This is a genomic window from Alloacidobacterium sp. (assembly GCF_035631355.1).
Taxonomy (GTDB): Bacteria; Acidobacteriota; Terriglobia; order Terriglobales; family Acidobacteriaceae; genus Alloacidobacterium.
In genome coordinates, this window is the sequence record NZ_DASQIX010000011.1 from 57,672 (window position 1) to 115,011 (window position 57,340).

Below are 57,340 nucleotides of genomic sequence, written 5' to 3' on the forward strand. Positions count from 1 at the left end.
TAAATGTCGCTCCAACAATTGACGAGATGGTAGTAGTGCCGGGAGCGCGGGCGAACGCCCCTCCCGTTCAGGGCCAGCAGCAACAATCCGTACCGATCAACTTCACTACGCCGGCAAATACCGGCTTGCAGTTCAACGCCGAGGCGGGACGCGAGTCCATGTCGGGCATCAAGGACAAGTCGGCGGTAACGGCGCGCTGGGCCGCCCGTGACGAGAACGGCGACGAATTGGTTTACAGCTTGTATTATCGCGGCGAAGGCGAGACTAACTGGCAGTTGCTGAAAAGAAAGATCAAGGAGCGCTATTACACATTTGACGCAACCGCGCTTCCCGATGGAGCGTACCGGCTCAAGGTCATTGCGAGCGATGCGCCATCGCACAATCCGGGCGAGGCGCTTACAGCCGAGCGCATCAGCGACCGCTTCCTGATCGATACCACGCCACCTGTCCTTTCCGACATGGCAGCTCGCATGGAGAGCGGAAGAATTCACGTCACTCTGACCGCGACCGACAGTGCCACGCCCATCGGCCACGCAGAATATTCCATCGATGCCGGGCCGTGGCAGTATGTGGAGCCTGTAGGCAAGCTGTCTGATTCGCTGACCGAGCATTATGACTTTACGGCGTCATTGACACCGTCACAACCGGGCGTGCCAGCCCCGTCGGACCCTGCTGAACATGTGATTACGGTCCGCGTCTATGACCGCTATGAAAATGCGGTGGCGACAAAGGCAGTCGTCCGGTGAAGTTTGAGCTTTTTGTCGCGGCACGTTATCTGCGCGCTAAACGGCGACAGGCTGTGGTTGGTGTCATCACTGCAATTTCCGTAGCCGGAGTCGCGATTGGCGTAGCTTCACTCATCATCGCGCTGGCCATTACCAATGGCATGAGCCGGGACCTGCGCGAGCGGCTGCTCAGTTCGACCGCGCACGTCGACCTCATGCGGATACAGAGCGATGGCATCCACAACTGGCGCGAGCTTACTGATCGTTTGCGACATTTGCCGCACGTGGCTGCCGCCGCGCCCGGACTGTATGAACAGGTGCTGGTATCGCGCGGCGCGCTTTCCGGCGGCGCAGAGCTGAAGGGCGTTATTCCGTTGGAAGAGCGCACGGTCAGCGACCTGCTCTCGAATATCACTGAGGGCAGCGCCTCAGCGCTCTCGCAATCGGAAAATTCATCTCCTGATGACGCCAACCGCGCCACTCCCCCGCTGGTCATCGGCTATGATCTGGCAAACTCGCTGGACGCCAAAGTCGGCGATACGGTCATCGTAACCAGCCCGCAGGGTGAGCTGACTCCTTATGGTCTCGTACCGAAATACCAGCGCTTTCAGATTGCGGGCATTTTCCATTCCGGCTTCTACCAATACGATTCGAGCTACGGATTTATTCGCCTGAGCGATGCGCAGCGCCTCTTCGGGGAGCCGGACGTGATTTCGGTGATTTCGTTCAAGGTAGACGACCTCTATCACGCTGACCGTATCGGCAAGGAGATTGAAGAGGCTGCCGGGCCAGGGTTTGAAACGACGAACTGGATGGAGCAGAATCGCGAGCTTTTCCGCGCGCTCAAGCTGGAGCAGATCGTCACCTTCATCGTGATCGGCTTGATCGTCTGCGTCGCCGCGCTGAACATCCTCATCGCGCTCACAATGATGGTCATGGAAAAGACGAAAGACATTGCTGTGCTGATGTCAATGGGTGTGCAGCCGGGGCAGGTTCGCCGCATTTTCCTGATGCAGGGATTTCTTATCAGTATTCTCGGAACGGCTCTGGGTCTCGTCCTGGGTAACGTGCTCGCATGGGCCGGAGGGCACTACCGCTTCATTCACCTCTCGGCCGATGTTTATTCCATTGACTACCTGCCCTTTGCACCGCGTCTGCTCTATAGCGTCATTGTTGCGGTTGTATCGCTTGGAGTGTCGCTGCTGGCGACGTTGTACCCGTCCAGTTCTGCCGCCCGAGTGCTACCGGCAGAAGCGCTGCGGTACGAGTAGGAGCAACCCGCTGCGTCGCGTCAGCCTCGTATAAGCGAATGCCTGTACGATGCAGAAGTTTCTTACGAAGCCCTTTCAACTCACTCATCTGTGAATTCTTAATCTGGCTGTTGGTCGCTGTACCTCCGTCTGGCTTTGCTTATTCCGTGCTGACACATCAACAGATAATTGATTTGTCCTGGGAGCCGTCGATCAAGCCGCTGCTTCTGGCGCGTTACCCCAACACAACAGCGGAGCAACTGCTTGTGGCGCAGTCTTATGCCTATGGGGGATGCGCAATTCAAGATGCCGGCTACTATCCTTTCGCGAATACGTTCTTCAGCAATCTCACGCACTACGTCAGGACCGGGGATTTTGTTGCCAGCCTGATTCGCAATGCTCGAAATGTGGATGAACTGGCTTTCGCCCTGGGCGCTCTGTCGCACTATATCGGCGACAGCATCGGCCACCATGATGCGGTTAATCCCGCGACTGCGATTGAATTTCCCAAGCTGGCCTTACAGTATGGACACTCCATTACCTACGATGAGAGCCCCCATGGCCACGTCCGGACGGAGTTTGCGTTCGATATCGACCAGCTCACAAAGCACCATTTTGCGCCGTCAGCTTATCTGAACCACGTTGGCCTGAGAGTTTCAGGCGATCTGCTGGAGCGCGCATTCTTTGAGACTTATGGGCTGCACCTCAATGAAGTGCTGGGGAAGAGGCGGCGCAGGGCAGCTATAGGCTCTTACCGGAATTCGGTACGCAGTTTTCTGCCGGATTTCGCGCACGCAGAAGGGCTGATTCATCAGCACGACTTCCCTGCCGATCCTCCTAACGACGAGGCGCAAAAGTTCGATCAGAGGCTGCAGCAGGCCGATTATAAAGGCTGGCAAAATACGCGCAAAAAAGCAGGGTTTAAGACGCATTTATTGGCTTTTCTGATCATTATTACGCCGAAAATTGGCCCCGCTTCCGATCTGTCCATAAAAATCCCGACCGAACAGACTGAAAGCAAATACATGGCCAGCGTGAGCAGATCACTAAACGCTTATGAAGACCTGCTGAATCGCCTGCACCAGTTCCCTGCAGAAAATCCTGAAATCACAATGAAGCTGGATAATCGCGACCTTGACACGGGGTATGTCGTCCAGCCGGGCGGATATCCGCGAACCGACAAGACCTATGCAAAACTGCTGGCCCTGATTACAACCAGTACAGGGCCAGCCCCTTCCGGACTGAAACGGGACATTCTCGCTTATTATTCCGACCCAAAATCCCCCATCATCACCAAAAGGAACGCGAAAGCCTGGAAAAAAGTGCAGGACGAGTTGGCTGTCCTTCAGAACAAGCCTGTGGTTCCGATGAAATAAGACGATGGGCAGATTTCTGGCGAAATGTTCGACGGATGATCTGCAACTATTTGTTGTGCAAGACAGCTCCCGTTGCACTTTGGTGCACTTGAGTTGAGAAACAGGCGAGACGGCGCTTTCTTTTTGGTGTCCAACAATGTTAGAGGTAAGTATGGGAGTCTTCTCCACCGCTTCCGGCCCTGTTTCCGGCAAGATGGCGCTTTCCGGCCTGAGTCGTTCCGGCGAAAATCTGCATCCATTAGTGCAGGTGAAGAACCTGCGCAAGGAGTATTTGACCGGGCGCGGGAAGTTGGTGTTGTTTGAAAGACTCAGTTTTGAGGTCGCGCCAGGCGATCTGCTGGCAATCGTAGGCCAGTCAGGGGCGGGAAAGAGCACACTTTTACACATCCTCGGTGCTCTTGATACGCCCTCTGAGGGTGACGTATACTGCGCCTCAATTCCTTTGAAAAACCTTTCAACCAAGCAGGCCGCCACCTTCCGCAACCGGGAGATCGGTTATGTGTGGCAGTTTCACTATTTGCTGCCGGAATTTACGGCCTTGGAGAACGTAGCCATGCCTCTGCTGGCAAGGGGTGAATCAAAAGAAGCTGCAACGAAGAGCGCGCAGCGATGGCTCGAAGAAGTGGAATTGGGTGACAGAACCGAACATCAGGCTGGCGAATTATCCGGCGGCGAACAGCAACGGGTGTCACTGGCGCGCGCATTAGTAACTCAACCGAGGTTACTGCTGGCTGATGAGCCTACGGGCGATTTGGACAGCGGTACAGCGGATTTGGTTTTCAGCTTGATTGAACGACTGCATCAAGGGCATCATTTGACATCGGTGATTGTGACGCACAATATGACGCTGGCACGACGATGTAAGCGCGTCATGCGGCTGGAAAAAGGCCGCATTGAAGAACTGAATCCGCAGGCGGTCTAGGCGGATTGGCAAGACCGGAGGAATGGCGACAGTCTCTCCGGAAAAAGCGGGGTCCCCGGATTGCGCGGTTTTCGCAGGCAGGGGTGCAAAAAGCGGGATGGATGCAGTGAGCACCCAGACCAAAGGCCGCTTTCAACCAGCATGGTTTTGATTGGGTTGAAGGAGGCGGTAAGAAATGAAGACGTTTTTGCAGGCTGGGAGCAAACCCTGAATAAGAAGGGTTTGGACTAAAAGGTCTGAAGCTCGACAGCGGCGGCGCTCTTCTTAGGGGGAACATGTTCGAGCGCTACACGGAAAAAGCACGTCGCGTCATATTTTTTGCACGGTATGAAGCCAGCCAGTTCGGCTCGCCGTACATCGAGACCGAGCATTTATTGCTCGGGCTTTTGCGTGAGGACAAGGCGTTGACCAACCGCTTTCTGCGGTCGCACGCGTCCGTTGAATCCATTAGAAAGCAGATTGAAGGGCATACAACCATCCGGGAGAAGGTTTCAACTTCGGTTGATCTTCCTCTTTCTAACGAGTGCAAGCGGGTTCTCGCCTATGCAGCGGAAGAAGCCGAGCGGCTTTCGCACAAGCACATCGGCACTGAGCATTTACTGCTTGGGCTGCTGCGTGAGGAGAAGTGCTTCGCGGCTGAAATCCTGCACGAGCGCGGGTTGAAACTGGTCGCCATCCGCGAAGAACTTGCGCGCTCTACGCAGGAGAAGGCCCCAGCGCAGCAGCGCAACCGCGAGTCGAGCCTGCTGGCTGAGTTCTCGCGCGATCTGACACAAGCGGCGATGGACAACCAGCTAGATCCGCTCGTCGGACGTGACGCCGAGCTGGAGCGCGTTGTGCAGATTCTGTGCCGGCGCACCAAGAACAACCCAGTGCTGATTGGTGAGCCTGGCGTGGGCAAAACAGCCATCGTCGAAGGACTGGCGCAGCGCATTGCCGACGGTGATGTGCCCAGCTTCCTCTCTGACAAACGGGTGCTGGCGCTCGATCTCTCGCTGATTGTTGCCGGCACGAAATATCGTGGCCAGTTTGAAGAGCGGCTGAAGACCATCATGAAGGAGTTGATGGAGAACCAGAACTCCATCATCTTCATCGATGAGCTGCATACTCTGGTTGGCGCGGGATCGGCGGAGGGTTCACTCGATGCTGCCAACATCCTCAAGCCGGCGCTTTCACGCGGCGAGATTCAGTGCATTGGCGCGACGACTCCGGGTGAATATCGCAAGTCCATCGAGAAAGACCGGTCGCTGGAACGGCGCTTTCAGGCGGTGAAAGTCCCGCCGCCCAACGAAGAGGATGCAATCAAGATCATCATGGGCATCAAGGACCGCTATGAGAAATTTCATGCGGTCAGCTATACCGATGAATCGATCCAGTTCGCCGTGTCGCACTCGAACCGGTACATTCCCGACCGCTTCCTGCCCGATAAGGCGATTGACCTGATCGACGAGGCGGGCGCGAGGGTGAAGCTGCGCCAGACTTCCCTGCCCGAAGAAATCACCGAGGTCCACAAGCGGATCAAGTTCATCGTGCACAGGATGGACTCGGCCATTGCGAATCACGAATTCGAGAAGGCCCGGTTCTATTCGGATGAAGAGCGCAAGGAACGCGAGAACCTGCGCGGCCTGCGCGACAAGTATCATCTGGATGACTCGGCCGCAGGCATCGTCTCGCGCGAAGACATCGAAGACGTAGTCAGCCGCTGGACCGGCGTTCCGATTACCTCGATCAAGGAAGAAGAGACGCAGAAGCTGCTGCGTGTGGAAGAAGAGCTGCACAAGCGCGTCATTTCGCAGGACAAGGCCATCTCGGCTCTTGCCCGCGCGATTCGACGTTCGCGCGCTGGACTCAAATCTCCGCATCGTCCTATTGGATCGTTCCTCTTCCTCGGGCCGACGGGTGTTGGCAAGACGGAGATGGCGCGCACGCTGGCGCAGTTCCTCTTCGGCTCGGAAAAGGCCCTGATTCGCTTCGACATGTCGGAGTTCATGGAGAAGCACTCTGTTTCCAAACTGATTGGCTCGCCTCCGGGATATGTAGGCTATGAGGAGGGCGGACAGCTTACGGAGCGCGTGAAGCGCTCGCCATACTCGGTTGTGCTGCTTGACGAGATCGAGAAGGCGCATCCAGATGTCTTCAACATCCTGTTGCAAGTGTTCGAGGACGGTCAGTTGACGGACGGCCTGGGCAACACGGTCGACTTCAAGAACACGATCATCATCATGACTTCGAACATCGGCGCCCGGCACCTGCAGAAGAAGCAGGGGCTTGGGTTCCAAAGCGAGCGCGAAGACCTGGTGGCCGAGAAGGTCGAAGAACTGGTAAAGAACGAGGTAAAACGGACGTTCAATCCGGAATTCCTCAACCGTCTCGACGAGATCATCATCTTCCAGGCCTTGTCCGACGCCGATTTGATCCAGATCCTTGAACTGCTTGTGCAGCAGCTCAACGTGAACCTGGCGCAGAAGGCGATCACCATCTCTGTCATCGAGGAGGCCAAGAAATGGATCCTCGAAAAGACGCTGGTGGACCGCACCTATGGGGCGCGTCCGCTGCGCCGCGCATTGCAGCGCTACGTGGAAGATCCGCTGTCGGAAGCGCTGATTGCCGGACACATTCTTGACAGGCCTGCGTTCCTGGAGGTCTATCTTGAAAACAACCAACTGTTCTATCGGCCGGTTGGCAAGGAAGGCGACCTCAAGACGGAGGGCGTGCTGCTTTACAGTAACTAGCGTGGATGCCCCAGATCTCGTAGAGGACCTGGGGCGTCCAGCCCAAATGCAAAACCCGCCGAAAGCGGCGGGTTTTTCTATCCCTAAAACTTGTTGTTTCTGTGAAACGCTGCCCTTCCGAAATGCACAAGATTACGTGCGTTGCGGAAAGCGCCGGCTGCCTGGCTGGCGTAGGACCTTCGGCTAACCCCGCTTCGCCCTTCGATTTTCCTTCGAGGAGCTGGTTTTTATGATCGTTGTACTTTCGTTGCTGTTTGTAGCTTTCCTGTTCGGCATCTGGATGGGCATGTGCTTCTATCGCCGGGTTACGATCAAGAACACGGCCAGTATTCCCATTGTGCGCCGCTATACCGGATCGCGTACTGAGACTCTCTAGTTAGCCAGACGTCTCTCAATATCCAGGACTTTCTGGTCGAGTTGCGCCAGTTTTGCGTCCACGTTCGCTCTTAGATCCTCTGTCAGAAGATTGTGCTCATCGACCTGGAGCCGGACTGATTGGGCCGTTTGCCGCAATTTCTGGACGAGATTTTCCGCCCTGACCCGCTGACCGTTACGGAGCTCAGTTTCTGCAACCGCGCAGAAAGTAAAACAGAGCGAGAGCCTCAGTTCCGCCAGTTGCAGGCATATATTCACTGCCTGCTGGGGCATAGCAGAACTTTCACTTCCAATGCTGGCGTCCCCTATCACATCGGTGTAACTCGTAACTGCCTGAGGGATTTCCAGTTCCTTCATATTCTCCGTGAGTGCTGGACTGATGGAGAGCATGTTTGCCGCGGCTTCGAGCAGAAGGGCCGGGGGCACCGGTTTCGTCAAAATGTCGAAAACATGGCCTTTTTTCGCGGCCTCTTCCGCAACCTGAGCGGTGCCGGGATGACCGGAAAAGAGAAGGAACTGGCAAGACGGATAATTTGATTTCATGACGATGGCCAGATCTATGCCATTCATCTGGGGTAGCATGACATCTAAAATTGCCAGATCAGGCTGCCATTGGGCAATCACATCGATGGCTTGTTCTGCCGAATACGTCACCCATACCTCATAACCGCGAGACGAAAATATCTGGCCCAGAGAATCTGAGATTTGCTGTTCATCATCCACTATCAGGACTTTAGAAGGTCTGACCACGCCCGGCATAAATACTCACTTTGTAGGAGATGAAACGGAGCAGAGCCAAGGCGTCCCCACGATTAAATAAATGACTGAATAGTTTTGACATGATTCGCTTCTCGTGTCCGCAGGGCCTAAGCCGGGCGTGAAAACGTTTTACTAACTTGATGCGGAGGATTACGAGCAGGTTTTCTGCTGAAAGCAAGCTTTCGCAGATCTGGGTGCATTACATTGACATTTGTGGTCTCCCACCCTTCGCTTACGGCACGAAAGGTGAAAAAGCAGGTCCTTCCGCTTCACTGCGTTCAGCTTCAGGATGATATTTCACTGGGATTATGCAATTGGCTGGATACGGAGAAGTTTCATGAATTGCTCGAAGTCGGGACGTACTTTAAGTAGTTCAGTCTCGGTTGTGGTTAGCGTGGCGATGCCGATCCATTTGCCTGAACGCATATAGTGCTGGACCTGGATAACGCTTATGTTGTTCATGGGCTGGTGTTTAAGCATCAACAGGCCGCTTTCATCGGCGCCTTCAAACTGTAATGGAGCGGGTCCGGCAATGGTCGGGTCGAGGAAGGTGCGCTTCATTAGCGTGATTTGGGCCTGAATGTAGAGGATGAGCTTATCGCCTCCAAGCATCTCATCTTCTTTTAGATATACATTGCTTGGAACAGTACCTTCGCCCATCTTCTGGATGCCGAAGTCAGGAATCCACGTCCAGCCAAAGGGGATGGCGGGAATGATCCAGCGCCCGATACGGGCTGCGTTGGACTGGCTGGCGGTTTGTTGCGGATAGGACGACATTTTGTTTCAAATCAACGAGTTTTGTGAATCTCTTTGAATGCTGCAAATCCAGGTCTTTTTAAGACCTGGGGACCCTGTTCACCTCTTTACCCACCCTATCTCCACGAAATACGGAGGAGATAGGATGGGGCACCCTTTCGTGCGAACTCAAACAACACCGGCGGATTCGCAGACCTGCCAAGCCGCAAAGACCACAAGGCGACGCCTGTCTTCGTATTGCGTCGCCAACTCTTCACCTGCAAAACCCAGAGAATAACCATCTGTTTCGCGCGCCAGATAGCGCGATTTGAGCGCGAGATCCACGAGCGGCTCCTGATCGCCGATAGCATGGTGTGCCATTGCAATCTGCGCGGCTGTAAGACGGTTTTCGAGAAGCGGCAGCATGTCTTTTTTCCATCCCGAAGACTGTGGCGCATTGCCTGCGGCGCCAAGGGCCGAGCGCACCGTCGAAATGAGTCCCTTCAGCGCGTTGAGATAACGCTCCGCGACCGGCTGAGGGATGGTCTGTGTGACGGTTACCATGCTTTAGGGCCTAACTCTTTTTGGGCGCAGCGAATGTCTGCATCGCCTGATTGGCTGCGGCGCCGGCTGACGTGTACACCTGCGCGGCTTGCTGTTGGGCTTGATTCATTCCCTGCTGCGCGGTTTGTTGCGCCTGACTGGCAGCCTGCTTCGCCTGATTTATTCCCTGTTGCGCCTGCTGCTGGGCCTGTTGCAATGCCTGCTTTGCCTGTTGCTGCGCCTGATTGAACTGGTTCTGCGCCTGTTGGAGGGCAGCCGCACCCTTTTGTTGCACCTGCTGGACTTGCTGCTGCGCCTGTTGGACGGCCTGCTGTGCAGCGGCTTTTCCCTGGGTGGCGGCCTGCTGAACTTGCTGTTGTGCCTGCTGGACGGCTTGCTGGGCCGCCTGCATTTGTTGCTGGGTCTGTTGTTGCAATTGCTGCAGATTCTGTTGCGCTTCTTTTGCGACCTGCTGCGCTGCCTGTTGCGCTTGTGAAACTGTCTGCGTTACAGCGGTTGCCGCCTGGCCCGCCCATGCCTTCATTCCATCGGGAGCAGTAACGGTCAGGACTTTGACCAGATCGTTCGCGTCATTGGTGATTTCGGGCGGAACGGCAGACCAGAAGCTGGGAGCGCTGTCCGCGGCGGAACTGGCTGCGGCAAAGAGTTGCGTTCCCTGCGGCAGCGTGACCGGGGCGACGCTCTGAAACGTAGAGGTCACTTCGGGCGGCAGATCAGGAAAGCCCGGAGACTGCAGCTGAATAGGCGGAAGACTGCTCAAGGGAGCTGTGGTTTGCGTAGCAACGGTTCCGTCTGATTGCATGGTGGCCTGTGTTGATGCTGCCGCAGCAGCCGGACTCTGCGTAGGAACCGATGCTCCCATCGCCGCGATGCCGCCCGAAGCCCCTGCGGCTCCTCCTCCTCCTGCCCCGCCGCCGCCGCCACCTCCTCCTCCAGAGGCAGACATGCCGACGAGAACAGTCATCGCACCCATGACACAAACATCGGGCGGACCGACGCAGACGAGCTGGTCGGTGACGCGGGACTGGGGCATGAATCCCGTGAGGACGGTCATCGCGCCGAGGATGAACGGTCCACCAACGTGCGGGACGATTCCGGTGACCATGGGACATACGTGCATGTCGCCGATGCGCGAGGCCGGCATGAAGTTGATCATGACCGTGGGAAATCCCATGACGACGTTGCCGCCGTGCGCGGTCATGCTAGTGATGGTTGCAGCAGGCATTCCCATGGCTGACTAAAATCCTTTCATCGCCTGGCCGATGGCCTGCTGGGCAGATTGCTGGGCCTGGTTTGCCGCCTGTTGTGCTTGTTGCGTGGCCTGACTTGCTGCTCCCTGGACTTGCGAGGCAGCCTGCTGTGCCTGTTGTTGTGCCTGCTGCGCAGCGGCTTGCGCTTGCTTTGCCGCCGCCTGCGCCTGCTGGGCAGCTTGTTGTGCTTGTTGCTGGGCCTGTTGGGCTGCCTGCTGTCCTTGCTGCACGGCCTGACTTGCCTGTTGTTGCGCTTGCTGCGCAGCGGCCTGTGCCTGTTTTTCGGCGGCCTGGGCAGCCTGCTGTGCCTGTTGTTCAGCTTGTTGCGCTTGCTGCTGGGCTTGTTGGGCAGCGGCCTGTGCCTGTTGTTCCACTTGTTGTGCTTGCTGTTGGGCCTGTTGGACGGCGGCGGCGGCCTGCTGCGCAGTTTGCTGTGCAGCCGCCTGCGCCTGGTTCAGAGCTTGCTGCGCGGCGGCTTGTCCCTGTGCAGCCGCCTGACTCACCTGTTGCTGGGCAGCCTGCACGGCTTGATTAGCCTGCCCGTATGCCGCCCGCGCTTCCTGCGTCACCTGATTGACGGCTTGTTGTGCCTGCTGCTGCGCCTGATTCGCTGCGGTTTGGGCTGCCTGCGCGAACTGTTGCGCATCGTTTGCGGCAGACTGGGCTGCTTGTGCTGCCTGCTGTGTCGCCTGTTGCGCGGCGTAGGATGCAGCTGCCGCGGCAGCTGCGGCTGGTGGAGCAGCCGGTGGGGTAGAGGAAGCGGGGCTACTGCTGGCGCTACCAGTGGTGGCCTTAGGAGTAGTGGTGGAAGAACCGGCTGCGGCGGTTGCCGCCTGCGATGGCGGAGCGTCACCGGGAAAGGTTGGAGCCGTTGGAGCGGTGGGTGAAGTAGGAGATTGCGGAGACTGCGTGCTGGCGGACTGCGCCGACATGGCCGCACCGCCGCTGTTGATGTTGACGAGGATGCCCTGAATCATGACGCCGGCAGGAGTGAGGTTGACGAAGTTGCCGCCGCAGGTGAGGCTCACGCCCATCGGGGCGTCGATGACGATCGACATTCCGGCTTTGATGTTGATCATCATGCCGGAATCGATGTTGTACATCATGCCGATTTTGTGGTTCTCGTTAACGCCGACATCGAGAGAATAATTCGCGCCAACTTTTTCCGTCAGGTTGGCTCCGACACTTGTGTCGGAATTGGCGCCAATCTTGATGGCGGAGTTTGAGCCGATATCTTCGCCATGGTTGGAGCTTAACTTGATCGTGTGGTTGCCCTTGAGAGTCTGGCTAAGGTCACCGTCGATTTCTTCGTTGCGCTTCCCTTTCACCAGCGAGTGGGAATCGCCATCGGTTTCCATGAAGTGATTGGAAGTGATCTTTTCATGCTGCTCATTGCCAATGAGCGTGTGATGATCGTGCTCGACGTGCAGGTCGTAGTCGCGCTCGGCGTTCATGAAGACCTGTTCTTTACCGTCGAGATCTTCAAAGCGGAGTTCGTTGGCGTTGGCCGCGCCCCCACCTTTAGAACTGCGCGTCAGAATGCCGGAGAGCGTGTACTGGCCAGCCGGATCGTACTTCGGCATGTTGACACCGTTGTAGACGGAGCCGACGACGATAGGCTGGTCGGGGTCGCCCTCGATGAAGTCGATGAGGACTTCGTCATCGACGCGCGGCCAGTAGTATGTGCCCCAGCCCTTGCCTGCCCATGATTGCGCAACACGCAGCCAGGTATTGTCAGGCGTGTTGGCCTTGCGTAGACGGTCCCAGAAGAACTGCACGTTGACGCGACCGTATTTGTCCATGTGCGAATCTTCACCGGAGGGCACGACAACCTGGCCGGTCTGCATGCCATTGACGACAGGCTTGTGCGTTCTTCTTGGCGGACGGTAAAGCGTGGCGAATGGAATCGCCGTAAATGAGTTGCTGTAAGGCGGCGTGTTTGTCGTGCCACGCGCGCGATAAGGCGGCGACTGGCGCACGCTGTGCTCGATCCGGGTGAGTAGATATTTTGTATTGACGGCCGACTGCGGATATTCAGTCAACGTGAAATTGAAGCCGGTCTGCATGGCAATAGCATTGGATATGCCTTCGATCACGACGCACTCGGCGTCGCCAGCGTCGCGGCGCATGGTCTGGAAGAAATTGGAGAGGTCGGCGATGGTCGAGTCCGATCCAGCTCCCTTGAGATAAGACCCGGCGCTATCGGCGTAATCATATTGCTCATTGCTGTTTGCTCCCAGCGGGCCGGCGGTCTGCGTACTGGCCAGCGGATCGGGAAGGGTTTTATAGCGGATAAAGCTGTAGTCCCATGCGGTGTATTTTCCTGTAACCATGCCGGTGCGGGAGCGCAGGGTGCTGATTACAAAGTCGTAGAATCCCGCGCTCTTGTCGCCTTCGGGCGAGTACATAAAGGAATTCTGGATGGGGCAGGCGCTGAGCTTGGTGGAAGTATCCTGCAGGGTAAAAGTGTGGTCATCCTTGGCATGTTGAAAGTAATAGAAGATGCCGTGCTGCTCCATCAGGCGTGAGATGAAGGCGAAGTCAGTTTCGCGGTACTGTGTGCAGTACTCCATAGGAGTGTACGTACCAGAGGTCTGAATGGATGGGCTGATGTTGTATGGCGAGAGGACGGACTGGATAACATCGGTGACGGTCTTGTTCTGGAAGACGCGAGTGTTGAGATTGAGCGTGAGCAGCCAGATATTGGGGACGATATACGCGCGGTAGTTGTTGTACTCGTCATCGCCACCGCAGAATTCAAAGCTGGCGACGATGCCGTTGATGTAGCGCTCAGTCCCGCTATCGTCGGCGAGAATACCAACCGTGACTTTTGTGCCGATAATGCTCTTCGGGTCGATGGATGTGTTTACGTCCGCAACCAGTTCGACCTGGTAGTAGAAGAGCTCGGAAATGCCTTCGACTCCGGCGAGAAACTCCGGTAGAAGCACGTCCGACCCTAGCGTGCTCGTGAAGTTAAGAATCCGGTCTGCTTGTATTGATGCCATACGCGTTCGCCACTACTTTCATTTGGTTGACGAGCGGCCGCAAACGTTTCACGGCCGCTCGAGGCCCAGAGCTATTCACATCGGTATCGGTCCGGCGAAACCGGGGCTAAAGCCATGGATTTTCGCAAGTTTTCACCAGGCTAAAGCCCGGTTCTTCTACCGAAAAACCGCTTGAACATGCTTTACCACTCATATGTAAAGCGCCCTTCGGGAGATACGCCGACAGTCACTCTTTCCGTCAGCGTTTCTTCCGCCATGCGCGCCAGGACTTCGCGGGAAATCTCCGGCAGCATGGTGTTGGTGAGGATGTTGTCGACGTTGCGCGCGCCGCTTTCGACTTCCGTGCAACGCTTGGCCACTTCTTCGAGCACCGTGTCGTCGTAGACGAGCGCGATCTTGTGCGTCTCCTGCAAGCGGCGCTGGATCTTGCCGAGTTTGAGCCGGATGATCTGCTTCAGCGCTTCATCGCGCACCGGGAAATAGGGGATAACCATCATGCGTCCAAGGAACGCGGGCTTGAAGATTTTGTTCAGCTCGGGCTTGATGGCGGCGAGCAGGCCTTCGTGATCAGGCATCGTTTCCTTGTCAGCAGTGAGCTTGGCCAGCGTGTCTGTGGCGGCGTTGCTGGTGAGGATAATGACGGTGTTCTTGAAGTTGATGGAGCGGCCTTCGCCGTCTTCCATATTGCCCTTGTCGAAGACCTGGTAGAAAAGCTCAAGCACGTCAGGATGGGCCTTTTCTACTTCGTCGAGCAGGACGACCGCATACGGGCGGCGACGGACAGCTTCCGTCAAAACTCCACCTTCGCCGTAGCCAACGTATCCCGGAGGCGAGCCTTTTAGAGACGAGACAGTATGCGCTTCCTGGAACTCCGACATATTGATGGTGATGAGGTTGCGCTCACCTCCGTAAAGCAGGTCGGAGAGGGCCAGAGCGGTTTCCGTCTTGCCGACGCCGCTGGGTCCGACGAGCATGAAGACGCCGACCGGCTTGCCGGGATCGTCAAGATTGGCGCGGGAGGTGATGATGCGCTGGGCGATGGCGGCAAGGCCATGGTCCTGGCCGATGACGCGCTTCTTGAGTTGCTGGTCGAGCTCGAGGACGGAGGTGATTTCATCCTTGACCATCTTGCCGATGGGAATGCCGGTCCAGGCGGAAATGACCTCGCCGACGATCTGTTCGTCAACGCAGACGTGCATAAGCGGGTTTTCACCCTGCACTTTTTCGAGCTCAGCTTCGAGGGCTTGCAGAGCTTCGAGAGTCGGCTTTACTTCAGGCTTGCCGTCGCCTTCTGCTTTCACAGTTTCCGCACCGGATTCGAGAGCTTCACGCATGGCGCGAATGCGGCTGACGAGATCAACTTCCTTCTGCCACTGTTCGGTCAGCTTAGCCAGAGAGGCTTCAGTGGTTTTGAGTTTGTCTTCGATCAACTGCAGGCGCTCGGCATGATCTTCGCCAACGGTGGTTTCGCGCTCGAGAATCTGCTTCTGCACTTTGAGATCGTCGATACTGCGGGTTGCGTCTTCGACGGCAGGCGGGATGGTGGTCTGTCCCAGAGCGAGGCGCGCGCAGGCTGTATCAAGTACGCTGACTGCCTTGTCTGGCAGCTGGCGTCCGGCGAGATAGCGGTGCGAAAGCTTCACGGTTGAGGTGACGGCCTGGTCGAGGATGCGGAGGTTGTGGTGCTTTTCCATGGCCGCAATGATGCCGCGCAGCATGGTGGCGCACTGGTCTTCGTCCGGTTCTTCGACTTTGACGACCTGGAAGCGGCGGGCGAGGGCCGCGTCCTTCTCGAAGAACTTCTTGTACTCCGACCATGTGGTGGCCGCGATGGTGCGCAACTCGCCGCGCGCGAGTGCAGGCTTGAGCAGGTTGGCGGCGTCGTTCTGTCCAGCCTGACCGCCCGCGCCAATCATGGTGTGGGCTTCATCGATGAACAGGATGATGGGATGCGGCGATGACTTGACTTCGTTGATGAGTCCTTTGAGACGGTTCTCAAATTCCCCTTTGACGCCTGCTCCGGCTTGCAGCAGAGCAAGGTCAAGGCTGTGCAACTGGATATTGCGCAGCGCCGGCGGCACATCGCCCTGGCTTACGCGCAAGGCGAAACCTTCAACGACGGCGGTTTTACCTACTCCTGCTTCGCCGGTGAGGATGGGGTTGTTCTGACGGCGGCGCATGAGGATATCGACAACCTGGCGAATCTCGGCATCGCGCCCGAGTACGGGATCAATCTTGCCAGCTTTGGCTTTGGCGGTAAGGTTTTCGGTGTATTGGTCGAGATGCTGCGTTTTGCCGGAACCGGCCGGACGCGGCGCGCCATCGCCCGCGGTTGCTCCTGCGGGAGCGGCGGCGCTGGCTGCGGAGTGCTCTTCGCGCGACTTGGCGGTGACGGTGAAGAAGTCGTTGCGCAGCGCTTCAGCGGGAATCAGTTGCAGTTCCTTGCTGACATCGCGGACAAGACGGCCAAGCTCGTCATTCTGCAGAAGCGCCATGAGCGTGAAGCCGGTGCGAATCTGGTTGGCGTCGTATTCGATGGTGGCGATGGTCCAAGCTTCGGTCAGCATCTTGACCAACTGCGGGCTGAAGGCTGGGCTGCGAGCATTGCCGGTCTTCAGGCGGTCGAGGCTGCGCTCGAGTTCGCGCGTGAGACGCGATTTATCGACGCCGTATTGCTTGAGGATGAAGGCGACGTCGTTGTCGGAGCTGTCGATGACCTTCATCAGGTAGTGTTCCACTTCAATGTCGTAGTGCGTGCGCGAGACGCAGAGACCGGCGGCAGCTTCAAAGGCGCTGCGAGTCGCGTCATCCAGTTTGTTGATCAGTGATTTCAGGTTCAGGCTCATCTTTCTTACTCCCCCGATGAAATGAAAAGCGGTTAAGACAACTTGTATGTGGCCTCGTCCGGATCGCGGTTGAGCGGACGGTTTTTGATCCAGCTCACCAGCCCCAGGCGCGATGAGCCGGGACCGGCAATGCCAAGCTCCATACCGGGTGCTTCCTCGCGCTTGAGAACAAGCTGGACGATGAAATCGAATTCGCGGCTGGCATAAAAACGCAGCCAGGAGCGCAGGTCGCGGTGCGCGTCGCCGCCGGGCAGGAACTGCTGATAGCGCTCGAACCTCATGGGGCCGAGACGGATGGTGACCGTGCCGTGTTGGTCCCATACCTCGTCGCCAACAATGGTGCCCATGCCAAGGCGCTCGCAGAAGAGTCCAGCGTCGCGCAGGAAAGACTGGTTTTCGGGAGGAAGGCGGTTCCATGTCCCGGTGAACTGATGAATCTCGACCGGGACAGCGAAGTAATCTTCGAGCAGTTGCTTGAGGCCCTGGGCAGTGGGACGGCGGTGCGCGAGCAGGCCAGTGTAGTAGAGGCAGGCGGCGTCGGAGATGTCCATCCGCCGCTGGAGACCCTTGGTGCCCAGTCCGATGAGATCGAGAAGCCGCGTGCTGATGACGTCGTCGCCCGCGCCGGTGCGCTCGTATGCGACATAGAAACGGTACTTCTGCCATGCGCGATAGAAAAGCGAGATGATGCGATGGTTGAAGAGATCGAAGAAGTCTCCGGGGCCACGGTCTTTGGCCTTTGCACGCTCCTGCAGGAAGTCTGTGTAGACATGCGGCAATGCGCCGATTGCGGCGCAAAGTCCCATAAAGTTGACGGACATCTTCATCTGGCTGTCTTTGCCTTTTTCTAGTCCCTGGAGTTCACTCGCCGGGAAGGCAAATGTTGGCACCGATGAGAAGCGCACGACTTCCGAGCCGGGAGCAACGAACAGGCCGACGGGACGGCGCTCCGGATAGAGACGCTCAAGCAGGCGCACGGCCTGGAAGAACTGGACACTGTAGGGGTCGCGTTCCAGCAGATCAGCGAGACGCTGAAACTCAGGCGCAGTCTTCAGCTCGATGTTCAGAGTAGCGGTTTGTTCCCTGCTCTGGGTGGCCATTCGCCAAGCATCTCCTTTCTCTGATTGGTGCGCGCCGCCAACTGGCAGAAGCTGTTGATGGAGGTGTAGTTCCCAAGGAAGCGGTCGAGGACATTAGCAAAAAGATATACGCCGCCGCCGACAAACTGACGCTCGTCGAAGTCTACTTCGAGCCTCATGCCGCGCGCGGGAATATTTCCGAAGCCGGACTGCATGATGGCGAAGTGCGGGCGCGAAGACAAGGCGGTAATACCGCCAATCTGGTTTTCCAGATACGACGAGTCAGTGAAGTTGTGCAGCCGCAGGATTTCCTGAAACGACGTTACGCCTTCTTCCGCCAGCGACAGATAGTTGAGCGAAAGCTGCGAGACCAGCCGCCAGAGCTGGCCTTTCGCATCCGGCGGGTCGTAGCTGGGTGTCGGGCGGCGCAGCGCGATGATCCTCTGTATTGCCGGGAAATCCTCTGCCGAGAAATCGCCTTCTTCAAGTCCGAAGGGCAGACGCGACGGCAGATCGAAATTCGAGCAGGTAGTGCGAACGGTGAGCACTTCGGCGTCGGGATGCGTAACTTGTCCATCTACGTCGACGAGCGAGATGTGCATCGTGGAAGGCTCGCGCTCGCCTAGAACATTCTGGCGGCGCATGGAATGCCAATACGTGCGTCCGGTAGCCCTGCGACCCTCGAAACGATAGGCATACAGCGGATCAAGCTCAATGCTCTCGCGGCGGCTGGTGTTCGAGGCCATCACGTCTTCAATGGCGAAAATCTCGGTGGTCTCCTGATGGCGCACGTCGGGAATGATGGGATATTCGTGCTTGGTGTGCGTAATCAGGATCGGCTCGGCAGTTTGAGGATAGAGGTTGATAATTGGCGTGCAGCCCAGGCGCAGCGTCCGCGAGGTAACACCCATCTCAAGGTCCTGCTGCCGCTCAGGGCGGTCAAAGCGCGAGAAGTAGAAGAGGATTTCAGCCTGTTCTTTGCAACCTGCTTCATGGATGGCCTCCAGGCCGTCCAACTCAAAGAAGAGAAATTTTTCCGAAAAGGTGAAGTACTCCTGCAGCAGACGATAGCCTTCAAAGGAGCGCCTGGGATATGGCAGGAGCGCTTCGTCTTCTTCAAATCCCATTGGATTTAGCTGCGTAGTTGCGATGGGGACAACTTTTCCGCCGCGCTGCAGCGGGTCGCGCACGAAGATGGCCATGCAGTTCCTGCACAGCAACTCGTAGAGCGTGTGGACGACGTTGGTTTCACCGGTAAGGTGAAACATCAGGTTCTCGACCTGGAGCTTGTCAAAGAAGACATCGCGAGCGCAGTCGAGGCGCATGCGGATGACGCCCGCCGCTCCATGCACGCGAATGGGCTGGGCGAGGCGCTCAGGATGACGCCACTCGCATTCGCCGACAGTAAATGGCCACAGATGCACCGGATATGAGGTGCGGAAGCGGCACGGCAGCCCATCGAAGGTACGCTTGGTGGCAAGCTGCGTTCCGGCGGGAACCTTGAGGCCGGTTGTCTGCTTTCCCTGCTCCGGGTCGAGTTGGCATTCGACAATTGACATCGACGGAATGGGCCGCAGGTAGTGCGGCGAAACGATGCCGAGCAGGGCCGAGGTGATTTCCGGAAAGTCGTCATCGATGCGCAGATGGACACGCGCCGCCATAAAGGCGAAGGCCTCGATCAGGCGCTCGACGTGCGGGTCGTCGCAACGGTCGGGTTCAAGCAGAAGGCGGCTGGCGACGCGCGGGTATTTTTGCGCGAACTGCGCCCCGAGCTGCCGGACGTAAGCAAGCTCGCGCTCATAGTATTCAAGCAGTTCTTCGCGCATCGCCTTATTTCACCTTGTACTCACCGCTGGTGAGCTCGAGCACTGTATCGAAGGAGATTTCTTCGGGGGCCGGGTCCAGCTTCATGCTGCCTTCAATGTGGAAACGGAGACGCCGGTCCGCAACATCGCCTTTTTCGAGGGTGACGCGCACGTCGGTCAGGCGCGGCTCGTAATTTCGCAGGCATGCCTCGACGGAGAGGCGCAGGCGGCGGTTGTCTGATGCTGAGTTCAACCCCATCGCGGAAATATCGGGAAGGCCATAGTTGATGGTGGAGGCTTTTGCCAACTCGTAGCCGGCCAACTCAGGTATAGGAGGCTGGCGGGTATTGAGTAGCCATTCGAGATCGCGCTTCAGGGCTTCTTTAAAATAGCGAAGAGACTGGGCGCGCGTGGCCGGCCAGTCCTCAACCGCCATCAGGCGGTCAAGGACCGATTGCGTGACCAGCGTTTCTGTAGCTGAACGTGCCAAGCCGGCGAACTCCGATCAAATTAGTGTGAAACATTCAGCGCCGCTATGGGGTCGATACGGCAAAGACGTGAGAACAGCTCTTCCCTTCTACCGTCATCATCGGACTCAAGGCATTTGAGCAGCAGCGCCAGGGGTTGCGCTATCAGTTCACCCGCCTCCCATTCTTCCAGCTTGCGCTCGTCAATCTCCTTGACCAGCTCGTCCAACACGCGAATCGCAACTCTTTTCTCGCCGGAATCAACACAAAGCTGGGCGATGTGCAGCCTGCTCTGGAAACGCGCGCGTCCATTGGGTTGCCGCGCAGCATCACGCAAAAGCAGTTGGATGGCCTGCGGCAGTTGTCCCTGGCGAATCATTTCGCGGGCAAGGTCGTCCTGTTCGCCCATTTCGCCCAGTTGGACAACAGCCTGCAGCAAAAAAGTTGCCGGGCTGGAAGGACGCTCTTCCTGAATGAACTGCGCACATTCACGGATGCGGCTGACGGCATCGCTCCAATCCGTTGGCTTGGCGGAAACAAATCCGGCATTTCTCATGGCAAATGCGGAAAGGGCCTTCCCTTTTCCCGCCTGCAAGACAGCCAGCGCGTTGCCGCCTTCTTCTGTCCCCGCTTCGCCATCCGCTCCTGCGACCGCTCCTTCGTCTACTGGATCAGGTTCCAGCTTTCTCTTCTCAGTGAGCAGGCTGTTAACGACCTGATCGACTTCCTGAATCGAAGTGCGCAGCTTGCTGAAGGCTGGTCCCTCGCTGCCGTATTTCTGCTCAGAGAACTCCTGCAGCGTCTCAAGCGTTGTCAAAGTGGATTGCAGAGAGTCATGAAGACCGACGTAAAACGCCTTCGACGTTGCCGCGAAGTCCGCATCGAAATCCTCGCCAGTGGTCTTGCCATCTTCGATGGCCTGCCGACGTGCTTCGCGCTTGCTGTCGCTGGCCTCGACATCAATCTCATAGCCGACGGTGCGCGATTCCTTGTACTGGAAGAAATTCAGCCCCTTTTTAGTGATAGGGGCCTGACGTACGAGGTCGGCAACGCGGTTGGCAGCCCATTCGACCGGCGTAGCGCGCATTCCGACGTCTCCGTCTTCGATGACGGGATAGATCGTGTCCCAGAATTGTTCCTGCAAATCTTGCAGGAGCTTGAAGCAAGGTTCGACAAGAGACAGACCTTCCTTCTTGACATGGGCCTCGGTAAGCCACGCCGCCAGTTGAAGGTCTTTGCTTTTCGTGGCCAGAGCTTCACCGGCCAGCTTAATGACGAGGTTGAAGTCGGCCTTTTTTACCTGGCGTTCCCACGCCCCACTGGGAAGGCTCTCGTCATCTTCGATCCGCGCTTCTTTGATCTGGTCGTAGATCTTTTCGTAGCGGAGGTTGGCCCCGGAAGGATTGTCACCCGGAATCGGATTCAGCAGGTCATCACGAAGTGGCACTTTCAGCCGTCTCCTGAGCTTTGACAGCGTGATGGAAGGTCAGATTGCGCAGCTCAAGGAACGGCACTTCCTCTTCCCCTCGCATCAGCATTTTCTGGCCGTAGGGAACGGCCCCATATTTCTCGTTGTCTTCCCATGCCGTTGCGCGGCCCAGCCTGACAGCATCGTCAGGATGCTTCCAGGAAAGCGGCGCAAGCACAGGAATCAAAATTTCGCCCAGGTCCTGCAGGCGAAAATCTTCAGTGGTGTGGAGAATTGCAGGCGCCCACATCAGGTCACGCAACTTCTTTGGCGCCTGTACCTCGACAGATTCGACATAGGCCAGCGGAATCCAGGTATAGCTGCCGGCGATGAATGCTTCGAGATGCGCGCCGATACGCGGATCAGCATCTTCAAGGGTCGCAAACTCCTCGCCGTTCAATGATCCGGGCGGGGCCGGATGCGTTGTCCCAAGGGGCAGCTCATCTTTGGTGAACATCTCCTGCCGGGTCTTTTCGGCGTGAAGAGCGGCGCGATAAAGCAGAGCTCCGGCGGCTGCTTCCTTGTTTGCATCCGACAAAATGTCGAGCTGCTTGCTGGCGCGGTCGTATTCACCGGCAAAACACAGCAATTCAAACAGAAATGTACGGCGCTTGACGTCGAGCGGCTGTTTTTTCAACTCGTCGCCAAGCGCAGTGATGGCCAGCTGAAGCTGGCCATCGCGGTAATAAGAGAGCCCGTCCATCCAAACCGCCTTACGACTGTTTGTTCTGTTTCGTGCTGTACTTGACTTCGCCGACGCTGGCGACATTGCCCTTCTCGTCCTGCGTGTAGTAGTCAAGGCCGATTTCGTTATAAGTGAAGGAAACGCTGACACTGGGAACTTCAGAAGAAGCCGACATCTGCAGACCGGTAATGAATATCTCCGTGAAGTTTACCTTCAGATAGGGCTTGCCGTCCGCGCCGGACTTGACCGCGCTCAGGGTGCCCTTGGTGATGTGCGTGCCCTTCACGATAGACTTGAACAGCTTAGGCGTTGACTTGTCGAAGAACGTCATCGTGCTGAAGTCCGACAGATCAACTTTACCGGCGCCCGATCCACCGGTCCCGGCAACCGACGAGATGTTGGAAGCTCCCCAGCTCCAGCTCAGAAGCTGAATCTTGTTTTTGAATTTTTCATCCTGAGATTCACCGGGAATCCCATCAAGGTCGAGGAAATAATCTACTGCCATTTCTGGCTCCTTTCATTTGTACTTCGCCGCCACAAGGGCAAGGGGGATCCTATAGTCCCGGCTGGGTTATTACTTCCTTGCCGATGCCGGCAGATCGGCCACAAGACGGAGCGAGACAGACAGCTCGTCGAGTTGGAAATGGGGTTTCAGGAACGCGACAGCGCGATACGCTCCCGGCTTGCCGGGAACTTCGGAGACCTGAATCGCGGCCTCGCGCAAAGGCAGTTTCGCCTTTGCCGCCTGCGATGCGTCGTCATCCAAGCAGACATAGTTCATGATCCACTGGTTGAGGAAGCGCTCGCAGTCCTGGCGGCTCATAAAGCTGCCGATCTTGTCGCGCATCATCGCCTTCAGATAATGAGCAAAGCGAGACATGGCGAGAATGTAAGGCAACTGCGCGGACAGGCGCGCATTCGCATTGGCGGCGTCCTTGTCGTACAGTTTCGGTTTGTTGGCCGTCTGTACGCTGAAGAAGGCCGCATAGTCAGTTCCCTTGCAGTGCACCAGTGGCACCAGACCCTGATCAGCCAATTCCTTCTCGCGGCGGTCGGTGACAGCGACTTCTGTCGGGCACTTCAGCGCGACATCGCCTTCGTCGGTGCGGAAAGTATGCGCCGGCATGCCTTCTACCAGACCGCCGCCTTCCACGCCGCGGATGGCGGCGCACCAGCCATGTTTGGCGAAGGAGTTGGTGAGTCTTGCGCCCAGCGCGTAGGCCGCATTGCCCCACAGGTATTTTGAATGATCGCTGCCGTCCACGCCTTCCTCATAGTCGAAGGCGTCGATCTGCTTGGTGTCTTTGCCATAGGGCAGACGCATGAGCACATGAGGAAGCGTCAGGGCCACATAGCGGGAATCATCCGACTGGCGGAAGGACTTCCACTTGGCATACTCGGTCGAATCGAAGATTTTCCCGATGTCGCGAGGTGCGCCCAACTGGGTATAGCTGCTCAAGTTCAGCAGTTCCGAGCTGGCAGCTGAGAGGAATGGCGCATGGGCGGCGGAAGCAACCTGCGAGATTCTTTCCAGCAGTTCCATGTCTTCCGGACCACGGCCAAATTCATAATCGCCGATCACTGAAGCAAACGGAGCGCCACCGAAGACGCCGAACTCCTCTTCGTAGACTTTCTTGAAGAGAGCGCTCTGGTCGAATTCCGGTGCGCGCTGCAGGTCCTTGAGCAGCTCGCGCTTGGAGACGTTGAGCACTTTGATCTTCAGCATTTCGCTGGTTTCGGACTGGTCGAGCAGATACTTCAGTCCGCGCCAAGTACCTTCAAGTTTCTGGAAGGCGGGATAGTGCATCACCTCGTTCAACTGGAGCGAGACGAGGTGGTCGATCTGCGCGATGCGGGCTTGTATGGTGGCCTCGGCGTCGCGGCTAAGGGTCATATGCCCTTCGAGCACCTGCGAGACGAACTCCTTGACCATGTCGCGACCGCGCTCAAGCGTTGCGGCGTCGCGGGTAAACCGGCCCTGCGAGACTATCTGGTCAAGCAGCGACTGCTCTGAAGTCTGTTCGACTGCCTGCCCTGCGGCGGCAGCAGCGGTATTGGTTGTACTCATTTGTCACCCCCGGTGGTACCCAGCTCGCCGCGAAGCTTCTCGCGCTTCTCCGTATTCGAAACAGCATCAAACAAGGCCTCATCGAGCTTGTCGTTGCCCTGCAGGCTGCCGCGCAAATCAGAGAGGCGCTGGCGCAGATCGAGCAGCTCCTTCAGCGGCCCAACCTGCTTCGCCACGTTCTCCGGCGAAAAATCGTCAAGGCTCTCGAATTTCAGGTTGACGCCAATCTGCCCGGCGTTGGGATCGTCGCTCAGCTTGTTGGCGACAGAGTACGCCAGGTGGGGCTGCATTCCCTTCAATACAGTGTCAAAATTGTCGGGATTGATTTCTACGAATTTGCGGTCTTTCAAGGCGGCAAGCGGTTGTTCGGGCTGGCCGGTAAGGTCTCCGAGCACGCCCATGACAAAGGGCAGCTCCTTCAGTTCGATCGCATCGCCGATCTCAACATCGTAGGTGATGTGCACGCGCGGCGAACGGACGCGGTCCAATTTATGCTGCGTACTTTCCTTAGCCATTTCTCTATTCCTCGATAGACGCGCGGAGGCACCGCCCGCCCTTGATTCGAATCAAAACTCGTTCTGCAGGTTTAATCCTGGAGAAGCCCACTACGTCCCCTCGCTATTATCCATGTCCTTCGTTTGGGGAACGTAAATTTTGCCTCTAACGAGAGCGGGCCAATTATTAACTGCCCTATGGTGGGTGTCAAGTTCAAACCGTTTCATGTGGATTTGTCCGGATTTGAAGCGTTTCGTATTGTGGGATTCACCATCCCTGTATACTCAAACCCCGAACAGGATTCCTAAAACATATGCGACAGTTGCAGCCCGTTGTCTGGTCAAAAGGCGTATTTCTTTCCCCCCAGCACCTGCAGGCGCAGGACCGTTTTTTCGAGGAAAGCCTTCGCTTTCTTGTAGAAGCGCTTTCGTTTCGTTACTGGGGTTTTACCTCCCTGCAGATTGACGGCACCGCTCTGAGCGAAGGCCAACTGAGCATCTCGGAAGCATCGGGTGTCCTTCCCGACGGACTTCTACTGGATCTGCCCTCGTCAGACGCTGCTCCGCGCTCGCGGACTCTTGAAGAGTGCTTCCATCCAGGGCAGGAAAACTGCTCTTTCTATCTCGCGGTCCCGCAGGAGCGGCCCGGCGGGATTAACGTAGGGTTGCAACGCGGCGGAGGCATGAATACGCGCTTCTACGCAGAGTTGCAAATGCTGCGCGATGAAAACAGCTCGGGGATCGAGAAGCCGGTGTCGCTGGCGCGCAAGAACCTGCAGATTCTTGCGGATGGGGAAAATCTCGAAGGCTCAGTGCTGCTGCCGCTGGCGAGGATCGAGCGGACGGAAGCGGGCGGATACAAGCTGGACCCGAAGTTTGTTCCGCCGATGCTGAATGTGAAAGGCAGCGAATTGCTGTCAGGGATTCTGCGCGGCCTGATTGAAGTGCTGGTGGCTCGCAGCAGCCAGCTCGCCGGATCGCGGAGGCAGCGCAATCAATCGCTGGCCGATTTCAGCGCCTCGGACGTGGCCAACTTCTGGCTGCTTTATACGATGAACTCACACCTGCCGAGCTTCCGGCATCTACTGGAAACGAGCCATGTCCATCCTGAATCGTTGTATTTGCAAATGCTGTCGCTGGCCGGCGCGCTGACGACTTTCTCCCAGAAGATTGGACCACGCGACCTGCCGCAGTACGAGCACGAAGACCAGGGGAAATGCTTCATCGCGCTCGACGCAATTATTGCGGAGCTTCTCGATACTGTCGTGCCGAGCAATTTCGTGGCGCTGCCACTGAAACAGCTGCGCGATTCGATTTACGCAACAGCCATCGACAAGGATCAATACTTCGAGAATTCGCGCTTCTATCTGGCTATTTCCGCAGACATGCCGGAAGCGGAACTGATCCGGCGCACACCAAGCCTGGCAAAAACGTGCTCAGCCACTCACATCGAGCAACTGATTCGTCAGGCCCTGCCGGGGCTTGCGCTTACGCACGTCCCAGTGCCGCCGCGGGCAATTCCGGTAAAGCTGCGCTATCAGTATTTCAGCGTGGACCGCACCGGTCCGGTATGGGACGCAGTACTTCGGGCGCGCAATTTCGGCGTCTATGTGCCGGGTGAGATTCCCAATCCGGACATGGAGCTGATTATTCTTTTCGCCAATCCGGACTAGTGATGCCTTAAAGCGAAGACCACGATCAGGATCACCACGATCAACACAAAGACATTCACAATCAGGATCAGCGGCAGGTATTGCTGCAGCTTACTGGGCGCAGGAGGCGGTGGCGCTGCCGCAGGTGGAGCAACCGGCGGAAACTGGAATGCCGGTGGCTGGAAGTGCGGCATCTGCGGCGCTGCTCCGCCCGCTCCTCCGGCGTGCATTTGCGGCATCTGGGGCATTTGAGGCATGGGTGGCGGCGTAACGCCGGGAATCTTCGGCATCTGGAAGCCGGGTTGGCCACCTCCTGCCTGTGCGGGCGGCGGCATGACGGGCGGAGTGCCGGGAGCCACGCCCTGCCCCTGCTGCGCTTCGCGCAGCATCGAACTCGAAATGACTCTGGTAAATTCGCCGGGACCACTCGATGGCATGGGTGCAGGCGTTGATGGGACAGGAGCGGCCATCGGCGGAGGCGCTGACTGCGTCGGTGGTTGGGCCTGTTCAGCGTTCAGGGTGCGCAACAGCTGAGTAAAGCCACCGGCTGCCGGAGGTCCGGGAGCCGCTGCCGGCAGAGGCGAAGGCATCAGCGGTGGCGGTTCTTTTATCTTGGGTGCTTCTTCTTTTCCGAGGGCCTGAAAAAGCTGGGTGAATCCGCCCTGCGCAGGTGGCGTAGCAGGAGCTGGACTCAGAGCGCTTCCGAACGGATTAGGGTTCGCAGGCGCGGGCGCTGAAAACTGAAAATTGGATGGCACAGATGGCGGCTGTTGCTTTAGTGAAGTAAGCGGGTCTTCAGCAGGAGCGTTCTGGCCGCTGACTTGCGAGAACATCTGCGTGAATGAACCGGGGCCAGACTTCGGCTGCGCGGCTGCAGGCGGTTCGAATGGTGTGGCTGGTAGAGGTGGCGCAGACGTTGGCGTCGGCTCTTTTGGCTGCGCCATGGACTGGAACATCTGGGTAAAACCTCCAGCTACCGGCTGAGGCGGAGCGGCAGGCGCGACTGGCACTGGCTGAACAGGCTGGGGTACGGGAGACGCTTCAGGAGGCTTCGCCGAAGAAAGCGATTGAAACATCTGCGTGAACGAGCCCGGAGAGGACGCAGGCTGGCTGACAGGTGGAACCTGCGGAGGCGTTGATGGCGCCACTATTGGGGCAGGTGCTGGGGTAAATCCGGATTCCTGTGATGCAGCCTGTGCAGAGGCCGTTTTAAACATCTGCGTAAAGCTCCCCGGCGCGGCTGGAGGCGGCGCTGGTTCTGCTGTTGGCGTGGGAGCGTTTTCAGGCTTAAGAATCGGGTTGTTCAACGTCCGCAAAAGCTGAGTAAATTCACCCGGCTTTTGCCCCACTGGCGCTGGATCTGGTTGAGGCGCAGCCGGCTTAGGGATGGAGACCGGGCTGAAAACGCTCGTCAGATCAGCTGGGGGCCTCGGCGATGGCATTGGTGTTACCGGCGTAATCAAAGGCGCTGTCGGGGCCATGTTTTCTGGTGGTGCAGCTTGCGGTTCAGCCGATTTGAGCGACTGGAACATCTGCGTAAAACTGCCCGGGCTCCCAGTCGATGGGGCCGCTACTGGAGGCGGAGCAGGGGCAGGAGCCTGCGGCGTTGATCCAGCTTTCAGCAGAGACTGAAGCAGGTCATCTTCACTCGCGGGCTGCGCGGGTTGAGGCGCAATTTTTCCGAACATGCCTGTCGCGCTGGTCGATTCGTTCGCGGATGGCTCACCGGAACCGGAAAAATTGGGACTGTCGAATGGTGGTTTAGATGAGTCCATGCTGTGCGCACCAAGGCATTGGGTTGTGGTCTTGTTTCTGGTGTCTCAGCTTACATCGCAAAATCTTGACAGTAAAGCCCTGACACCCTACGATGCACACACGAATTGGCCACAGAAAATTCAAGCAACAGAAACTAAAATCGCGACGTGTGCACTATGCTGTAAAGCGTCGTTCATTACAGCCTTAGAGGTTGTGCGCCAATCATTAACAACGTTTCGCCGATTCGCCTGATGGTTCAATATTTATGAAATTTCTGTCGCGTGTGGTCTGGTCCGAAGGCATGTATCTGGGGCCACACCATTTTCAAACCCAGAGCCGGTATTTTGAAGATTCGATTGCATTCCTTGTCACCAGCCTGTGGCACGAGCCCTGGGGATTTCTGCACTTTGAACTGGACCAGAAGGCTATCCGCAACGGCAGCGCTGTTGTGTTGCACGCCTCTGGCATTTTTCCTGATGGACTGACGTTTGAGCTGCCCAATTCTGATCCGCCTCCAGCGGCGCGCAATCTGACTGAGGTTTTTCCTTCAACGGACGCGGTTCTGCCGCTATATCTCGCTGTTCCCGCACGCAAAGACAACGGTTTTGATTGCGACTTAAGCGGCGCTGCCAATGGCACGCGCTACGCCCGCATGCAACGCGTTCTGCGCGATGAAACCAACGGCATTGACGAGCGCGAGATCGAATTGGGGCAGAAAAACATTCGAGTAGTTACAGAAGCAGAGCTGACTCCAGAGATGCAGTCGATTCCGATTGCCCAGGTGGTGCGCGATGGACGGGGACACCTGATCTACGATGAGGAATTCATCCCCACCTGCCTGCGGGCCAGCGCGAGCGAGCAGTTGATGCTGCTCTTCAAACGCCTGGTCGATACGATAGGAGAGAAAAGCGCCACCATCGGCCGCAGCGCGCACCGCCATGGGCGATTTGAGGCCGGGACATCCGCGTTAGATGTCGCCAACTACTGGTTTCTGCATGCGCTGCACAATGCCATTCCGCCATTGCAGCACTTGAGCGCCACCAAGCACGCGCATCCCGAGGAACTGTTCATCGAATTGTCGCGGCTGGCCGGAGCGCTGTGCACGTTTGCCGTCGATTCTGATCCGCGCACGCTGCCTTCCTACAACCATCGCGATCCCGGCCCGGCATTTCGCGCGCTCGACGCGCACATTAAAAAGCACCTTGAAATCGTTGTGCCGTCGAACACGGTCGCGCTGAACTTCAAACCGACAGAACCATACATGTATGAAGCCGATGTTATCGATGAGCGCTGCCTGCGCCGCGCCCGCTGGGTTCTGGGCATCCGCTCCAGCCTGGGCGAGTCTGCGCTGCTGACCATGACGCCGCGTCTGGTTAAAGTTTGCTCTTCGCGCTTTGTTCCGGAACTCGTGAAGCGCGCCCTGCCGGGGATGACGCTGGCGCATCTGCCTGTGCCGCCAACAGCCATCCGCGCCGAGGCGGACATGCAGTATTTCGCAGTTGAGACTACGGGACCCTGCTGGGAGCATATTCTTCAGACCCGCAAGGTTGGCGTGTACATTCCGGGCGAGATCGCGCAACCGGAATTTGACCTTACCGTGATTGTGGAGGCGTCCTGATGAGCACTGCCCGCGTCAACAGCCTGGCGTTTTCGTTTCAAGAAGTCCTTACCGCGATTCTGCGCGTGCGCTTCCAGCGCCAGCAGGTGCAGGATTCGGAAAGCTTTCGCGCGCAGATGCGGCGCTCATTGCAGGCCGCCATGCAGGAAGCGAAATCCGTCGGCTACACCAGCGAAACCGTGCAGATGGGCGTCTTCGCGGCGGTCGCGTATCTCGATGAGAGCGTTCTAAATTTGCAAAGTCCCGTATTTGCCGACTGGGCGCGGCGTCCCTTGCAGGAAGAGCTTTTTGGCGGGCATCTTGCCGGTGAAACGTTCTTCGTCAACCTCCGCAACCTGCTTATCAGGCCCGATTCGACGGAAGTGGCCGACGCGCTCGAACTGCATTGCCTGGTTCTGCAGATGGGTTATCGCGGACGCTATGCATTGGGCGACAGCGGCGAGTTGCACCAGCTTCTCCGGCAGGCGCGCGAAAAGATCCAGCGCATTCGTGGACAGGCGTATCTCGTTCCGCCAATGCCCGCGCCGGAAGTAAAGCCCACCCGCGCAAAAGACGCATGGGCCCGCAGTTTGCTGATTACCGCCTGTGTACTGGCCGGGCTGACGGTGCTGGCCTTTGGCGGATTTGAAATTGTTCTTGGTTCCGGCGTCTCCCAAATACAGAACAGCAGCCTGAACGCTCGCTAGGAGTCGGTTGTGGTTTCGATCATCATTTCGATCATTATTTTTCTTCTCTCGCTTGGGTTGGCATGGATGGCCGGTCCGATCCTTCATGTTGAAGGTACGGCGCTCACCATTCTGCGGGTGATCTTTGTTCTGCTCGGGGTTGTGGCAGCGACGATCATTCTGGTTTTGCATTTCCGCAAACGGAAGCGCGAAGGCTCGACAAAAAATATTCAAGGCAATACGGAACTGGACACGCTTCTGCGTGATGCCGAGAAGAAACTTGCATCAGCGCAGCGCACCGGCGCGAAGACGCTCGATTCCCTTCCCTTGCTCTATATGCTGGGCGAATCGAACGCCGCCAAAACGACCATTGTGATGAAGTCCGGGCTTGATCCTGAGCTTCTGGCCGGGCAGATGTATCGAGATCAGGATATTGTAGCCACGCCGGTTGCAAATCTCTGGTACACGCAGCAATGCGTGATTGTCGAGGCCGGCGATGCTGTCCGCAAAAGCCCGGCGCTGTGGGCAAAGCTGATTCGCCGGACGCGCCCCAAGGCATATCGCGCAGCGATGGGATCGCAAGCGCCTATTCGCGCGGCTGTGGTCTGCATGAATTGCGAACATTTTCTCGGCGCTCAGGCCACGGAAGCTGTCGCCGCATCAGCGCGGCAAACCAACGAGATGCTGCGCAACCTGGCCCAGCAGCTTGGCACGGAAGTTCCGGTCTACGTCATCCTGACCAAGCTCGACCGCGTTCCCGGTTTCACGGAATACGTCCGCAATCTCACGAATGAAGAAGCCTCGCAGGTTCTTGGCATCCCTCTGGCGCGCAGCGGTGTCTCCAGCGGCCTCTATGCGGAACAGGCCACTCGCGAAGTTACAAATTCGCTTGACCAGTTGATTTTCTCGCTTGGCGAATACCGGTTGGAGATGCTGTCCCGCGAGAATGATCAACGCAATATCGATCCGGTGTATGAATTCCCGCGCGAGCTGCGCAAGCTCCGGAATAATCTTTCGTCCTATCTGGTTGAATTAACGCGGCCCAGCCAATTGAATGCGAATCCATACCTGCGCGGATTCTACTTTACCGGCGTGCGCGCGCATGTGGTGGAGCAAATGGTCAGCGCTCCGGCTGCAGTGCAGCAGGCCGCGCCTGCGGATGCGGGCGCAACGCGGATGTTCTCCGTCCAGCAGATGCAGGCTGCGCAAGCTGCCCCGACGCCGCAGGTTGTGGCGCAGAAGATCGCGCAGTGGACATTCCTGCCGAAGCTGTTCCCTATCGCCATTCTGCAGGACCGCAGCGCGCTTTCCAGCACCAGCAACAGCGGACGCACGCATACTTTTCGGCGCATTGTCTTCGGCACTGTTTCAGCGCTGCTGCTGATTTACCTACTGTGCCTCATCATTTCCTACGGCAACAACTCACATCTGGAAAAGCAGATTTCATCAGCCGCTCAAGCGCTGCCTTCGCGGACTGTGCCTGCGACCATGCTTGCTTCCACACAGGACCTGTCGTCGCTTGACCAGCTCCGATCAGCTATTGTTCAGCTCGAGGGCTACCAGCAGAACGGGCCGCCGCTGATGTACCGCTGGGGAATCTACCACGGCAACGATCTGCTCGATGCAGCGCGGCGCATCTACTTTGACCGCTTCCAGCGGCTGCTGCTCACCAACACGCAGAGCAACATCGTTGCCATGCTGGGTGGGCTTCCAGCGACTCCGGCAGCGGGCGCGGACTATTCGGCGGCCTATAATCCGCTGCGCGGATATCTCATCACAACGTCGAACCCGGATAAGAGCACAGCGGATTTCCTGACACCTGTTCTGATGCAGTACTGGCTGAATGGCCGCACTCCTGAAACCGACGAGCAGAAGCAGCTTGCACAGCAGCAATTCGATTTCTACGCCAACGAATTGAAGCGTGGGAATCCATATTCCATCACTCCAGCAATGCCGGTGGTGACGCATGCGCGCACATATCTCGGCAGCTTTGGCGGATACGACCGCATTTACCAGAACATGCTGGCCGCAGCGAACAAGGCAAATCTTCCGATTGATTTCAACCGGGCCTATCCTGGATCTTCCGCGGTTGTTATCGAACCGCACATTGTTCCCGGTGCTTTCTCGCGCAACGGCTTTGCATTTATGCAGGACGCGATCCTGCATCCCGACCGCTACTTCAGCGGTGAGGCATGGGTGCTGGGCGACCAGGCCCCGCCGTCACTGGACCGTGCGACGCTGACACAGCAGCTTGCAGGACGCTATCTCGCTGACTACCAGAACGAGTGGCGTACTTTCCTGAAGCAGGCTTCCGTTGTCCGCTATCGCGGACTGCCGGACGCGGGCCAGAAGTTGCAGATTCTATCGAACCCCACTTCCCCGCTGCTGGCACTTGTCTGCACGGCGTCGCACAATACGGCGGTTGCCAATCAGGACATCTCGAAGGAGTTTCAACCGGCGCAGGCGCTGGTTCCCCCAGACTGCACTGACAAGCTGATCTCGCAGGGCAATAGCGGATACATCAATGCGCTGGTCGGCTTGCAGGGTGCGGTATCGCAGGTGGCGCAGAGCCCGAATCCCAATGACCCAAATGCTGCACAGCCGATCATCGGCGCTGCGGTGACCGCGCATGGAGCGGTTTCGCAAGCGTCGCAGTCCTTCAATATCGACCCGCAGGCGCACGTCGAACAGACAGTGATCGCACTGATGCAGGCCCCAATTAATTCGGTCGAAGACGCAGTGCGCGGAGCGCGGCCCGAGCAGGCCAATGGCGGCGGCAAAGCATTCTGCACCGGGTTCAACGCGCTGATGACGAAGTTTCCTTTTGCGCCGAACTCGACGGTTGAGGCCAGCACGGCCGAGGTCTCTGCTGTCTTCCAGCCAGGGACTGGATCATTGTGGCAGTTCTATGATGGGACACTCAAGCCGCTGCTTCAGCAGCAAGGCACGACCTACGTTCCAGCGCCGAACGCTCCCATCAAGCTGAATCCAGCGTTTGTGCGCTTCTTCAACCAGGCGGCAGCGCTGTCAGGCACACTCTACCCGGCGGGCTCGACTTCGCCTACCCTGACCTTCACGGCGAACATCCTGCCATCAAAAGGCATCCAGAGCGTGACGCTCGCGGTTGATGCACAGCGGCTCTCAGGCGCCAGCATCTCAAAGCCATTCAACTGGTCGGCGCAGACGGCGCAGATGGCGCAGGTCACGGCCAACTATTCGTCGGGTAGCCTGCCGCTCCAGTTCAACGGCACCTGGGCGCTCTTCCACCTGATCGACAAGGGCAAGGTGGAACAGGCGGGGCCGCCGGTACGACTGGCTTATCCGCTGGAGATTGCCGGTACCCCAATCGTGGTCGACAATTCGCCGCTCGTGGTTCGCATCGAGCTTTCCGGAACAAATGCCGGGCTGCTGACGCCGGGTGGATTGGCGATGCGCTGTGTTTCAGAAGTCGGCCACTAAGCCGATTCTCAGAAATGAAAAGCGCCGACGACCCCAGGCTCGCAAAACTGGCGGCGATCTGCCTTGCCCTCCCTGAGGGCTCGCGGACCGACATGGGTCGGCACGCTGCCTTCACGGTTCGCAAGAAGAAATTCGTCTACTTTCTGAACGACCATCATGGGGATGGGATCGTCTCTGTTTGCACGAAGGCGCTGCCAGGCGAAAATAACGCTCTTGCCGCTGCCCATCCGCGGAAGTTTTACCTGCCTGCCTACGTCGGACCCAGGGGATGGGTCGGGCTTCGCCTGGATCGTGGAAAGATCGATTGGAACGAGGTTCGGGATCTGGTCACGGCCAGCTATCTTCAGGTGGCGCCCAAGCGGCTTACTTTCCAAGTCGAGTCTGCTTTGGGCTAGGGCCCTTATGTTTGGGATTGTGCGTCAGCTAAAACTCATCTTCCCCGGTTCTTTCAAGTCGCCATGCGGAATCGGGCCCTTCTGCATCCTAGTGAGCGAGGGGAAAACATAGGATTGAGGGATTTTCGATGAGGTTCCGCATCTACAAATCCGGCGCACTATGGATATTTGCGGCGATCGATATGCTCATCGGGCAGATTCCTCTTGCTACCTCGAGCAGCTGGTTCGTCCTCATAGTGATGGCCGATAAAATTTCGGTGAATTACCGGCTTCAGTCGCTTTCGCGCTGCTGAACTTTCGTTACTGAGGTCACGACTCTCGTTTTGCCCGCCCAACCTTGCGCAGCCGCTTCGTTGATTTCTTTGATGGTAGCGATTTTCTTTGTCCGGCCTGCCAGCAGTCCGATGAATCTGTTGATTGAACCGGATGGTTTGGCTGATTTGGACATGCTCCCTGGATTCTGCATCACATACCTTCTGACATATTATCCTTCCCACCCTTCGCTTTGCGAAGGATGGGGCACCCGATGTTTGTGCCGTTGCTGAGAAACCGCAGGCCCTTCGACTGCGCGCTGCGCGCTCCGTTCAGGATGACAAATCAATATGTGTGCTCAAGCCAAGCTACGCGGCTGAATCTTCTTCAGAAAATCGCAGCAGCAGGCACGTCACATTGTCCACTGCTCCCTGTTCTTTAGCGGTGTTGATGAGGGCTTGGCAGGCTTCCTGCAGATCGGTGTGGGTGAGAACAAGTTGGCCGATGAGTTCGGCGTCGGCGTAGCGGGTGAGACCGTCGGTGGTAAGCAGGACCATGTCGCCCGGTTCAAGCGCAGCGCTGAAAAGGTCGGGTTCGACGGTCTCGGCGGTTCCGATGGCGCGGGTAATGAGTGATTGCAGCGGTGAAGCCCCGGCGTCGTCTGCGGTCATGACGCCGTTGCGGACTTGTTCAGCGAGATACGAGTGGTCGAGCGTGATCTGCACGCAGCCGCCGTCGCGCAGGAAATAGGCACGGCTATCGCCCACGTTGCCGATGACGATTTTGCGGCCGTCGAGGCCGGCGGCAACCAGCGTGGTGCCCATGCCGCGCATTTCTTCATTGGCTTGGGAGAGCGCGCAGACTTCGTGATTGGCCTGCGTAATGGCGCTGTAGAGGCGTTCTTCGATAGTTGCGGAAGATGCGGTGGATTCGCTGAACGCGCGCAGCAAAGTTCCGACAGCGGTGCTGCTGGCCACTTCGCCGGCGGCCATGCCTCCCATTCCGTCGCAGACGACGAAGAGCTGGGCGGTGAGGTCGTAGCCCAGATTGTCTTCATTGTTGGTGCGCTTACAGCCAACGTCAGTCAAGGCAGCGACTTCGAGCTTCAATCCAGTCTGGCTTTCCATTTGTTGAGAGACTCATCCCGCTCGCAAATAGTACCAGTTCATTTGCGTTTACAAAGAAGAGTGTTGGATAAGACTGCCAGAAGTGGGAAGCGCCTGTAAAGGTGGAATACGCCTTTTCTAACTAGTACGCGTAAACAGCTTTACCGCGGAGGATCGCCGAGTTAATGCCGAGGTGCGAAGAGGATTTCTTCGGCTTAGTTCAAGCGCGGAGAACAGATGCAACGGTACATGCCTTCTTTGCACTATTTCCCGGAGCGGAAAACAGCCGGTCAGGGCAGAAACAGGAGTCTCCCGGAACCCATTTTTTACGCGCCAAGCGCTCTGAAATGGAGTAAACTCTGGGCGTTCAGCAGTACGGCTCCGTTCGCTCCCCCGGCACAAATTCATCCGTAGAGGCCCCCATTATGGCGTTAGAGGCAGGCCAGCGCATTGGCGACTATGAAGTCGTCGCGCTATTAGGCGCAGGCGGCATGGGCCGCGTGTATAGGGTTCGCAACATCATCTCGAACCGGGAAGAGGCGATGAAGGTCCTGCTTCCCGAATACTCTTCCGAGCCAGATCTCGCGGCGCGTTTTATGGCGGAAATCCGCACGCTGGCCGGGCTCGAACACCCAAACATCGCGCAGTTGCGGACGGCGTTCCAGTTCCAGAACCAGCTCGTCATGGTTATGGAGTTCGTCGAAGGCACAACGCTGGAGACTCTGGCCTCGCAGACGCGGATTCCCCTTGACCGGGTCCTCGAATATTCGACGCAGGTGCTTTCGGCGTTGAGCTATGCGCATGGCAAGGGCGTGACCCATCGCGATATCAAGCCCGCGAACATCATGATTACCTCGCATGGGCTGGTAAAGCTGATGGATTTCGGCATTGCCAAGTCGACCAATGACATGCAACTGACGCGGCCTGGAACGACAATGGGGTCGGTGTACTACATGTCTCCTGAGCAGGTGCGCGGCGGCACGGTAGATGCGCGGTCGGACATCTATTCGTTTGGTGTGACGCTGTACGAGATGCTTACCGGGCGTAAGCCCTTCCAGGCAGACACATCTTACAGCGTTCTGAATGCACAGTTGAATGAAGCTCCAACACCCCCGGTGCAGGTCAACCCCGCGCTTCCTGCTGAGTTGAACGATATTGTCCTGCGCGCCATGGTCAAGGTGCCTGATGGGCGTTTCCAGACAGCGGAGGAATTCCGCAATGCGCTGAAGGATCTGTCGCAGCAGACTCCTGCAACGCAGCCGCTTCCGCAGGCTGCGCCTCCACTACCTCCGCAGCAGGGCTTTGCTCCGGTTGCTGTTGCGCCGACCGACAGCAAAAGTCATCGCGGATTGTGGATTGGGCTGGGCGCAGTGGCGGCGATTCTGGCGCTGGTAGCAGCCGCCACGCTGCTGCCTCATGTTTTTAAGACGAATGCCAGTCCGAAACCTGCGGTTGCAACGGACACGCAGACTCCGGCAACCACGCCTGACGCCGGTACAGCACAGCCGAGCGCTCCCGCAACCGGCGCGTCCCAGCAGGCGAATCCGTTAAGCACGGCGACGCCGCAGACGACTCCTCCGGTAAATCAGACCACTCCGGCAGCACAACCGAGCGACGCCGCAACTGTCTCTTCACAACATGCTCTAGTCCTCAAGCAGAAGACGGCTGTCGCGACGGCCCAGCCATCGGCTTCTGCGCCGGTTGTTCAGGCGGCACCTGCAGGGCCTTCGCCGCAGGAAATCCGCGATGCGCATGACCGCTATGCCAACCTTGAAGCACGCGCGGATGCGGCGCGCAGCGGCGTACAGCAGCTTCGCAGCCAGCAGCAGGCGCAGGGCTTCGACATTCGCGGCGACATTCTGGGCTCGCTGAACCGAATGAACAGCTCTATGAGCGAGGCGAGCCGCGCCCTCAACCAAAATGATCTTCAGACGGCCGACAGCTACATGGACCGCGCCGACACGGAAGTAGCAACTCTGGAAAAGTTCTTGAACATCAAGTAGGAGACAGTGGCAATGCGTAAAGTAGTTCCGGCAATTCTTTCGTTCCTAGTAATGGGCTCTGCGCTTATAGCGCAGCAACCGGCCCCGGCCCAGCAGGCGGCTCAGCCAACGGGCCAACGGCACAAGGTTGCAGTGCTCGATTTCAACTATGCGACCGTGATGACGGCGTCCCAGGCGGTTTTCGGCACAAATGTCGATATCGGCAAAGGCATCAGCGACATGCTGATTGACAAGCTGGTGAACGACGGCACCTACCGCGTGATCGAGCGAAACCAGATCGACAAAATTCTGAACGAGCAGAATTTCTCAAACAGCAATCGCGCCGATGCAAACACCGCTGCGAAGATCGGCCACATTCTTGGCGTGGACGCTGTGATCACCGGCGACATTACCCAGTTTGGCCGCGATGATCAGAGCAAGAACGTCGGCGGCATGCTGGGTAAATGGGGCAGCGGCTATGGGCTGGGCGGCGTAGGTACGCACAGCGCCAAAGCCGAGGTTGCTATCACGGCGCGCATGATCGACGTCAATACGGCTGAGATTCTGGCTTCAGCAACAGGCAAGGGCGAGTCGAAGCGCTCGGGCACAAATCTGCTTGCGGGCGGCGCGGGAACAGGCGGCTATGGCGGCGGCGAAGCTGGGATGGGCAGCAGCAACTTTGCTCAGACCATTATCGGCGAAGCGACATCGCAAGCCGTAGCAGACCTGGCGCAGAACCTGAACGCAGACAGCGCCAAGCTGCCTACCATTACCGCTCCGGTGGTCACCGTCAACGGCCTGGTGGCTGATGCGTCAGCGTCGGACAGCGTGATTATCAACGTTGGCAGCTCGGCGGGCGTTAAGGTCGGGGACAAGCTGGCGGTTTCGCGCGTGGTTCGCGTAGTGAAGGATCCTGCAACCGGCAAGCCGCTGCGCTCGATTGAGAACTCGATCGGCCAGCTTACCATTACCAGCGTGGATGCAACCTCAGCAGTCGGGGCGTTCAGTGGGTCGGGCAAGCCCCAGACAGGCGATACAGTTAAGACTCCATAGTCATAGACAGATGAAGCGCGCGGCCATCGGCGTTCGAGTTCATTCGGGCTGGAGCGTTCTGGTGGCCGTTTCCGATCATGCCGGTTCGCCGGAGATTATTGAACGGAAGCACATCACAATCATTGACCCTACGGCTGCTGGAACAAAGCAGCCGTATCATTTTGCCGAGAAGCTGACGATTCCCAAGGCGGAGAAGCATATTTCTGATTGCGCTGCGGCTTCTGAGCGGTTTGCTGTGGCAGCGATAGACGGCACCCTGAAGGAGCTAGGCGCGCGAGGCTACAGGATTGCAAGTTGTGCGCTGCTGCTTGCGTCCGGACGCGCATTGCCTGCGCTTCCAAAGATTCTGGCTTCTCATGCTCTGATTCATACCGCGGAAGGCGAGTTCTTTCGCGCAGCCGTGTGTAGTGCTTTTGAGCGACTCGGCATTCGCGTTCATGGTTTTCGCGAGCGCGATCTTAATGAGCAGGCTGCGAGTGTTTGGGGGGATACTGCGCCTCAGGTCTTGCAGCAACTTTCCAGGTTTGGACGCGTGATTGGGCCTCCGTGGACGGCGGATGAGAAGAATGCGGCACTTGCGGCATGGATGGCCCTGAACCGCAAGTAGCTCGGGAAAGAAGCCTCTTGAGTTTATTTCGCGTGACGAAATTGTCGCCGCACTGTCTCCACCATCAGACCGGCAAACGCATACGTTGCTGTATTCGCTGCTAGAACTTCATACAGACTGACGGGATGATGCCGGATCATCGCAATCGGGCATGTTAAATATAGGACGACCCAGACATCCTGTAACCGTTCGTTTGCAGATGGGAAGGTTGCGTAAACATAAAGGGCCCAGAGGCCCGCAACCAGAAAGCCGATGCCTGCCCATAGAGCAATGCGGTATTTCATCGCGTCGCTCCTTTTCAGCGTTATTCTACGCCTCTCAATGGTGCTGGCGACTGAATCATCCGGGCTGCATCATGGACGGCCCCGCGGCGGGTGGCTCCGTCGTGAGATTGTCCATGAAGATGCGAAGTACTTCCTGTCCCGTTCCCGCGTAATAATCGCCCGGCTTGACTCCGCGCTTTGTCCAGGCGAGAAGAAAGATGAGCGGTATCCAGCCGCGCGTATCATGCGTCAGTTCCCTGCTGATTTTATAGAGCGCATTTGATGGCATCAGCGGCAGGTGAATCGCGCTGATCTGGTTTATCGATGGGTCCTGACATAGTTCAGCGGGCGAGGTCACAAGATATTCGCGGCAGATAAGCGGGCGAATGGGATGGATGCTGCAGCTCTCGTCTTCAAGAAAGGGGCATGGAGCGTCGGCATGGAAATAGTCCATCGCCATCTGCACGAATGATTTTTCGTCTGCACCCCAGTTTGGATCCATAAGCTTATCGAGGATGCCCGATTCTTTGAGCTTTAGAAGTCCGCTGCGGAAGCGCGCTTCGATCCCGGCCTGACGCTCTTTGGGCAAACTGTTGAACCAATCCCCCAGGAATTCCGCTTCAAAAATACTAAGCGGCACCATCTGGCGGCAGCATGCGCCGCATCCTTTGCGGCATGAGATGGGATGGCCAGCCTCAGTCGCCTCGCCCGCGACGTGATTAATCATGCTGCTGTCGAAGTCTTGAATAATTGGGAGCAGGTTGGTCAGCGTGGTCTTGCCTGCTGGAACCTGGAGGCTGGCGTTGAGCGTGCCTTCGCCAACGCGGAGGGAGAAGGAGACTTCGACTGTGGATGGTTCGGGGGTATTGGACATGTTTTATCGACCGATTTCGGTTATCTCTCAAACTCCCATTCTGAGGAGCACAGCAACGAAGAATCTGTTTTATTCTTTGTCGCTGCCAGACCATAACAGAAAAGCAGGTCCTTCGACTGGGCACGCTGCGCGTGCTTCGCTCAGGATGACAGCATCAGTGTAGTACTCAGAAGTCGAAGCGCGCGGCCAGTTGTATCTGACGCGGATCGTGCGCGGAACGAATGATGCCGAACTCTGGATTCAGGTGGACACCGTCGGTGCTGTACTCGGTGATCGGGTTGTAGTAGTTGGCGCGGTTGAAGAGATTGAAGAACTCGGCGCGGAGAACCAACGCGCCACGGTCGCCGAAGAGATGGAACCGCTTCTGCGCAGCGAAATCCTGGCTGATGAATGCTGGGCCAGAGTACGGATTTCTGCGGCTGGTGCCCACGCACGGCTTGCCCGCCGTACCACTGTAGAGCGTGGGTGAAGCATAGAGGTTCGGGCAGGAGTTGGTGGCGCGATCGGCCACGGCGGCTGTGGTGAACTGTGTCAGGTCGGCGAAGTATTGGTCAGGCTTTCCCGTCGTGCGGACATTACCGGCGATGTTGACGCGCTGCGTAATCTGGCCGTAAGCCGGGCCGGAAAAGATGGTGTATGGCAGACCGGTCTGCGCAGAGAAGACGCCGGAGAGCGAGAATCCGTTCAGCCAGGCGTGACCCCACGAAGGCAGATCGTAGACGAAGTCTACGATTGCGCGATGGGCGACGTTGAAGTCAGAGCGCCCATAGTCATCTGTAGAGAAATCAAGCGGGTTCTGCGGCAGGCTGTACTCGGTGACAATGACAGGCCGGCTGCCGGTGGTAGTCAGCGCGGAAGAAATTGCGTCAAAGGACGGAATGGTCGCTTCGGCAAGAATCGCGTGGAAGAGGCAGTCCGGATTCTGCGCGCAGTTGCCGGGCTGCAACTGGCCTCCGCGTCCGCCTTCGCCGCCTACACCGAGTGGGTTAGCGCCGAGCGCGAATGCCGTCGGATTACCGAGCCCGTAGAGCTGGCGTCCGAAGATCTGGTTCCAGAGAGCATCTGTGCTGCGGGGGAAGTTGCTGCCCGCAATGTCGTCCATTGATTTCGAGAAGGTGTAAGCGGCATTGAGCAGCAGGCCGTGCCACATTTCGCTGCGCACCTGCAGGACGAGCGAGTGGTAATTCGACGAACCAAGATTCGATTCAGTAAAGACTGGGAAAAAGGTGTTGTTGTTGCATAGCCCGCCCGGTTGCCCCGCGTTTCCACTGGAGGTGCAGTAGAACTCCTGCAGGAAGTTACCGTCGTAGATAAGTGGTAGCCTGCGGCCCAGTGTCCCAATATAGGTGACTTCCGATGTCCAGCTGCGGGCGAATTGGTGCTGGAAGTCGATGTCGAACTGCATCGTGTAAGGATTGCGAAGGTTCTTTACATCGCGCTCGAAGATCGGGCCTGCTCCGCTGGCAGCCTGATAGCTGTTGAAGATGGCCTGCTGGTCGGGATTGAGGTTCGCTGGGTTGAGGGTGCTGAGGCCGAAGCCGCACTGGCCGCCATTGGTTGCACCCGGGCAGCCGGCTGAATAAAAGTTCTGGCCGTAGATCGCGCTGGGAGCATTTACGTTGTAGGGGCTTGGACGATTGATTAGCAACTGCTCGCTGTAGCTGGCCGGCAGATGGTCATAATACATGCCGAAAGCGCCGCGAATCACATTGCGGTAGTGAGAATCGAGCGCATACGAGAAGCCGGCGCGTGGCGCGAAATCCTTCTTGTCGGCAGGCAATGTGAATTTCGCATTCGGGCTGCAGCCCCAGCCGCTATTGAAAGTAATACGACGCGCGCCATAGAGCGAATCGAGATGTGTTTCAGTACCACCAGAGGCGGCGCACTGGTACGCGAAGGCGTCATACGTGCCCGTCGCTCCCTGATGGACGAGGCCATTGGCGTCTTGCGAAAAATTCCAGAGCCGATTGTTTGTATCCCACGGCTGGCCGAAGAAGTTGTAACGTACGCCAGCGGTGAGCGTGAGGCGCGGAATCGGCTGGAACTTATCCTCGATAAACCCAGTAGCGACATAGCTGCGCAGATCGCCCACGTAACCGTTGGGCTGCTTCAGCTCGTAATCGAACGATGGATGCACGAATCCATTGCCGCAGGAAACACAGGTTTCGCTGTCGCTGGTGAACTCGCCGATGTTGTTCGAAACAATGATGCCGCGCGCCATCCCGCCTTCAAAGTCGAAGTTCTGAATGTAGCGGTAATCGCCACCCACCGTAAAGCGATGACGCGCGCCCAGCGCAAAGGTAAAGTTGTCAGCTGCCTGTACCTGCGTGTCTCGATGGGCTGCAGGGGCGCTCAAAGGCGCGCCGATGCGAGCGAAGGGAAAATCGCCGTCCAATGAGGGTGTAACAGGCGAGGGCGAATAGGTGATGTTGCCGGGAACCTGGTTCCAGAAGGAGTCATACCAGCCGCCGACAGCTCCGGGAGTTCCCGGCGTGGCGCCGGCAAGCCGGTTGTCAATACCGCTCATCACGAATGTCGGAACCTGCGCGCCGGGAATGACAGGTGATGAGAATTTGTGGTCCTGCGCAACTTCATCAACACGATATTGCGTGAAGCCCAACCGCGCTTCGTTCACGCTTTTGCCATTGGCAAAAGCCAGCGTATGGACAAGAGCTACGCTCTGGTTCTGCGCCTTGCGGTCAGCCCCGTTTCCTGGATAGCCGGAAGGCTGCTCAGGCAGCGAGTCATCATGCAACTGATCGAGAAGCTGTCCGGCATAGCGAATGCTTAGTGTGCCTTTTCTCCCGAGGTCGATATCCGGGCGCACGAGAAGATTGTGGACATGGGTATAGTTAGGCGCGGTGCCTTTGTAGAAGCCAAAAGTGCCGGTGTTCGTGCCCTGGACATTGGGTTTTGGGTAAAGCGAGAGCACGCTATTAGCAATAGCTACATCGTTGCCATTCAGGCCGAGACCGCTGGTGGAGAAGTCAAAGGCTGTAGGTACGCGCTCGAAGATCGGGTTAGGGTTGTCGATCAGCGTTCCCTCATAGCTGCCGAAGAGAAAGAGCCTGCTGCCGATCGGGCCGCCGATGTTGCCGCCAAATTGTTTGGAATTGAATGGCTGGGTGTGGCTGTCGTTTTGCGAAAGTACAGCATTGCCGTCAAACATGCCGGAGTTGCAGATTGATCCGGCAGTTGCGCGGCAGTTGGCAAGGCCGGCGGTCTGTCCTGTTGATGGAACGAGCGATGTCAACAGCCGGTAGAGGGCGTTATAGGTTGTGGGACCGTAAGAGATATAGCCAGCTGCGGCACTGCCGATCTGTTCGTTGGCAATTTCATTCGGAGCAGCAGTGGTGCTGCCGGCATAAGCAGTGGCCTTGGCGAAAGTCGTACCGGAGTAAATCGAAAGAGGTGTGCCGGCATTCAAACTATCGTTATTGAAATAGCCAAAAGCCGTTCCGTGCCATGCGCCCCCTTTGGACTGGCCGCGGTTCGTAATTACATCGACGACTCCGCCCGAACCCTGACCATACTGCAAGTCCGGGTTGGCGTAGACAATGCGGAATTCCTGCACAGAGTCATTCACCTGGAACGGAATAGCCTGGTTAGTGCTGGAGGCAAGATTGTCACTTCCGTCCAATTCAAAGTTGCTGGAGGTTGTACGCGATCCAGAGATGCTGAAGGCCGCACCGGCCAGCGGTGACCCGGGATCGACGTCATGCACTCCGGGCAGGAAGAGACCGAGCGCGAGGAAGTTGCGGTTGAAGAGCGGCAATTCGCTCAACTGGGTGCGCGTAATGTTGGCGCTCAGAGAGATGTTCAGGTTGTTCTGGATGGCCTGCGACTTCGGCTGCGCTGGAATAGGCTTTGGAGGCGGATTTGCCGTGGCAACAGGTGGCGGAGCGGGATTGTTCGCCGTGGAAGTGGGCGCTGCTACAGGCGCGGGTTTAGGCGGAGGTGGAGGGGCCAATGCCGGCGCGATGTCGATGGGCGGCAGCGTGGTGTGCGCCTGCCCTACGTTCAGATCGAAGGGGTCGGATGTGACGAGCACTTTTCCGCTGGAATCGAGCACCTGTATGGCGTATCCCGCCTGCGGCGGAACTACCGGAAACTCAAAATTCCCGTCGTCGTCAGTCTTTGTCGTCTGGATAAATTTCGTCGCTGGGTTGACAAGTTGAACGGTTGCACCGCCAACAGGATGGAACTGGTCTCCGTTCCACACTTGTCCATCCACCCGCGTCTGTGCGTGGACACAGACGCCTGCCAGCCCGAATACCCCTATGCAGACCAGAACCCGTATCAGATAGCGCATCTCTTTCATCCCTGACTGTGCCTGGCAAAAGTGTCATCACGGGGGAACAGCTATACCGGGACATACAGAAAGCCAACGGCAGAACGGCTAAGAGCAACAGTTGATCACGGCCCGGTCACCGGCACTGAATAAATGACCGGAGAAAGCAATATCACAACAGATGGTGAAGAATCCAGAAGAATCGAATCAGCTTAAGTACTTGAAAAGTTCGTTATTTTCGGTCTGCAAGCCAGGGTTCCGTCCTACATGCCGGGCTGGTTCCAGACGGCCAGAATCTTGGGGGAGACATTTTTTTCCATCGGTTTAAAGCCCTGCTGCTTTGCCTGCTGGAACTGCTGTATCGCATTTTGCTGCAGACTGTCGCGCTCTTCCTTGCTCTTGGGGCTGCTGAGGATAGCCTGGGAAAGCATGGTTGCGCCCAGGTAGAAATAAGCCGCGCCTTTGCTGCGGTTGCCGCCCGCCGTCAGGTAGAGAGAGAGGGCGTCGCGCGCATCGGTGAGGTGCGACTCGTAATAGTCGCGCACACCGCGTACCAGCGTGTCTTCCAGAGCCTTCGGGTCGCTGGCCAACGCGGCTTTCAGACCGTCCTGCGCTTTTTCCCGGCATGTCAGGGCCTCGGGCTGTCGTGGATCAAGCGTCAGCACCTGATTGCAGGCGGTTAAGGCTCCCTGCCAATCTGACTTCGCTAGGTGATCCCGGGCGTCAGCGAGGGCGGCATTGATTCTTACAGAATTGTCGGGCGGTTTGTTGCCAGCAACGGTAGTACCGTTCGGCTGCTTCATGAGAGAAGCCAGCCCAGCCAGTTTGCCGGCGGGATCCCCCGGGCCGTTGCTCTTGATGCGCAAAGCGTCGTTGTACTTTTGCTGGGCCGCGGAATAGTTTTTGTCAGCTTTAAACGCCTCCGCCTGCTGCATATCATCGTGGTAATTCCGGATGTTGCTGAGAATCGTCTGCGCCTGCGGCAGCTGATCGGGCGCTTTCACCAGGCCGGCATTGGTTTCCGCCGTGGGGAAATCTCCATTGTCGAATGCCTGCTGCGCCGCTTTGAGCGCGGTGGCGCTGGTAACGTCAATGCTTGGCTGCGGATGGTTGATGGCGTCATTGGCCTGCGCAATCAGCTGTTGGGCGTCCGCGTGGCGTGGGCCGAAGTAGATTTTGCTCAGGTCACTGATCGCATCGGTATATTGCTTCGCCTCGAATTTAGCCTTCCCGGAGACATAGAGCCCTTCGAACTTCTGCAGACGTCCGTCGAGATACTGTTTCGCGTCATTGCATTTCTTGCCGTAAGTCGCCGGGTCTAGTTCCGCAGCTTTACATAGAAGCTCAACTGCAGCCTGCTGGTCGCTAGTAGCCTGAGACTGTTTGTAAAGGCTGTCCGCCTGCTGGTCGGCGAAGAGGCCCCCGGGAACGCACAGGAAAACGGCCAGAAGCAAAAGGACGCGGCGCTTCATTTCTGACCTCCAATTAACTGCTCGATGTCCAGCTTGCCAAAGCTGACAACGCACTGGTGCTGTTCGGCTGACAGGGTACAGTCTATGGTCTGCTGGCTGTTGTCCGGCCCCTGGAAGATGACCTTATACGTTCCAGGCTCAAGGCCGTCAAGGCGCATAGGAGTGCTCTGGTCACCGGAGGGCAACTGCACGCTCTTGCCTTTGGGATCGATAACCCGGCTCACTGTGGCCCAGGGCGTTCCGTTCAACTGCATAAATGTAGGCTGGAGTGCGGGTCCTGTTGGGCGCAGGAAGAGCACTACCGCGCCAGCGATGATGGCTACGGCGACAAGGGCGATAGTGATATAGAGGCCGGTGCGTGACTTGGCCTGAACGATAATTGGCAGCGAATCCGTACCGACGCGGGATTTGGCTCCGGCCGCTTTGGTCGCTTCTTCGACCAGGCGCTTCCAGTCGGCCTGTACCTGTGAATCGGCAAATTCCAAAAAGTTAGCAGGTCGGCGCAGCTCTTCGAGCGCCGTGGTTGCTTCGTTGCGCAGCAGCGCCTTACGCGCTCCTTCAATGGAGGCCGCGAACATCGCATTCGCAGCAGGTCTGCGCTTGGCCTCGTAAGCAGAAATAGCCTGCGCAAGCGCGGGCGATTCGCCATAAGCGCGGCGCACGGATTCGAGGGCGTCCATGCCACCGTGAAGGTCTTTCTTTGCCAGCGCTTCTTCGGAGCGGGTGACCGCATCCTGAATTGCGCTTTCGACTTCAATTTTGCGGCTGATCTCCTGCCGCAGGGCGGCGATCTGGCTGAGACCGAGAATTTCAGGAGGTTGGCTGTCGAGCAGCCGCAACGCGCCGCGCAGATCCGTTTCCGCCAGCGCCCGCGTACGCGCCGCTACGCTTTCCACGCGCTGGGCTGCATCGCGCAACACTCCGCGCGCGCGTTCGAGCAGGGCTTTAAGACCTGGATCATTGGTAGAGGCCGCAGCGGGTTCGAGCTTGCGGACGGCAGCTTCATACTGACCGCTGTTCATCAGCCCCAGCGCCTCTTCGCGCACTGCAGTGGTCTGGCGTTGGCGCAGATTGGCCTGCTGCTCATTGCGCGCATATTGAAGAAGGGAATTTAATTCTTCTGTCTCGCCGCAATCAATCAGCGCGGATTCCAGCGTGCGGATGGCCTCGTCATATTCGTGGGCGTCGATGGCGGTATGCGCGCTCTTGAGATACTGTGCTTGTAGCTCATCTTTCTTGACGCGCTTAAGCTGCTCGTCAAGCTGCGCGCGCATCTGCACCAGCCGCTCATTGCCGGGAACCTGGTCGAGCGCCTTGTCGATGATGGAAATGGCCTCGACCGGCGAAGTAAAGAAGATTTCCTGCGCCTTCTGAGCGGCGCTTTGAACAATCTGCTGCGCGTTGTGCTCGCGCTTCTTCTTTTCCGTCTCCGCCTTGAGCTGCAACAGACGGGCTTCCGTGGGCAGCTTTTCCAGGGCGCGATTGATATGGTTCAGGGCGCGGTCGTAGTCTTCGCGATAGATCGACTCCTGAATTTCGCCGACCATCTGCTCGATCAGGACGCGGCGGCGCTCCTCTTCCTGGCGGGTCGCGGCCTCGTGCAGCAGCTTCTGCACTTCAGGATGCGTGGGGTCGATTTCAGAAGCTGCGCGCAGACGGGTGACAGCTTCAGTGAAGCGGCGTGCGGTGTATTCCTGGCGCGCAGCCGAGAGCAGTTCCTGAAGCTTGCCTTCCTTCGCCTTGCGCTCCATTTCGCGCACGACGGTTGAATAGGCGTTGCGCAGGTCGGTGCTCTTTTCGTCGAGCTTGAGCGCTTGACCAAGAAATTCCTGCGCCGACATCAGGTCGCCGCGCTCGCGCGCGTCTCCGGCCTGCTTCCAGAGCGTGCGGATCTTATCCTGCTTATCTTTCAGGCGCTGCGCATTCTCTAGCTTCTCGTTAAGCTGGAGCGCGTTCTCCGTGTCCAGCTTCATCGCCTGCTTGTAATAGGAGACGGCGTCGTCATAGTTCTGCGAAAGGACGGCTTCTTCCGCCTGCTCGACAATCTGCCGCACCTGCTCGGCCTTCTGCAGCTTGTTGATCTGGTCCTGCACTTCGCGAGTGAGGCGCTTGGCTTCCAGGTTTTGCGGATCGATGCGCTGCAGATCGATGAGCACTGTGCGCGCGCTGGTGTACTGGCGCTGCTCCATCAGCCGTTTCGCTGAGGTGAGCAGGTCGCCGACCCGCTCCTTTTTCAGGCCATCGGAGATGCCCTGCAGATCGAAGGCCATCTCTTCCGCGGTGCCGTAGCGGTCGTCGGGGCTCTTCGCCAGCGAGCGGTCAACGATGGCCACCAGGTCGTCAGGAATATCGGGAACGAGTGCCCTGATCGAAGGATGCGGCTCGTTGATGACCTTGTAAAGTGTAGATACGTCTTCGCCATTGAAGGGCAGTTCGCCGCTCAACATCTGGTAGAGCATCACACCCACCGACCAGATATCCGACCGGCCATCGCTCATTTCGCCTTTGAGGCGTTCCGGCGCGATGTAGTGGAAGGTGCCGATAACGGCGTCGGTTTTCGTCAGGCGCGTGGACTGGTCTGCGAGCCGCGCGATGCCGAAGTCTACGATCTTGACTTTGCCATCGGGCTGCACAATCAGGTTCGCCGGTTTAATGTCGCGGTGTACGACGCGGTTCTGATGCGCGTATCCCAGACCAGAGCAGAGTTGTTCGATGATGGAGAGTGTTTCCAGCAGCGTAAGCTTGCGGCCCGAGCGGAGAATCTTTTCCAGCGAATCGCCATTGACGAACTCCATGGCGATGTACGGCATGCCTTCGTGCTCGCCGAACTCGTAAACCGTAACAATATTGGGGTGGTTCAGAATGCCGGAACGCGCTTCCACGTAGAAGCGGTCGCGCAGCTCAGGAGTGATTTCGGTCAGGGTCTTGATGGCCACTTCGCGGCCAATCAGGCGGTCTTCCCCCCGGTAGACCACGCCCATGCCGCCACGGCCTAATTCCGCAACAACGTCATATCTGCCGATCCGGGTAATTGTCGGCGTTCCCAAAGGCTCGTTACTCATCCGCGCTTACTACCCTCTAAATCTGCTCATGCTCGTCAATTCTTAATCCGCATCATCTTTGAAATCCCGGGGGGATGGGATTCTGACGCATGAAGATGTCTGCAAAGAAGCGCTGCGGACAAGGTTACCACGACACTGTGCTCGTTGGAATGGCATTCCGTCACCCCCGAAGCCATCCATTAGTAATGGTGCTGGTTCGAGGGCGGACGTTACGCGGAACATTACTGCACAGGCGAAACCGTCACAGCAAACGGATACGTTTTGATATTAATCGGATTGCCGTTGCTATCAGTTCCGGTAGCGGTAACGATGAACTGGTATGTGCCAGCCGGTGTCGCCGTTGTGGTCGTGCCGCCCTGGTTGTTAAAGCTCGAGTTGCTGCCGCAGCCGATGCTCGCTCCGACAAGCGAAGCAAAGAACAACACCGCCAGCCAGCCCGAAAGTTTCAAAGCGCGTCTGCGACGGAGCAGCAACACCAGCGGAATTGCGCCAATCGGAAACACAACAGCCGCAATGATATGCAGATCGCGATCAAGCGGCCCCTGATGCACCGCGCCCACAGCAGTATTGCCGGTAGTGACGACATAGACGGCAGGCGGCGCGGTAAGGGCGTAGGTGTTTCCTGAGCCGGTGGAGTATGTGTATGTCGGCTGCACATTGCAGGTAATGCCCTTCGCGGCCAGATCGGTGCCATCGGCGCTGACGCAGGCCAGCGTCAGCACAGGAGGCGTACCGCTGCCCGTCGCCTGTACCACAGGCTGTTCGGTGAGCCAGTTCCATACAAAGCCCGCAGTCTGACCGGCAGTGACATGAGCCGTGGCTTCAGGAGTCGCAGTCTGCGGCAGCGGAATCAGCCCCGCGGATCCGCCGAATCCCACGTTGCCGATGAGCAAAGCCACCTCAACAGACGTGTCTCCACTCAGTGGGAGTTGTGTCTGGACCGGAGGTACAGCTGGTGCGGTGCCTTGCAGCGGCGTAGACAGCGGGCAGGCGGGGATGGTTGGAGTGTATGCAGTGGACGGGTTGCCGGGATCGCAGACTTGCGTATTGCCGCCCGACGTCATCTCCTTATAGCCCTGCCCGCCCAGCTGATCGGCGAGTACAAGATAGAGCTGCGGCGAGCCGGCGGGCAGATTGAACTGAGGCTTTGGCGTCGATTGAATGTCGTTATAGAAGTAGGTGTGCACCTGCTGCGCATCGCCAATCAGGTTGCCGCCGCCGAAGAGGAACGTCGTTAACTGCACGTTGTCATTGCATGTGCTGCGAGTGGCGCCGCCTGTGCCCGTGTAGCAGGGATCGGCATCGTTATAGTCGTAGTTGTTCTGCGGGCTGATGGTCAGATCCACCTGCGCCGCCGCAGCCGTTACGCCCTTCCCGGGCTGCGAGTTGGTTGAGTTAGCCGCCGTGACCGCAGTTCGGATAAACGGAGCAAAGTTCACGGGCTCCAGCACCGCGAGCACTGTCGGATTTGCCGCGCTCGCCAACCCATTGACCACGCCGCAAACCATGGCAGGCTGAGGCTGCGCCGGCGGCGGCGGATAAGAAGTACTGGTTACCGGTACCGAGTAGCTGCCTCCGCCTTGCGGCAGCACGATCGTGGTGATGTCGCCCTCAGTCGCCGTATTGGTGAAGTGCGGAACGGTATTGAACGCTGTTCCCGCGGGAGCATTGTTCAACGCCCACAGCAGCGCGCGCTCCGGCTTCTGGAAGACATCCGGAATGGCGTTCAGGCAAATCTGCGTTTGATTGGTCGTGGCTGTCGGTATGCCTGCGGTCGTGCCCAGGGCATAGTAGATTCCGCCTTGACCAAAGCGATAGAGCGGCACCGTCGCGCCGTTATCCGGTGGGTTGGGCGATACTCCCATCGGCACAGCCGGAGCAGTTGAGCCGCCAACAGCAAGGCCAGTGATTCCCGCAACCTGAACGGTGGTGAGTTTCAACTGAACTGGCTGCGACAGGTTGCCCGCCATCGGCGCCAGAGTGTAGTTTGCACCCGCCGGAGTATTGACGACGGTGATCGGCAGATTCGTCTGCTGCGCACCAGCTGCCGTCGCCGTGGGATTGCTGTCAATGACACTGGCCGAAGCAACAACAGAAGCAAAAGTCCGCGCTCCGGAGTTGCCTTCCGTCAATGTGTTGATGTCGAAGTTGCCATCCACGTTATAGAGGATTGATGCTCCTGTAGCAATCATGCCCGCATCCTGGCAGGCCATGCCGCTGGTGCAGCCCGCGGGCACGGTTGGGAAACCGGGCGTCGATGACGGCTCGATGCTTTGCGCGACATTGACGAACTTCGTCGCACCGCCGCCGGGATTCAGCGGCAATGTTGTACTGACAATTGGATCAGTCGCGATATTCGGACCGTCATTGGTGACCTGCACCTGGTAGCGGATGGGATTGATGACCTCGCCGCCGTTCGCACCAAGCTGTGCTTCAGCAATACCGGGACCGGTAACCCCGCCTACAGGATTCAGAGCGGCATCACCCGGCTGCACATATTGCGTCACGGTAAAGTGCAGATGCGCGGCGCGCTGGATAGGTAGCGGCAGCGCCGGGGTGCTCGTCGAATCGCCCGCGTTTGAGAGATCGCCAAGATCCAGACCATCCTGCGATTGCGCTTTTGCATTGCCAAACAGCAGGACAGCAATGGCCTGCGGATTTGGAGAAGTCTTGCATTGCGCGGACCCGCCGCCGGAGCAGAGTGAAATGATGTCCGTTTGCAGTCCGTTGTCCTGGAACTTGCCTCCATAAACAATCTGCGCAAACGCGCCGCTCACCGTGCCGTGATGGCCGCTGGTTCCGGCAGTTCCCGTTCCTGCGGGAACCGTCGCGATGGTGCAGGTCAGATTGATCGAAGCGGTACCGGTTATCGGATTTCCAAACGAATCGACAGGAGTGCCGTTCGGCACCGAGCAGTTCGCCGGCTTCTGCGTAAGTATGAAGAACGGCGGCAGCGGGTCGGTGACAGAGACCGAGAGCGCATCATTCAATCCCGCGTTGCCAACCTGCAGCGTCACCTGCACCAGGTCGTTCTTGCCCTGTGCATCGGCAGCCGTCTTCTCATCGAGATTCACCGCCGCCACTGTCGATGGTGAAACGTCGCCGGGCGCCGGTCCCACGGCCTTCACCGTAACAAGATGAGTGACCCGGTCGACGTTAACCTTCGGAAGGTTAATCGGCGCGACTGTTCCGCCGAAAGCGAAGACCACACCGGTCTGGCCCGCGGTCTGCGCCGATCCCGGAGTATTCGGAGGCGTGTTCGTATCGGTATTCGGCAAGTCATTCGGCACAGTCGTCGTGTCGAATTGACTGGTCAATGTGGCCGTCGTTGTGCCTACAGGTACAAATCCTTTGCAAAGTTCGGCATTAGGCCCGGTTGTCTGTGAGCATGGCAGTTTGGTCTGGTCTACTCCTGCCAGAACACTCGGCGAGACAATAAAGTGATTCGGCAGCGTATAGGTAATTTGTGCCTGCGTCGCTTGATCAGGCCCTGAATTCTTGACATTTACGGTGTAGATCGCCGTGTCCTGGGTGTTAGAGCTGTTGACCATGTACAGGCAAGGTGATGCTCCCGCAGCGCAGTTCGGTCCGGGGCCGGAAACAGGAACAGTGGTCGTATCGACGGAAATATTCGCGGTCCGGTATAGATGCGTGGGTGACGAGGAAGACGCGTCAGATGCCGGCCCGGCTCCCGTATCTATGGCATTTCCGTAAGCATTGTTGAGGTTCGCATTGTAGGTATAAAGAGCGCTGTTAACGGCGCTCGGCACCGCTGACACATCCTGTGCCGTTGGCAACGTAATTGGATTGTCGGGGTATGACACATTCACATTGAATGTGGCAGGCGATCCCGTGGATGGCGCGATGCTGGCCACGCCGCAGTTCTGATAGAGAGGAGCAGCCGTGCAGACGGCCAACCCGGTAGTCGGAGCCGTAATACTAAATGCATTCGGAGGTACGGTGTAAGTCGCCGGTGTCGTTATTTGCAGAGTATTGGCCAAAGGAACATTGATAGCGTAGTTCGGCCCTTCGTTCACCAGTTTGTATGCATACGTCACCTGTGTGCCCAGGTCATAGCCGGGCGTGGGATACGCGCCGCCGCTCTCGCCGAGAGTGCCGGTATTTGTCAGGGTCAGCACCAGATGGTTTGAACGATAGATGGTGAAATTTGTCGAGGCTTTGTTGTCGCCGTTTGTAGTGCCCGTCGGATTGCTGTCAACCGAGTTGCCGTACGCAGGCAGCGCCACAGTGCCATAGACAGTCCCATAGGTATAGGCCGCGCTGCTGGCGGCGATCGGGACCGCTGAGACCTCGGTGCTCACTGGGTATGTGGTTCCTGGCGGATTGTCCGGGAAGAGATATGGCAGAGCGACTACATTCGCATTCACCGCAAGCGAGGCGATGGTGCAGTTTGAGAAAGCAGGCGCTGTTGCCGGCGCGCAGGTGACGCCGGATGGGATCGTGGATTGCTGGACAAAGCTCGTCTGGAAGGCAGGATATGCCGCCGGAGTGAATGTGTTCGCCACTGCGACATTGATCGCAATGTCCGGTCCTGTGTTTTGAATGCTGTAGTTATAGCTGACCTTATTTGTGTTGCTCAGGTTGTAATTTGTCCCCGCCGGCACTCCGACAGCCGGCGTGCCGGAGCTTGTGAGGGCAAAGACCAGATGTGTCAGTCTCTGCACCGTGATAGCCGTGGAAGTGGTGGTGGTCGCATTGGGATTGAAGGTCCCCGCAGGCACCGTGAGAGATGCGTGGTCAGTGATGTTATTGTTGCTCGCCTGCGTCGAAGAAACGGCCGCTATCGGCGCCGTATCGGGAGTAGCGCTGTCAAAAAAGCCACCGTTAATAGTGACCGTCGCGCTTCCATTCAAAGGCAGATTCAGGGTGCATGCCGTGGACGAGGTGCAGTTGGCAGTGGCTCCGCCGGCAACGGACGTGGTCACCGGTGATGTGGCAGCAGGTCTCCATCCCTGTGGCAAGACGTTTGCCAGCGGAAGATTGTTGACAGCGTTCGGCCCCGCGTTGGAAATCTTCACGGCATAGGTAAGCGGAGTCGGTGCTCCCGCCGACGCACTAATTCCAGCGCCGAGATTGAAGGCTGTCGCCGCGTTTGGATAACCGGTCCCACCGGGAGGTGTAGGTACTGCAGTAAAGGCTATGGTCAATGCTGCGTAGCCGTTCACTGATGTGGTTACAGTCTGGTCCGTCGGCTGGCTGCCTGTTGTAAGTGGCAGTGCAGAAGCATGCGCGGTCACAGTCTCAGTAAATGGTCCGGCGGTGGTTCCTGAACCGACAGTACTCGCCAGATAGAGTCCCGTCACCTGATATGTAAGTGTCGAATTCGCCGGAATGTCTACCTGTGTGCAGCCCGAGCCGTCCGACTGACATCCGGTCGCAATCGAAGACGTGGCGCTGATTAAAGAGAATCCGGCTGGGAAAGTCAGATGAAGTGTCGTGAATTTAGAATCGTTCGCGCTTGTGTTCTTCACCGTCGCCGTATAGGTGATCTCGGTCGTATGGCCGGCGCTGCCCGTATCGGCGGCTCCATTGGCAGCATCAACAGTGCTCGTGCTTTGTGCGAGCGCCAGGGTAATCGTCACCGGCTTCGCCACCGTCACAGCGGTCTGCGGCTTGTCCTGATACTCGCCTTCCGCGTCCGCCACATTGCCGTCAAACGTGATGGTTGAACCGGCAGACGCGGTTGAAGAGATCGTTCCTTTGAGCGTCAGCTTGTGCGGATTCGACAAAGACGCCGCTGCAAGAGACGTTAAAGTGCATGTCGTGCCGTTGTTGCTGAGCTTCGAAGCGCAGGTAAAGGTGATGTTGTTCGATGTGCTGTTTGCCGCCTGGCCATCTACGTCGATGGTATAGGCCGGGTTGGCCGGTGACGCGAGCAGGTCCTGCTCCGGGAAATTGAAGGCCAAATCGTGGGCCTCGCCATTCGGCAGTATCAGGTCCCATGTATAGGTGACAGTCGAGGTGCCGTCGTTTGCGATTTCGCACGCAAGTTGCCCAGTGCAGGATGTGCCATTGATGGAGGGGCTGTCGGCATCTACCGTCAAAGTCAATCCAGGAAGTGGCGAAGGCGCCACTACACTTGTTCCCTGCACTTCGGCAACATACGCGTAATGCTGTGCCGTGCCATTGGGCGGCTGCAGTTGTATTGCCGATGCCGACGTAAAGCTGGCAGCACTGTTGGTGATCGTGCCTGGTATGTTGTCATCGACCAGCGCGTACGTATTACCTGCTCCGTCGGATTGCACGCTCTTGACCGTGCTCTGCGTAACCGGCGCGCCAAAAAACGTGATGGCGTCGGCCGTGGCAAGGTCGTCAGTGAGCGAATAGAGAAGCCCTTGCGGCATAGATGCCGCGTCGCCGGACGCGCTGTCCTGACCTGAGGGCAGTTTGGTGGCGGTGGCTTCGTCGGGCAAATCGGTACGTACGGCAGTGGTTGTACCTGCCAGTTGCAGCAAACTGTCAGTGCTGTCAAACGCGGCGGAATAGAAGGTCGTATTCCCGCTGGCCGCGCCCAGATAGGCTAATGCCTTAAACTGCGGTGCAGGCAGAACGGAGGACGAGCCCCCGTTCAGCGGCAGAATCTGCAACGCATAGCCATGGTGCTGCGCTGTTGCCGTGGCCTGCAGCCCAGTGAGTCCGCTGGTTGTAGACTGCGTTGTGCTCGCCGGACTGGTGACTGCTGAGTAGAAAATGTTTGCGGGCAGGTTCGTCGATGTCGTGTCGCCGACGACATAGAGATTTGTGTTGTCCGGACTTAGAGCCAGGCCTTTAGCCGTAGTCGATCCGTCGCCGCAAAGAACAGCGGTCAACCCGAATTTACTGGCTGTTGTGCTGGCGTTGTGGCTGACGCTCGGCGGCCAGATTTCCGCCATGAAGCCGTTTGTGCTCGGCGATGTCTGCGCGGTGCAGCCCGTGTAATCGGTTGTGGTGGGCGCGAAAGCGGTCGGGAAACTGTCCGACGTCGTGCCGCTCACATAGACAATGCCGGTCGTATCCACCATGACTCCCGTAGCCCGGTAGTCGGCAGAGTTCTTGCCCTGAACATAGGTCGCCAGCGACGCGGTGGTCAGCGTCGAGTTCAGCTCAATCAGAAACGCGTTGTTGCCGCCGGCAGGCGGCGCGGCGAAGGTGATGCCCAGTCCCTTCACCTGCGTCAGCTTCAGCCCCGGCCCGTAGCCAGAAGCGTAGACATTTCCGCTGCCGTCCACCGCCAGGCCGGTCACATTCGCGGCGTCTGTCTCCGAGGCCGAAGCTGGATTTACCGTAACTACATATGTGCTCGCCGGATGGGTGCCGTCAGTAGCATTTAAGCTCGCGACAAACCCTGCCGGGCCTCCACCTTTGGGAAAGGTCCCCTGATACCCGCCGACTGCGGTGAAATTGGTGGCCGCCGTCCGCCCGCCGACATAGACCTTGCCCGCCGCTCCTGATGTCGCGATGGCGCTGGCCGTGGAATTAGCGTTGCCGCCAACGAACGTAATCCAGTCAATGGTGCCGCCAAGATTGGATGCCGTCAGCGAGGCGACGAACACATTCGTCACGGTATTTGTAATCCCGCTCGGAACAGACGTAGGCCCTGGCGACGGAAAGCCAAGCACGGAGGACACTGTCCCCGTCACATACAGATGAACATTGTGGGCCGTGGTTGTGTCAGTTGCCGTAGCCAATTGTGCCGCCGTTGAGCCCGCAGTCCCTGCCACATACGTAGCGAATGCAATCACCGGATCGATCACCAGCGTCCTGCTGCGGTCATAAGCGCCGACTTCAAAACGCAGGTTATGCCCGGACAACCGGTACGAAGCATCCACCGCGACGCGCCTTCCCTGCGCGTCGAACTGGTACGCCACAGGCTTGCGGAAGCGCAGTTCCCCGTTGCTCGCAGGAATGACCGCATCTCCTGCCTCCGTCAGCGTCGCACGCCGTTGGCTGTGCAGGTCGAGATGAATCTCCTTCACGTCAGCGCCGGGAGCCAGGACGAAATCGTGCTCCAGCTCGCCATTCTTCTCATAAAACTCGGTGTCGATACCCGGATAAATTCCCCGCACGCCAACCCGCGAGTAATTCGCCACTCCCTCATGCCAGCGCGACGGATCAGACCCGATGAAATAGTTGCTGCGGTACGCTAATCCTGATAGCGAAACCGGCGAGCCTCCATGACTCCCGGCAAATTGCACACCGATGGTTGAGTCCGGCATGAAGAAGCTCAGG

37 protein-coding genes (1 of these 37 running past the window's edge) are annotated in these 57,340 nt (G+C 57.8%); 15 read left to right on the plus strand and 22 right to left on the minus strand.

What is annotated here, in order from left to right:
- From VEV40_RS03515 to VEV40_RS03540, 6 genes are all read left to right on the plus strand, one after another.
- Positions 1-746, plus strand: the final stretch of a protein-coding gene (locus VEV40_RS03515) for a hypothetical protein (RefSeq protein WP_324830199.1). 1,453 nt of this gene lie to the left of the window's left edge; 746 of the gene's 2,199 nt are visible here — the last part of the coding sequence; the start codon falls outside the window, past its left edge; its stop codon occupies positions 744-746.
- Positions 743-1,996: an ABC transporter permease gene (locus tag VEV40_RS03520; protein WP_324830200.1), complete on the plus strand. Its 1,254-nt coding sequence runs from the start codon at positions 743-745 to the stop codon at positions 1,994-1,996. Before VEV40_RS03515 ends, VEV40_RS03520 begins: the two co-directional genes overlap by 4 nt.
- A 173-nt stretch (positions 1,997-2,169) precedes the next feature.
- Positions 2,170-3,351: a zinc dependent phospholipase C family protein gene (locus VEV40_RS03525; RefSeq protein ID WP_324830202.1), complete on the plus strand. Its 1,182-nt coding sequence runs from the start codon at positions 2,170-2,172 to the stop codon at positions 3,349-3,351.
- Between the two features lie 193 nt (positions 3,352-3,544).
- The gene (locus tag VEV40_RS03530; protein WP_324830204.1) at positions 3,545-4,273 is read left to right on the plus strand and encodes an ABC transporter ATP-binding protein; all 729 of its coding nucleotides are present in this window, start codon (positions 3,545-3,547) and stop codon (positions 4,271-4,273) included.
- Positions 4,274-4,548: 275 nt separating this feature from the next.
- Positions 4,549-7,005: an ATP-dependent Clp protease ATP-binding subunit gene (locus VEV40_RS03535; protein ID WP_324830206.1), complete on the plus strand. Its 2,457-nt coding sequence runs from the start codon at positions 4,549-4,551 to the stop codon at positions 7,003-7,005.
- A gap of 229 nt (positions 7,006-7,234) precedes the next feature.
- Positions 7,235-7,381, plus strand: a complete 147-nt coding sequence (locus tag VEV40_RS03540; protein ID WP_324830208.1) for a hypothetical protein — start codon at positions 7,235-7,237, stop codon at positions 7,379-7,381.
- Here VEV40_RS03540 and VEV40_RS03545 read toward each other — a convergent pair.
- From VEV40_RS03545 to tssB, 14 genes are all read right to left on the minus strand, one after another.
- On the minus strand, positions 7,378-8,139 hold the full coding sequence (locus VEV40_RS03545) for a response regulator (RefSeq protein WP_324830211.1): 762 nt from the start codon (positions 8,137-8,139) through the stop codon (positions 7,378-7,380). The genes VEV40_RS03540 and VEV40_RS03545 overlap by 4 nt on opposite strands.
- Before the next feature lie 306 nt (positions 8,140-8,445).
- On the minus strand, positions 8,446-8,916 hold the full coding sequence (locus VEV40_RS03550; RefSeq protein WP_324830213.1) for a hypothetical protein: 471 nt from the start codon (positions 8,914-8,916) through the stop codon (positions 8,446-8,448).
- Positions 8,917-9,063: 147 nt separating this feature from the next.
- Positions 9,064-9,438: a hypothetical protein gene (locus VEV40_RS03555; RefSeq protein ID WP_324830215.1), complete on the minus strand. Its 375-nt coding sequence runs from the start codon at positions 9,436-9,438 to the stop codon at positions 9,064-9,066.
- 10 nt (positions 9,439-9,448) lie between these two features.
- Entirely contained in the window at positions 9,449-10,669 is a 1,221-nt protein-coding gene (locus tag VEV40_RS03560; protein WP_324830216.1) for a PAAR domain-containing protein, read from the minus strand.
- Positions 10,670-10,675: 6 nt separating this feature from the next.
- A complete protein-coding gene (locus tag VEV40_RS03565) occupies positions 10,676-13,693 on the minus strand; it encodes a type VI secretion system Vgr family protein (protein WP_324830217.1) in 3,018 nt (1,005 codons plus the stop codon).
- A 182-nt stretch (positions 13,694-13,875) separates the two neighbouring features.
- Positions 13,876-16,539: a type VI secretion system ATPase TssH gene (gene tssH, locus VEV40_RS03570; RefSeq protein ID WP_324830218.1), complete on the minus strand. Its 2,664-nt coding sequence runs from the start codon at positions 16,537-16,539 to the stop codon at positions 13,876-13,878.
- 32 nt (positions 16,540-16,571) lie between these two features.
- On the minus strand, positions 16,572-17,639 hold the full coding sequence (gene tssG, locus VEV40_RS03575) for a type VI secretion system baseplate subunit TssG (RefSeq protein WP_324830220.1): 1,068 nt from the start codon (positions 17,637-17,639) through the stop codon (positions 16,572-16,574).
- Positions 17,603-19,444, minus strand: a complete 1,842-nt coding sequence (gene tssF / locus VEV40_RS03580) for a type VI secretion system baseplate subunit TssF (RefSeq protein WP_324830221.1) — start codon at positions 19,442-19,444, stop codon at positions 17,603-17,605. Before tssF ends, tssG begins: the two co-directional genes overlap by 37 nt.
- Before the next feature lie 4 nt (positions 19,445-19,448).
- Positions 19,449-19,913, minus strand: coding sequence for a type VI secretion system baseplate subunit TssE (gene tssE, locus VEV40_RS03585; RefSeq protein ID WP_324830222.1), 465 nt, complete (start codon positions 19,911-19,913; stop codon positions 19,449-19,451).
- 20 nt (positions 19,914-19,933) lie between these two features.
- Entirely contained in the window at positions 19,934-21,337 is a 1,404-nt protein-coding gene (gene tssA, locus VEV40_RS03590; RefSeq protein WP_324830224.1) for a type VI secretion system protein TssA, read from the minus strand.
- Positions 21,324-22,061 (minus strand): type VI secretion system accessory protein TagJ, encoded by a 738-nt coding sequence (locus tag VEV40_RS03595; protein ID WP_324830225.1) that lies wholly within the window; start codon positions 22,059-22,061, stop codon positions 21,324-21,326. The genes tssA and VEV40_RS03595 overlap by 14 nt, the downstream gene beginning before the upstream one ends.
- 10 nt (positions 22,062-22,071) lie before the next feature.
- A complete protein-coding gene (locus tag VEV40_RS03600; RefSeq protein WP_324830226.1) occupies positions 22,072-22,548 on the minus strand; it encodes a type VI secretion system tube protein Hcp in 477 nt (158 codons plus the stop codon).
- Positions 22,549-22,617: 69 nt separating this feature from the next.
- Positions 22,618-24,111: a type VI secretion system contractile sheath large subunit gene (tssC, locus tag VEV40_RS03605; RefSeq protein ID WP_324830228.1), complete on the minus strand. Its 1,494-nt coding sequence runs from the start codon at positions 24,109-24,111 to the stop codon at positions 22,618-22,620.
- Positions 24,108-24,626, minus strand: a complete 519-nt coding sequence (tssB, locus tag VEV40_RS03610) for a type VI secretion system contractile sheath small subunit (protein ID WP_324830230.1) — start codon at positions 24,624-24,626, stop codon at positions 24,108-24,110. The genes tssC and tssB overlap by 4 nt, the downstream gene beginning before the upstream one ends.
- A gap of 293 nt (positions 24,627-24,919) precedes the next feature.
- On the opposite strand from tssB, the gene tssK (VEV40_RS03615) reads away from it, so the two are divergent.
- Positions 24,920-26,278: a type VI secretion system baseplate subunit TssK gene (tssK, locus tag VEV40_RS03615; RefSeq protein ID WP_324830232.1), complete on the plus strand. Its 1,359-nt coding sequence runs from the start codon at positions 24,920-24,922 to the stop codon at positions 26,276-26,278.
- Here tssK (VEV40_RS03615) and VEV40_RS03620 read toward each other — a convergent pair.
- The gene (locus VEV40_RS03620; protein ID WP_324830234.1) at positions 26,275-28,032 is read right to left on the minus strand and encodes a hypothetical protein; all 1,758 of its coding nucleotides are present in this window, start codon (positions 28,030-28,032) and stop codon (positions 26,275-26,277) included. The genes tssK (VEV40_RS03615) and VEV40_RS03620 overlap by 4 nt on opposite strands.
- A 245-nt stretch (positions 28,033-28,277) precedes the next feature.
- Between VEV40_RS03620 and tssK (VEV40_RS03625) the strand changes: the two genes are divergently transcribed.
- From tssK (VEV40_RS03625) to VEV40_RS03645, 5 genes are all read left to right on the plus strand, one after another.
- Positions 28,278-29,630 (plus strand): type VI secretion system baseplate subunit TssK, encoded by a 1,353-nt coding sequence (tssK, locus tag VEV40_RS03625; protein WP_324830235.1) that lies wholly within the window; start codon positions 28,278-28,280, stop codon positions 29,628-29,630.
- Positions 29,630-30,316, plus strand: a complete 687-nt coding sequence (locus VEV40_RS03630; protein WP_324830236.1) for a DotU family type IV/VI secretion system protein — start codon at positions 29,630-29,632, stop codon at positions 30,314-30,316. Before tssK (VEV40_RS03625) ends, VEV40_RS03630 begins: the two co-directional genes overlap by 1 nt.
- A 9-nt stretch (positions 30,317-30,325) precedes the next feature.
- Complete coding sequence (locus VEV40_RS03635) at positions 30,326-33,754, plus strand: ImcF-related family protein (protein WP_324830238.1); 3,429 nt, start codon at positions 30,326-30,328, stop codon at positions 33,752-33,754.
- 14 nt (positions 33,755-33,768) lie between these two features.
- On the plus strand, positions 33,769-34,149 hold the full coding sequence (locus VEV40_RS03640) for an MmcQ/YjbR family DNA-binding protein (protein WP_324830239.1): 381 nt from the start codon (positions 33,769-33,771) through the stop codon (positions 34,147-34,149).
- Between the two features lie 128 nt (positions 34,150-34,277).
- Complete coding sequence (locus VEV40_RS03645; protein WP_324830240.1) at positions 34,278-34,442, plus strand: hypothetical protein; 165 nt, start codon at positions 34,278-34,280, stop codon at positions 34,440-34,442.
- 327 nt (positions 34,443-34,769) lie between these two features.
- On the opposite strand, the gene VEV40_RS03650 is transcribed toward VEV40_RS03645, so the two are convergent.
- Positions 34,770-35,528, minus strand: coding sequence for a Stp1/IreP family PP2C-type Ser/Thr phosphatase (locus tag VEV40_RS03650; RefSeq protein ID WP_324830241.1), 759 nt, complete (start codon positions 35,526-35,528; stop codon positions 34,770-34,772).
- 404 nt (positions 35,529-35,932) lie between these two features.
- Between VEV40_RS03650 and VEV40_RS03655 the strand changes: the two genes are divergently transcribed.
- The 3 genes from VEV40_RS03655 to VEV40_RS03665 are packed head-to-tail and all read left to right on the plus strand — an operon-like array spanning position 35,933 to position 39,149.
- Positions 35,933-37,510 carry a serine/threonine protein kinase gene (locus tag VEV40_RS03655; protein ID WP_324830242.1) on the plus strand — a complete coding sequence of 526 codons (1,578 nt, stop codon included), beginning with the start codon at positions 35,933-35,935 and terminating at the stop codon, positions 37,508-37,510.
- 12 nt (positions 37,511-37,522) lie between these two features.
- Entirely contained in the window at positions 37,523-38,542 is a 1,020-nt protein-coding gene (locus VEV40_RS03660; protein WP_324830243.1) for a CsgG/HfaB family protein, read from the plus strand.
- Positions 38,543-38,552: 10 nt separating this feature from the next.
- Entirely contained in the window at positions 38,553-39,149 is a 597-nt protein-coding gene (locus VEV40_RS03665; protein ID WP_324830244.1) for a hypothetical protein, read from the plus strand.
- A gap of 23 nt (positions 39,150-39,172) precedes the next feature.
- Here VEV40_RS03665 and VEV40_RS03670 read toward each other — a convergent pair whose 3' ends face one another.
- The 6 genes from VEV40_RS03670 to VEV40_RS03695 form a co-directional block, all read right to left on the minus strand.
- Positions 39,173-39,433, minus strand: a complete 261-nt coding sequence (locus VEV40_RS03670; protein ID WP_324830246.1) for a hypothetical protein — start codon at positions 39,431-39,433, stop codon at positions 39,173-39,175.
- A 55-nt stretch (positions 39,434-39,488) separates the two neighbouring features.
- Positions 39,489-40,286: a YkgJ family cysteine cluster protein gene (locus VEV40_RS03675; RefSeq protein ID WP_324830247.1), complete on the minus strand. Its 798-nt coding sequence runs from the start codon at positions 40,284-40,286 to the stop codon at positions 39,489-39,491.
- A 166-nt stretch (positions 40,287-40,452) separates the two neighbouring features.
- Positions 40,453-44,598, minus strand: a complete 4,146-nt coding sequence (locus tag VEV40_RS03680) for a carboxypeptidase-like regulatory domain-containing protein (RefSeq protein WP_324830248.1) — start codon at positions 44,596-44,598, stop codon at positions 40,453-40,455.
- A gap of 242 nt (positions 44,599-44,840) precedes the next feature.
- Positions 44,841-46,049, minus strand: a complete 1,209-nt coding sequence (locus VEV40_RS03685) for a hypothetical protein (RefSeq protein WP_324830249.1) — start codon at positions 46,047-46,049, stop codon at positions 44,841-44,843.
- Positions 46,046-49,111: a serine/threonine protein kinase gene (locus VEV40_RS03690; RefSeq protein ID WP_324830250.1), complete on the minus strand. Its 3,066-nt coding sequence runs from the start codon at positions 49,109-49,111 to the stop codon at positions 46,046-46,048. The genes VEV40_RS03685 and VEV40_RS03690 overlap by 4 nt, the downstream gene beginning before the upstream one ends.
- A 221-nt stretch (positions 49,112-49,332) precedes the next feature.
- A complete protein-coding gene (locus tag VEV40_RS03695; RefSeq protein ID WP_324830251.1) occupies positions 49,333-57,327 on the minus strand; it encodes a hypothetical protein in 7,995 nt (2,664 codons plus the stop codon).
- Positions 57,328-57,340 lie beyond the last annotated feature (13 nt).

What these genes read in the sequence shown, in the direction of transcription:
- VEV40_RS03530 (WP_324830204.1), top strand. Translation starts at nt 3,545, where the DNA reads ATGGCGCTTTCCGGCCTGAGTCGTTCCGGCGAAAATCTGCATCCATTA.
- VEV40_RS03690 (WP_324830250.1), bottom strand. Translation starts at nt 49,111, where the DNA reads ATGAGTAACGAGCCTTTGGGAACGCCGACAATTACCCGGATCGGCAGA.
- VEV40_RS03565 (WP_324830217.1), bottom strand. Translation starts at nt 13,693, where the DNA reads ATGGCATCAATACAAGCAGACCGGATTCTTAACTTCACGAGCACGCTA.
- tssG (WP_324830220.1), bottom strand. Translation starts at nt 17,639, where the DNA reads ATGGCCACCCAGAGCAGGGAACAAACCGCTACTCTGAACATCGAGCTG.
- VEV40_RS03555 (WP_324830215.1), bottom strand. Translation starts at nt 9,438, where the DNA reads ATGGTAACCGTCACACAGACCATCCCTCAGCCGGTCGCGGAGCGTTAT.
- VEV40_RS03695 (WP_324830251.1), bottom strand. Translation starts at nt 57,327, where the DNA reads ATGCCGGACTCAACCATCGGTGTGCAATTTGCCGGGAGTCATGGAGGC.
- VEV40_RS03645 (WP_324830240.1), top strand. Translation starts at nt 34,278, where the DNA reads ATGAGGTTCCGCATCTACAAATCCGGCGCACTATGGATATTTGCGGCG.
- tssC (WP_324830228.1), bottom strand. Translation starts at nt 24,111, where the DNA reads ATGAGTACAACCAATACCGCTGCTGCCGCCGCAGGGCAGGCAGTCGAA.
- tssB (WP_324830230.1), bottom strand. Translation starts at nt 24,626, where the DNA reads ATGGCTAAGGAAAGTACGCAGCATAAATTGGACCGCGTCCGTTCGCCG.
- VEV40_RS03620 (WP_324830234.1), bottom strand. Translation starts at nt 28,032, where the DNA reads ATGGACTCATCTAAACCACCATTCGACAGTCCCAATTTTTCCGGTTCC.
- VEV40_RS03660 (WP_324830243.1), top strand. Translation starts at nt 37,523, where the DNA reads ATGCGTAAAGTAGTTCCGGCAATTCTTTCGTTCCTAGTAATGGGCTCT.
- VEV40_RS03665 (WP_324830244.1), top strand. Translation starts at nt 38,553, where the DNA reads ATGAAGCGCGCGGCCATCGGCGTTCGAGTTCATTCGGGCTGGAGCGTT.
- VEV40_RS03540 (WP_324830208.1), top strand. Translation starts at nt 7,235, where the DNA reads ATGATCGTTGTACTTTCGTTGCTGTTTGTAGCTTTCCTGTTCGGCATC.
- VEV40_RS03640 (WP_324830239.1), top strand. Translation starts at nt 33,769, where the DNA reads ATGAAAAGCGCCGACGACCCCAGGCTCGCAAAACTGGCGGCGATCTGC.
- VEV40_RS03675 (WP_324830247.1), bottom strand. Translation starts at nt 40,286, where the DNA reads ATGTCCAATACCCCCGAACCATCCACAGTCGAAGTCTCCTTCTCCCTC.
- tssK (WP_324830235.1), top strand. Translation starts at nt 28,278, where the DNA reads ATGAAATTTCTGTCGCGTGTGGTCTGGTCCGAAGGCATGTATCTGGGG.
- VEV40_RS03595 (WP_324830225.1), bottom strand. Translation starts at nt 22,061, where the DNA reads ATGGACGGGCTCTCTTATTACCGCGATGGCCAGCTTCAGCTGGCCATC.
- VEV40_RS03600 (WP_324830226.1), bottom strand. Translation starts at nt 22,548, where the DNA reads ATGGCAGTAGATTATTTCCTCGACCTTGATGGGATTCCCGGTGAATCT.
- VEV40_RS03560 (WP_324830216.1), bottom strand. Translation starts at nt 10,669, where the DNA reads ATGGGAATGCCTGCTGCAACCATCACTAGCATGACCGCGCACGGCGGC.
- tssK (WP_324830232.1), top strand. Translation starts at nt 24,920, where the DNA reads ATGCGACAGTTGCAGCCCGTTGTCTGGTCAAAAGGCGTATTTCTTTCC.
- VEV40_RS03670 (WP_324830246.1), bottom strand. Translation starts at nt 39,433, where the DNA reads ATGAAATACCGCATTGCTCTATGGGCAGGCATCGGCTTTCTGGTTGCG.
- VEV40_RS03545 (WP_324830211.1), bottom strand. Translation starts at nt 8,139, where the DNA reads ATGCCGGGCGTGGTCAGACCTTCTAAAGTCCTGATAGTGGATGATGAA.
- tssF (WP_324830221.1), bottom strand. Translation starts at nt 19,444, where the DNA reads ATGCGCGAAGAACTGCTTGAATACTATGAGCGCGAGCTTGCTTACGTC.
- VEV40_RS03630 (WP_324830236.1), top strand. Translation starts at nt 29,630, where the DNA reads ATGAGCACTGCCCGCGTCAACAGCCTGGCGTTTTCGTTTCAAGAAGTC.
- VEV40_RS03550 (WP_324830213.1), bottom strand. Translation starts at nt 8,916, where the DNA reads ATGTCGTCCTATCCGCAACAAACCGCCAGCCAGTCCAACGCAGCCCGT.
- VEV40_RS03680 (WP_324830248.1), bottom strand. Translation starts at nt 44,598, where the DNA reads ATGCGCTATCTGATACGGGTTCTGGTCTGCATAGGGGTATTCGGGCTG.
- tssH (WP_324830218.1), bottom strand. Translation starts at nt 16,539, where the DNA reads ATGAGCCTGAACCTGAAATCACTGATCAACAAACTGGATGACGCGACT.
- VEV40_RS03650 (WP_324830241.1), bottom strand. Translation starts at nt 35,528, where the DNA reads ATGGAAAGCCAGACTGGATTGAAGCTCGAAGTCGCTGCCTTGACTGAC.
- VEV40_RS03655 (WP_324830242.1), top strand. Translation starts at nt 35,933, where the DNA reads ATGGCGTTAGAGGCAGGCCAGCGCATTGGCGACTATGAAGTCGTCGCG.
- VEV40_RS03535 (WP_324830206.1), top strand. Translation starts at nt 4,549, where the DNA reads ATGTTCGAGCGCTACACGGAAAAAGCACGTCGCGTCATATTTTTTGCA.
- VEV40_RS03685 (WP_324830249.1), bottom strand. Translation starts at nt 46,049, where the DNA reads ATGAAGCGCCGCGTCCTTTTGCTTCTGGCCGTTTTCCTGTGCGTTCCC.